General features: G+C 50.1%; 50 protein-coding genes (1 of these 50 running past the window's edge). 17 read left to right on the plus strand and 33 right to left on the minus strand.

Features of this window, described 5'->3' with window-relative positions:
- The coding region (locus ABTW62_RS02945) for a type II toxin-antitoxin system RelE/ParE family toxin (protein WP_430903086.1) at positions 1 to 238 on the plus strand (238 nt) is incomplete at its 5' end.
- Positions 228 to 542, plus strand: a complete 315-nt coding sequence (locus ABTW62_RS02950) for a helix-turn-helix domain-containing protein (RefSeq protein ID WP_430903087.1) — start codon at positions 228 to 230, stop codon at positions 540 to 542. The genes ABTW62_RS02945 and ABTW62_RS02950, both read left to right, overlap by 11 nt.
- Positions 543 to 753: 211 nt before the next feature.
- Here ABTW62_RS02950 and ABTW62_RS02955 read toward each other — a convergent pair whose 3' ends face one another.
- The gene (locus tag ABTW62_RS02955) at positions 754 to 1,077 is read right to left on the minus strand and encodes a hypothetical protein (RefSeq protein ID WP_430903088.1); all 324 of its coding nucleotides are present in this window, start codon (positions 1,075 to 1,077) and stop codon (positions 754 to 756) included.
- Between the two features lie 284 nt (positions 1,078 to 1,361).
- Here ABTW62_RS02955 and glpK point away from each other — a divergent pair, with 284 nt between their 5' ends.
- The 3 genes from glpK to ABTW62_RS02970 all read left to right on the plus strand — a co-directional run bounded on the left by glpK (position 1,362) and on the right by ABTW62_RS02970 (position 4,170).
- Positions 1,362 to 2,846 carry a glycerol kinase GlpK gene (gene glpK / locus ABTW62_RS02960; protein WP_430903089.1) on the plus strand — a complete coding sequence of 495 codons (1,485 nt, stop codon included), beginning with the start codon at positions 1,362 to 1,364 and terminating at the stop codon, positions 2,844 to 2,846.
- 325 nt (positions 2,847 to 3,171) lie between these two features.
- The gene (gene pgsA / locus ABTW62_RS02965; protein ID WP_430903090.1) at positions 3,172 to 3,744 is read left to right on the plus strand and encodes a CDP-diacylglycerol--glycerol-3-phosphate 3-phosphatidyltransferase; all 573 of its coding nucleotides are present in this window, start codon (positions 3,172 to 3,174) and stop codon (positions 3,742 to 3,744) included.
- 33 nt (positions 3,745 to 3,777) lie between these two features.
- Complete coding sequence (locus tag ABTW62_RS02970; RefSeq protein ID WP_430903091.1) at positions 3,778 to 4,170, plus strand: hypothetical protein; 393 nt, start codon at positions 3,778 to 3,780, stop codon at positions 4,168 to 4,170.
- 93 nt (positions 4,171 to 4,263) lie between these two features.
- Here the strand turns inward: ABTW62_RS02970 and ABTW62_RS02975 are convergent, their stop codons facing one another.
- Positions 4,264 to 5,424: a J domain-containing protein gene (locus tag ABTW62_RS02975; RefSeq protein ID WP_430903092.1), complete on the minus strand. Its 1,161-nt coding sequence runs from the start codon at positions 5,422 to 5,424 to the stop codon at positions 4,264 to 4,266.
- A gap of 264 nt (positions 5,425 to 5,688) precedes the next feature.
- Between ABTW62_RS02975 and msrB the strand changes: the two genes are divergently transcribed.
- The gene (msrB, locus tag ABTW62_RS02980) at positions 5,689 to 6,225 is read left to right on the plus strand and encodes a peptide-methionine (R)-S-oxide reductase MsrB (protein WP_430903093.1); all 537 of its coding nucleotides are present in this window, start codon (positions 5,689 to 5,691) and stop codon (positions 6,223 to 6,225) included.
- On the plus strand, positions 6,225 to 6,884 hold the full coding sequence (gene msrA, locus ABTW62_RS02985) for a peptide-methionine (S)-S-oxide reductase MsrA (protein ID WP_430903094.1): 660 nt from the start codon (positions 6,225 to 6,227) through the stop codon (positions 6,882 to 6,884). Before msrB ends, msrA begins: the two co-directional genes overlap by 1 nt.
- 188 nt (positions 6,885 to 7,072) lie before the next feature.
- On the opposite strand, the gene ABTW62_RS02990 is transcribed toward msrA, so the two are convergent.
- Positions 7,073 to 7,744 (minus strand): tetratricopeptide repeat protein, encoded by a 672-nt coding sequence (locus ABTW62_RS02990; protein ID WP_430903095.1) that lies wholly within the window; start codon positions 7,742 to 7,744, stop codon positions 7,073 to 7,075.
- Positions 7,745 to 7,879: 135 nt separating this feature from the next.
- Here ABTW62_RS02990 and ABTW62_RS02995 point away from each other — a divergent pair, with 135 nt between their 5' ends.
- The gene (locus ABTW62_RS02995; protein WP_430903096.1) at positions 7,880 to 8,014 is read left to right on the plus strand and encodes a hypothetical protein; all 135 of its coding nucleotides are present in this window, start codon (positions 7,880 to 7,882) and stop codon (positions 8,012 to 8,014) included.
- A gap of 272 nt (positions 8,015 to 8,286) precedes the next feature.
- On the opposite strand, the gene ABTW62_RS03000 is transcribed toward ABTW62_RS02995, so the two are convergent.
- The 4 genes from ABTW62_RS03000 to ABTW62_RS03015 form a co-directional block, all read right to left on the minus strand.
- Positions 8,287 to 9,066, minus strand: coding sequence for an ankyrin repeat domain-containing protein (locus tag ABTW62_RS03000; RefSeq protein ID WP_430903097.1), 780 nt, complete (start codon positions 9,064 to 9,066; stop codon positions 8,287 to 8,289).
- A 10-nt stretch (positions 9,067 to 9,076) separates the two neighbouring features.
- Positions 9,077 to 10,201 (minus strand): deoxyguanosinetriphosphate triphosphohydrolase, encoded by a 1,125-nt coding sequence (locus tag ABTW62_RS03005; RefSeq protein ID WP_430903098.1) that lies wholly within the window; start codon positions 10,199 to 10,201, stop codon positions 9,077 to 9,079.
- Positions 10,194 to 11,303 (minus strand): 3-dehydroquinate synthase, encoded by a 1,110-nt coding sequence (aroB, locus tag ABTW62_RS03010; RefSeq protein ID WP_430903099.1) that lies wholly within the window; start codon positions 11,301 to 11,303, stop codon positions 10,194 to 10,196. Before aroB ends, ABTW62_RS03005 begins: the two co-directional genes overlap by 8 nt.
- 190 nt (positions 11,304 to 11,493) lie before the next feature.
- Positions 11,494 to 12,177, minus strand: a complete 684-nt coding sequence (locus ABTW62_RS03015) for a shikimate kinase (RefSeq protein WP_430903100.1) — start codon at positions 12,175 to 12,177, stop codon at positions 11,494 to 11,496.
- 921 nt (positions 12,178 to 13,098) lie between these two features.
- Here ABTW62_RS03015 and ABTW62_RS03020 point away from each other — a divergent pair.
- Positions 13,099 to 13,794: a hypothetical protein gene (locus ABTW62_RS03020; protein WP_430903101.1), complete on the plus strand. Its 696-nt coding sequence runs from the start codon at positions 13,099 to 13,101 to the stop codon at positions 13,792 to 13,794.
- Positions 13,795 to 14,073: 279 nt separating this feature from the next.
- On the opposite strand, the gene yegQ is transcribed toward ABTW62_RS03020, so the two are convergent.
- A complete protein-coding gene (gene yegQ / locus ABTW62_RS03025; RefSeq protein ID WP_430903102.1) occupies positions 14,074 to 15,438 on the minus strand; it encodes a tRNA 5-hydroxyuridine modification protein YegQ in 1,365 nt (454 codons plus the stop codon).
- Between the two features lie 105 nt (positions 15,439 to 15,543).
- Between yegQ and dnaE the strand changes: the two genes are divergently transcribed.
- The 3 genes from dnaE (at position 15,544) to ABTW62_RS03040 (ending at position 21,654) form a co-directional block, all read left to right on the plus strand.
- On the plus strand, positions 15,544 to 19,047 hold the full coding sequence (dnaE, locus tag ABTW62_RS03030) for a DNA polymerase III subunit alpha (RefSeq protein ID WP_430903103.1): 3,504 nt from the start codon (positions 15,544 to 15,546) through the stop codon (positions 19,045 to 19,047).
- Between the two features lie 465 nt (positions 19,048 to 19,512).
- Entirely contained in the window at positions 19,513 to 20,319 is an 807-nt protein-coding gene (locus ABTW62_RS03035) for a hypothetical protein (RefSeq protein WP_430903104.1), read from the plus strand.
- A 15-nt stretch (positions 20,320 to 20,334) separates the two neighbouring features.
- Complete coding sequence (locus ABTW62_RS03040; RefSeq protein WP_430903105.1) at positions 20,335 to 21,654, plus strand: putative O-glycosylation ligase, exosortase A system-associated; 1,320 nt, start codon at positions 20,335 to 20,337, stop codon at positions 21,652 to 21,654.
- A gap of 797 nt (positions 21,655 to 22,451) precedes the next feature.
- On the opposite strand, the gene ABTW62_RS03045 is transcribed toward ABTW62_RS03040, so the two are convergent.
- The 8 genes from ABTW62_RS03045 to ABTW62_RS03080 all read right to left on the minus strand — a co-directional run bounded on the left by ABTW62_RS03045 (position 22,452) and on the right by ABTW62_RS03080 (position 29,370).
- A complete protein-coding gene (locus ABTW62_RS03045; RefSeq protein ID WP_430903106.1) occupies positions 22,452 to 23,885 on the minus strand; it encodes a lipopolysaccharide biosynthesis protein in 1,434 nt (477 codons plus the stop codon).
- Between the two features lie 110 nt (positions 23,886 to 23,995).
- On the minus strand, positions 23,996 to 24,448 hold the full coding sequence (locus ABTW62_RS03050) for a SixA phosphatase family protein (RefSeq protein ID WP_430903107.1): 453 nt from the start codon (positions 24,446 to 24,448) through the stop codon (positions 23,996 to 23,998).
- Between the two features lie 128 nt (positions 24,449 to 24,576).
- Entirely contained in the window at positions 24,577 to 24,762 is a 186-nt protein-coding gene (locus ABTW62_RS03055; RefSeq protein WP_430903108.1) for a DNA gyrase inhibitor YacG, read from the minus strand.
- A 30-nt stretch (positions 24,763 to 24,792) separates the two neighbouring features.
- On the minus strand, positions 24,793 to 25,548 hold the full coding sequence (gene zapD / locus ABTW62_RS03060; RefSeq protein WP_430903109.1) for a cell division protein ZapD: 756 nt from the start codon (positions 25,546 to 25,548) through the stop codon (positions 24,793 to 24,795).
- Between the two features lie 25 nt (positions 25,549 to 25,573).
- Positions 25,574 to 26,182, minus strand: a complete 609-nt coding sequence (coaE, locus tag ABTW62_RS03065) for a dephospho-CoA kinase (RefSeq protein ID WP_430903110.1) — start codon at positions 26,180 to 26,182, stop codon at positions 25,574 to 25,576.
- 97 nt (positions 26,183 to 26,279) lie between these two features.
- Positions 26,280 to 27,143 (minus strand): prepilin peptidase, encoded by an 864-nt coding sequence (locus tag ABTW62_RS03070; RefSeq protein WP_430903111.1) that lies wholly within the window; start codon positions 27,141 to 27,143, stop codon positions 26,280 to 26,282.
- 42 nt (positions 27,144 to 27,185) lie between these two features.
- The gene (locus tag ABTW62_RS03075) at positions 27,186 to 28,406 is read right to left on the minus strand and encodes a type II secretion system F family protein (RefSeq protein WP_430903112.1); all 1,221 of its coding nucleotides are present in this window, start codon (positions 28,404 to 28,406) and stop codon (positions 27,186 to 27,188) included.
- Positions 28,407 to 28,467: 61 nt separating this feature from the next.
- On the minus strand, positions 28,468 to 29,370 hold the full coding sequence (locus tag ABTW62_RS03080) for an SDR family oxidoreductase (RefSeq protein ID WP_430903113.1): 903 nt from the start codon (positions 29,368 to 29,370) through the stop codon (positions 28,468 to 28,470).
- Positions 29,371 to 29,401: 31 nt separating this feature from the next.
- Here ABTW62_RS03080 and ABTW62_RS03085 point away from each other — a divergent pair, with 31 nt between their 5' ends.
- On the plus strand, positions 29,402 to 30,445 hold the full coding sequence (locus tag ABTW62_RS03085; protein ID WP_430903114.1) for a CDP-6-deoxy-delta-3,4-glucoseen reductase: 1,044 nt from the start codon (positions 29,402 to 29,404) through the stop codon (positions 30,443 to 30,445).
- Between the two features lie 11 nt (positions 30,446 to 30,456).
- Here the strand turns inward: ABTW62_RS03085 and ABTW62_RS03090 are convergent, their stop codons facing one another.
- From ABTW62_RS03090 to hemC, 4 genes are read right to left on the minus strand one after another with little or no spacing between them, the layout of a single operon-like run.
- The gene (locus ABTW62_RS03090; protein ID WP_430903115.1) at positions 30,457 to 31,635 is read right to left on the minus strand and encodes a heme biosynthesis protein HemY; all 1,179 of its coding nucleotides are present in this window, start codon (positions 31,633 to 31,635) and stop codon (positions 30,457 to 30,459) included.
- Entirely contained in the window at positions 31,632 to 32,687 is a 1,056-nt protein-coding gene (locus ABTW62_RS03095) for a uroporphyrinogen-III C-methyltransferase (protein ID WP_430903116.1), read from the minus strand. Before ABTW62_RS03095 ends, ABTW62_RS03090 begins: the two co-directional genes overlap by 4 nt.
- Positions 32,674 to 33,468, minus strand: a complete 795-nt coding sequence (locus tag ABTW62_RS03100) for a uroporphyrinogen-III synthase (RefSeq protein ID WP_430903117.1) — start codon at positions 33,466 to 33,468, stop codon at positions 32,674 to 32,676. Before ABTW62_RS03100 ends, ABTW62_RS03095 begins: the two co-directional genes overlap by 14 nt.
- A 9-nt stretch (positions 33,469 to 33,477) precedes the next feature.
- On the minus strand, positions 33,478 to 34,416 hold the full coding sequence (hemC, locus tag ABTW62_RS03105) for a hydroxymethylbilane synthase (RefSeq protein ID WP_430903118.1): 939 nt from the start codon (positions 34,414 to 34,416) through the stop codon (positions 33,478 to 33,480).
- A 128-nt stretch (positions 34,417 to 34,544) separates the two neighbouring features.
- On the opposite strand from hemC, the gene ppc reads away from it, so the two are divergent.
- Both ppc and ABTW62_RS03115 read left to right on the plus strand, forming a co-directional pair.
- Entirely contained in the window at positions 34,545 to 37,346 is a 2,802-nt protein-coding gene (ppc, locus tag ABTW62_RS03110) for a phosphoenolpyruvate carboxylase (protein WP_430903119.1), read from the plus strand.
- Positions 37,347 to 37,739: 393 nt separating this feature from the next.
- Positions 37,740 to 39,731: a GumC family protein gene (locus ABTW62_RS03115; protein ID WP_430903120.1), complete on the plus strand. Its 1,992-nt coding sequence runs from the start codon at positions 37,740 to 37,742 to the stop codon at positions 39,729 to 39,731.
- Here ABTW62_RS03115 and ABTW62_RS03120 read toward each other — a convergent pair.
- Together ABTW62_RS03120 and ABTW62_RS03125 are read right to left on the minus strand one after the other, a co-directional pair.
- Entirely contained in the window at positions 39,704 to 41,146 is a 1,443-nt protein-coding gene (locus tag ABTW62_RS03120; protein WP_430903121.1) for a DUF3482 domain-containing protein, read from the minus strand. The two genes, ABTW62_RS03115 and ABTW62_RS03120, sit on opposite strands and share 28 nt — an antisense overlap.
- Positions 41,147 to 41,158: 12 nt before the next feature.
- Positions 41,159 to 42,553, minus strand: a complete 1,395-nt coding sequence (locus ABTW62_RS03125) for a DUF2868 domain-containing protein (RefSeq protein WP_430903122.1) — start codon at positions 42,551 to 42,553, stop codon at positions 41,159 to 41,161.
- A gap of 388 nt (positions 42,554 to 42,941) precedes the next feature.
- On the opposite strand from ABTW62_RS03125, the gene ABTW62_RS03130 reads away from it, so the two are divergent.
- Entirely contained in the window at positions 42,942 to 43,649 is a 708-nt protein-coding gene (locus tag ABTW62_RS03130) for a type 1 glutamine amidotransferase (protein ID WP_430903123.1), read from the plus strand.
- A 64-nt stretch (positions 43,650 to 43,713) separates the two neighbouring features.
- On the opposite strand, the gene ABTW62_RS03135 is transcribed toward ABTW62_RS03130, so the two are convergent.
- The 7 genes from ABTW62_RS03135 to ABTW62_RS03165 all read right to left on the minus strand — a co-directional run bounded on the left by ABTW62_RS03135 (position 43,714) and on the right by ABTW62_RS03165 (position 51,710).
- Positions 43,714 to 44,226, minus strand: a complete 513-nt coding sequence (locus ABTW62_RS03135; protein ID WP_430903124.1) for an aspartate carbamoyltransferase — start codon at positions 44,224 to 44,226, stop codon at positions 43,714 to 43,716.
- 232 nt (positions 44,227 to 44,458) lie between these two features.
- Positions 44,459 to 47,224 carry an EAL domain-containing protein gene (locus ABTW62_RS03140; RefSeq protein WP_430903125.1) on the minus strand — a complete coding sequence of 922 codons (2,766 nt, stop codon included), beginning with the start codon at positions 47,222 to 47,224 and terminating at the stop codon, positions 44,459 to 44,461.
- A 43-nt stretch (positions 47,225 to 47,267) separates the two neighbouring features.
- Entirely contained in the window at positions 47,268 to 47,420 is a 153-nt protein-coding gene (locus ABTW62_RS03145) for a hypothetical protein (RefSeq protein ID WP_430903126.1), read from the minus strand.
- A gap of 164 nt (positions 47,421 to 47,584) precedes the next feature.
- Positions 47,585 to 48,916, minus strand: coding sequence for a pyridoxal-dependent decarboxylase (locus ABTW62_RS03150; RefSeq protein WP_430903127.1), 1,332 nt, complete (start codon positions 48,914 to 48,916; stop codon positions 47,585 to 47,587).
- Positions 48,917 to 48,960: 44 nt separating this feature from the next.
- Complete coding sequence (locus ABTW62_RS03155; RefSeq protein ID WP_430903128.1) at positions 48,961 to 49,431, minus strand: ferritin-like domain-containing protein; 471 nt, start codon at positions 49,429 to 49,431, stop codon at positions 48,961 to 48,963.
- Positions 49,432 to 49,903: 472 nt separating this feature from the next.
- Positions 49,904 to 50,899 carry a cytochrome-c peroxidase gene (locus ABTW62_RS03160; RefSeq protein WP_430903129.1) on the minus strand — a complete coding sequence of 332 codons (996 nt, stop codon included), beginning with the start codon at positions 50,897 to 50,899 and terminating at the stop codon, positions 49,904 to 49,906.
- 250 nt (positions 50,900 to 51,149) lie between these two features.
- Positions 51,150 to 51,710, minus strand: coding sequence for an RNA pyrophosphohydrolase (locus tag ABTW62_RS03165; protein WP_430903130.1), 561 nt, complete (start codon positions 51,708 to 51,710; stop codon positions 51,150 to 51,152).
- 557 nt (positions 51,711 to 52,267) lie between these two features.
- Here ABTW62_RS03165 and ABTW62_RS03170 point away from each other — a divergent pair.
- Positions 52,268 to 53,977, plus strand: a complete 1,710-nt coding sequence (locus ABTW62_RS03170; RefSeq protein WP_430903131.1) for a proline--tRNA ligase — start codon at positions 52,268 to 52,270, stop codon at positions 53,975 to 53,977.
- Between the two features lie 105 nt (positions 53,978 to 54,082).
- Here ABTW62_RS03170 and ABTW62_RS03175 read toward each other — a convergent pair whose 3' ends face one another.
- From ABTW62_RS03175 to ABTW62_RS03190, 4 genes are all read right to left on the minus strand, one after another.
- On the minus strand, positions 54,083 to 54,541 hold the full coding sequence (locus ABTW62_RS03175) for a TlpA family protein disulfide reductase (RefSeq protein WP_430903133.1): 459 nt from the start codon (positions 54,539 to 54,541) through the stop codon (positions 54,083 to 54,085).
- A gap of 2 nt (positions 54,542 to 54,543) precedes the next feature.
- Complete coding sequence (locus ABTW62_RS03180; protein ID WP_430903134.1) at positions 54,544 to 56,076, minus strand: 2-isopropylmalate synthase; 1,533 nt, start codon at positions 56,074 to 56,076, stop codon at positions 54,544 to 54,546.
- Between the two features lie 230 nt (positions 56,077 to 56,306).
- Positions 56,307 to 57,086, minus strand: coding sequence for a CDP-diacylglycerol--serine O-phosphatidyltransferase (gene pssA, locus ABTW62_RS03185; protein WP_430903135.1), 780 nt, complete (start codon positions 57,084 to 57,086; stop codon positions 56,307 to 56,309).
- A 92-nt stretch (positions 57,087 to 57,178) separates the two neighbouring features.
- A protein-coding gene (locus ABTW62_RS03190; RefSeq protein WP_430903136.1) for a phosphatidylserine decarboxylase crosses the window boundary here: on the minus strand, positions 57,179 to 57,671 show its 3' portion. It continues 158 nt past the right edge of the window; 493 of the gene's 651 nt are visible here — the last part of the coding sequence; its start codon lies off the right edge, out of view; its stop codon occupies positions 57,179 to 57,181.

Here is a 57,671-nt window from a genome sequence, read left to right on the forward strand (position 1 = left end):
CCGCTCAGCCAGCTTCGCCCTCGCTACGATCGCTATTCTCGGACAGCCTCCTAGTAAAATTAAAGGTCAATGGTTCTTTCTGTATGGTTTTGCCAAGAATGAGCGTGACAGTATTTCTGATCAGGCGCTTAGGGTCTTGCAAGTCGTTGCTGGAAGTTGGTTGGAACAAGAACCGCATCAGTTACAACAAGCGATTGTTGCGGGTGAATTGAAAGAGGTAAGGAAAGATGACATATAAACAAAGTCGTTTATTAGCAGAAATGCAGGAAACTGCCGAAGGACTGCATCGCTCAGGTTTGATCGATAAACGCCGAATGTCAGAAATACAGGCGCTGTGTCGGCTGACAGTTGAACCCATCTCACCTAATGACATTAAAGCCTTGCGTGAAAGTCTTAATGTCAGTCAATCCGTATTTGCCGTATTACTGAATACCAGTATTTCAACCGTGCAAAAGTGGGAAATAGGTGATAAACATCCGAGTGGTCCATCACTGAAATTACTGAATATTGTAAAGCGCCATGGTATGAGTGCATTGGCTTAATTATCCATAAGGGTTCATTAACAAGCTCTTAGGAGCCGTGAAGGAACACGGAAGGGGTCAGGTCGCTAACGACGAGTGATAAGTGGATGCTGCGAACCCCAGGCGAACTCCAGGAACAGGTCGATAATAAAGAAAGATGCGTTTGTGCTGGCAAGGCGAAAGCGTGACAACCGGCCCAATTACGGGCGTAACACAACCGAAGTGGCTATCATTATTCGTGTCCATTCGTGGTTTGAATCAACCACGGGTGGGCACGAATGAATATTCGGTGATGGGCTTGCGCAAGTTGCTGGGCCGAGCTGAAATGGTGAGGCACCGGCGGTGCTGGATGGCCGCGGCCCGTTGGGCCTCGCCAAGACGGGTTGTGGGTGGTGGGTTCATCCACCGAAGCCGTCTTTGTGAGCGCAGTGAAGCCAATCCAGCTCAACGTCAACCCGGCCTTGATGCCGTCCATCTCGTCAGGCAGACAGTAGGGTAATAATCGCCAGTAGTATCCATTCACCTGTTTTGCGCTATGTTGAACTGAATCCGCCATGTGTTAGCATGGTCACGCATCTGGCGGATTATCCTGCGGACATCCTCCCGGTCAGGTGGCACGGCAACATAGCGAGAAGCTGTTTGGAAATTTCTATTTTGAACCCATCTCATCAATGCCATGTCCTGGGCAGCGATGCAGGGTCGTCGAAAAGCGTCTGGATGGCTGCAGCCCGTTGGGCCAGACCATGACGGCGATAAAGGTATGTGCGGCTGTCGTTTTTTACTGCCCCGTCTTTGCGAGCGCAGCGAAGCAATCTTGATGTATATGGGTAACATTGGGTCATGAATAAACAACCGACAATCCTGGCAATCGATCAGGGCACAACCAGTACCCGCGTGATTTTATTTTCTGCCGAGCTGAAGGTGCTGGGTATGCAGCAAAAAGCTCTTACGCTGCATTATCCGGCCAAGGGCTGGGTCGAGCAGGACCCGGAGGCGATAGGGTGCGATACGCTGGAGGTTTGTCGCCGGCTGCTGGATGCGGGGCGTGACACGGCCGCATCGATCGCGGCGATTGGCATTACCAATCAACGCGAGACAACCATTTTGTGGGATCGCAACAGTGGCAAGCCAGTCTATAACGCGATTGTGTGGCAGGACCGGCGGACGAGTGCTTATTGCGAGCAATTGCGCGCACAGGGGCATGAGCCGATGGTATCAGCCAGGACCGGGTTGCTGTTCGATCCTTACTTTTCTGCCAGTAAAATCGCCTGGATACTGGATAACGTCGAGGGTGCGCGTGCCCGCGCACGGCGTGGTGAATTGGCCTTTGGGACGGTGGATTGCTATCTGCTGTGGCATTTGACGGGCGGCCGCGTGCATGCCAGCGATGTGACGAATGCAGCCCGCACGCTGTTATTCAATATTGTCGAGCAGAAATGGGATGATGAATTACTGACGCTGTTCGATATCCCGGCTGCTATTCTGCCCGAAGTGAGAGACAATGCAGCCGGTTTCGGTGTGACGGATCGTGCGTTGTTCGGTCGCGAAATCCCTATCGGCGGTATGGCCGGCGATCAACATGCTGCGTTGATCGGGCAGGGTTGCTTCAGGCCTGGCATGGTGAAATCGACCTATGGCACGGGTTGTTTTGCGCTCATGAATATAGGCACCGGCTTTAGGCGCTCGCATCACCGCTTGCTGACCACACCCGCCTACCGGCTGAATGGTGAAATGACTTATGCCATAGAAGGCTCGATTTTCGTTGCCGGTGCGGCGATCCAGTGGCTGCGGGATGGATTGGGTCTTTTTCAGGATGTCGCTGACAGCGAGGCGTTGGCGCTCAGTGTGCCGGATAGCAATGAAGTCTATTTCGTACCCGCCTTTACCGGGCTGGGCGCACCCTATTGGCGGCCGGATGTGCGTGGTATGATCAATGGCCTGACTCGCGAGACAAGCAGGGCGCACATTGTTCGCGCGGCTTTGGAGGCGCAGGGCTACCAGACTCGGGATCTGATCGCGGCAATAGAAGAGGATGGCAATCATGAGGCGGCAATACTCCGCATCGATGGCGGACTGGTTGCCAACCGGTTTATGTGCCAGTTTCTTGCCGATATGCTGAATAAACCCGTGGAAGTGCCAGAGGTGACGGAAGCCACTGCACTGGGCGCAGCATGTCTTGCCGGGCTTTATGCGGGGTTGTTTCCACGGTTGGAGGCAGTCGAGCGCTATTGGCGACGTGCCAGCGTCTATACGCCTTCCATGCAGGAGGAGAAGAGAGCACGGCTTTACGCTGGCTGGCAAACCGCTGTTCGGGGGCTGGTGTAATCTTGCCAGACAGTGTTTGCTGGTATGGTTGCATCCGGAGTTTTCGATTCCTGGCCGGTACCAGTCGCAGTCTCGCTATTATTGGTGCTTTTGTTTTGATACCTACTCGGCTGGGGACATGCCTTGCCGGCAGGCGGGCTTGTCTACATCTTGAAAGTTGTGTGATTCGGTCCGTAACATTATTATCGAATGGGTGAGCATGACGGGTTCGTACATTTGAAAAGAGCAGGCCATTTTGCCAACAGGAATGATTAAATTGATCGAATCCTGAAAATCCTTATTGAATGTGCGATACAAAAAAACAGATTAATCACTTTTCTATATCATGCTAATGAATGTTCCTAATTTCCTGACATGGCTGCGTATCATGGCTATACCGCTGTTTGTCGGGATTTTTTATTTACCTGCTGACTGGCTGTCGCCAGCCGGGCAAAATCTGGCTGCTACCCTTGTTTTTGGTGGCGCCGCCCTGACTGACTGGCTGGATGGCTATCTGGCCCGGATGCTCAACCAAACCTCCGCATTTGGCGCTTTTCTTGATCCGGTGGCGGACAAGTTGATGGTTGCGGCAGCTTTGATTGTGTTGGTCTACCTGGAGCGGCTTGATGCGCCGATTGCGTTGATCATCATCGGGCGTGAGATTACGATTTCCGCATTGCGAGAATGGATGGCGCAGATTGGCAAATCCAGGAGCGTAGCGGTCTCTTTTCTGGGAAAAATCAAGACGGTCTCGCAAATGATCGCTATTCCATTGTTGCTTTACCATGACAAAATAGGCAATTATTTTGACGCGCAAGTCGTGGGCACATGGCTGATTTATCTGGCCGCGTTTCTGACATTGTGGTCTATGGTCTATTATTTAAAAGCGGCGATGCCGCATGTGATCCATCATCGTTGATGAAATCAGCGACCAAATAATAAGGTTAAAAACATGAAATTCATATGGATTGGATTGTTGGCACTCATGTCTGTCAACAGCTATGCCCAGATCCCACCAGGCATGGATGGCGCGCAAATGCAGGAAATGCTGCAGCAGATGCAGGGTTTTCAGGCTTGTATTGAAAAAATCGATCGATCAGAATTGAAAGCATTCGAACAGAAATCGCATCAAGCCAGCACAGAAATCGAAGCGTTATGCCGGGCTGGGGAACGACAGGAAGCTCAGGAACGGGCGTTGGCATTCGGGATGGAGGTCGCTGGGCATCCGAGTATGCAGCAAATCAAGGCATGCAGCCAACAGTTTCAAAGCCTGATACAGCCGCCGCAGTTCTATGGTCTGCAGGAAGAAGCCGACGAAAGTGACCGGCATGTATGTGATGACTGATGATTCAAAGCGTTGTAGCCGATGGGCGGGATAGCGCGGTTTCGGAATCGAATAAACCCATGCGTTGAATCCGGAAGCGGCATGCTTCCAGATTCAACGCATTCCAAACAGGTCAGAAAAATCGATGAAAGAAGGTTGTGTCAGTAATTTCTTTTGTTCTTTCAGCCAAACCTTGAGGATTTTGTCGTCTTTTATCCGTTCCAGGTCCAGTTCCATCTCACGTATCGCCTGTTGGAGAGACCATTCCGTTTGTTTGAGATTGCGAGTCAGCGTCGTCTTGGTCAGCGTGTCATAGGGCGTGAGATCAAATTCCTGGAGTGCGCTCTGGCGACGCGTGTGCAATTGATTTTCGAGCGTTTTGATCTGCTGCTTGAGTAGCACAGTTAATGAAGTGATTTTCTCCTGAGCCAATTGGGCAATCGACTCTTGAGTGGTTAATTCCAGGTGCAGCTGAATTTTCAGCAGAGTGACCAAGTCGCGGCTTTCGTAGGCTTTGTTGGCTTCACTCATTAGTTCGGTCTTATGGGCGCGCTTTTCCGGATCATTTTCCCGATCGGGGTGCAGCATGCTTGCAAGCTGCCTGAAGAGTTTGCGTAGCATGCTTTCCGCTTCTTGCTGCGTTTCCTCCGCCTTGGCTTGGGTGCTGGTCTTTTTTTTGCGCCGCTGCTTGTGTTGACGTTTCTCTTCTTCTGCAGCGTTGGCTTCCTGCAACTGTTTCAGGCTGGCATGTAGCAAGTCCTCGATGTTGTCCAATGGTTCATCCTCGGATGGGGAGAGGTCGAAGACGTCTTCCATCATGGCCCGCATATCGTCACACATATTCTGCTGTTTTTCTGCAAGACTTTCAGTGCTGTATTGGTCATGGAGGTGTCGCATTTCCTCGTCACCCTGTATTGCAAGTGTCTGGCTGAAATGGCAGAGTATGGTTTTGGCGTCACGTTTGAACGCCGCACTCAAACCTTTGCCTTGGAGTCTTGCATGCAGCTGAAGTACCAGTTCGCGAATAAGACTGGAATGTCGCTCGTGTAATGGTGACAGTGTGAGATGGTATGCTGGCCGATGTGCGTCACAAAGCGTTTCAATCTTTGCCAGTTGGCTCTTAAGATTATCGATCCGCTTGAGCAAACGGTTGAAACGTTGCTGATCCGGCGAAAGACGGCCATGTTGTGAGGTCAGTTGAAGCGCAGTGCTTGCAATTTCTTCCTGAGATGTGTCAGGTGCCTGTTCGGGAAACAGATTCTGTTGCTGGGGCATAAAATTTATTTGGCTATCTGGCGTGGGTGACAATATTGGATGCAAATGGCAGCGCAACACTGGTCCAGATGCGATGTCATATAAAAGTGTGAAGTGTGACCGAAGTTTGTACAGTTTAGTTTATTCAAGCTGTGAAGTGAAGGGTGAAGTTTTGCACCTCAGCACAATATTTGGATGCCCGGCCTGAATGTGCCTGCAATGATAAGGCCTGGATTCCGAATTTGTCAGAAAATTCCGGAATTGCAAAATTGAGGTACTATGATCATGAAACGTCGTACATTTCTGCAAGGTAGCGCGGTCTTGGCTGCATGGCCTTTGATCGCTGCCTGTTCACGTCAATCGATTTCCGACACGCAAACTAAAATGAAAATTGATCCTGTTACCGTGACGCCGCTCGACAAACCTCATGAGGCATGGCGTTCCCTGTTGTCGCCCGAAGCTTACCGTGTACTGTTTGAAGAGGATACCGAGCAGCCGGGCAGCAGTCCGCTCAATGATGAATACCGCGAAGGGATCTATCTATGCGCGGCCTGCTATTTGCCGTTGTTCGAAAGCCAGCATAAGTATGCCAGTGGAACGGGGTGGCCCAGTTTCACGCAGCCGATTGCCGGTCATATCGCCACAAAACGTGACTTTAAACTGATCATGCCGCGTACCGAATATCATTGTGCACGCTGTGGCGGGCATCAGGGGCATGTGTTCAATGATGGCCCGCCCCCTCGCGGAGAGCGCTGGTGCAACAACGGTCTGGCGCTCAAGTTTGTGCCCAAGGGGGAGACGATTCCTGAGTTGAGAGGCTGATGATGGCTATGCTAAATCACTTATTGCGCATAACAAGTTTGCTATTTCTGGGTGTGTTGGTGGGATGCCAGCCATTGGAGCGAGAAGCTTCAGTTGGGGCGAGCAATTATCAGGAGGATACGCCAGAACAGTCGGATTGGGCAGTGGCCATTTTTGCCGGTGGGTGCTTTTGGTGTACGGAGGCAGACTTCGACAAAGTCCCGGGGGTAAAGGCCACCCTCTCCGGTTATATTGGCGGGCATGTGGTGAATCCGACTTATGAGCAAGTCAGCAGCGGCAAGACTGGTCATATCGAAGCAGTCAAGGTCTATTATGATCCGGCCGAAACCAATTATGCGCGGCTATTGGCCGCATTCTGGCCAACCATTGATCCACTGACAGCGGATGGTCAGTTTTGTGACAAGGGGCCGCAATACCGGTCCGCAATTTTTGTGCAGGATGACATCCAGCGTCAGCAGGCGGAAACATCCCGTGCTGCACTCGATCAATCAGGCCGCTTTGAACAAGCGGTCGTGACGGAGATTCTACCTGTTACTGATTTTTATCCGGCGGAAGCATACCACCAGGATTATTATCTGAAGAACCCGATTCGCTATAAATTTTACCGTAGCCGTTGTGGCCGGGATCAAAGACTCACTGAATTATGGGGGGAAAGGTGAGAAAAGAGAGGCTGTGCCGCAATCATGCACAGCGCGATATGTTTATCCCGGACTGTCCACGTCATGACAGGGGTACACGTCTATATTATTTGAAGATCATTCGCTGGGTAGGGGATTGAGGATCGATTGATTACCGTGGTCGCGCACTACTTAAGCGACCACGAGTAATAATCTACTCAATTTTCACCTTAATTCTGTCCTGAGCGAATTGCTTCAAGGTTCTCCTTGGCTTCTTCATTTCCTTGTTCGGCTGATTTCTCAAACCATTTGATGGCTTCATCGGTATCTTGTTCTACGCCCTCGCCGGTAAGATAAATCACGCCGAGATTATTTTGTGCGTCAGCATTGCCTTGTTCTGCAGAATTGGTAAACCATTTCAATGCTGCTTCGGCATCTTTCTCAACGCCGTCGCCTTGGAGATAAAGTAGCCCCAAGTTGAATTGCGCTTCGGCATGTCCTTTCTCGGCGGCACGGAAGAACCAGCCGGCAGCAGAGACGGGATCGTAATCCATGATATTGCCGGCAGCGTCACGGGAAACCGCTTCGCCAGAGTAAAACATTGCGCCCAGGGCATTCTGGGCATCCGGATCGCCTGCTTCCGCGTCCCGGCGCAATTTCTGGAAGCGTTCCTCGGGAGTGAGGCCATCATCTAGTGTAGGCATGATTTGTTTTCTGAGCGCATCTTGCTCTTCTTCGGATAATCCCTCTTTCAGAAAGGAAGGAAGCTCATCAATAGTGGTGACTTCATCCATCATCAACATTTTCTGGGATTCATCCTGGGTAGCTTGCTCGGTTGATTCTTTTCCTCCGCATCCTGCAAGTCCCAGGACGGGAAGTAACAAAAATATAATAATTTTCATGCTATTTCCTTTATATAAAGTTGATTGGAATGGTAGCTAGGCGGCTGTCCGAGAATAGACTGATCTACTGCGGACGAGCCTGATTGGCCGGATTTTACGATCCTTTTCGTTAAATAGAACGACTATTCGCCACAAATGATCGAAAAATCCAACTTAACCAGCCTCGCCCTCGCTACGATCGCTATTCTCAGACAGCCTCCTAGTCAGAATATTGGTATCTTGCAAACAGATGACTGGACGCGTTGTCCCCGTAAAGGACTGGATCGATGATCTATTTCAGAGTCAGCATGCATGTAGGGCGCTTCTAAAAATCCATATTTCGTCACAATACGTCGTGTTTCACAAAAAACGTCTCCTGACATATCCATCATATGCGGCGTCAACATTTTTTGTTCTCGCCCCGTCTTGTTTAAAACTCTGAATTTTTAGAGGTACCCTGTAGGGAATTATATATCGGGCGATATCGCGCCAAGACAGCGTCATGGGTTCCGAACAGTACTGACGTCTTGACAAGCTTCATGAAAAATTGCGAATGTTGCTGATTATTTTTGTGCGCCTGCCTTGATTAAAAGTTCCATGACCCCTGTATGCTGATATTTTTTTGCCAGGAAAAGTGCCGTGGCTTCATTCACCGCTTTGGTGTTGATATCGGCACCCGCTGCCAGTAAGGATCTGGTCGCGCCTTGATGGCCATTCTGTGCGGCGAGCATCAAGGCGGTTGCACCACTTTGGGTTTGTGCGTTGACATCGGCCTTTGCCCTGACCAGTTCCTGTACGGCGACCTGATATCCCATTTGTGCGGCGAACATCAATGCGGTCACACCTTCTTCGGTAGCGGCATGGACATCGGCGCCTGTTTGGATAAGGACACGCAAGATCTCAAGACGATTGCGATGTGCTGCCTGCATTATGGCCGTCATGCCGTCATCGGATGCCGCATCCTTATCTGCGCCTGCCGCCAACAGTATTTGCAGGACATCGGGCCGGTCATCGCGTGTCGCCAGCAGTAAGGGCGTGTAGCCCTGTTCCGATCTTGTGTCGATTTCCGCTCCTGCAGCGAGTAGAATTTCGACGATTCTGTCACGTCCCATTTGAGATGCGGCTAAAAGTGCGGCATTCTTCTCGGCAAGCCCGATCTTGTCGCCTGGCTCATCCAGCATCGCTTTTACACGAGAAAATTGTCCTTTCCCGGCGGCGGCGACGAAATCGCCCGGGCCTGAATTGGCGGCCACATTTCCTGACAAACCCAGGATACCTACTAGCATGCACCAGCACCATAACTGGTTTTTCAGAGTCGTTTTCAGGTAAATGATGATATTCACAGACTTTCCCTCATTGTTCGGTAATGGCGAATAAACGTTGATATTCCTTGATCGCATAGCGATCGGTCATGCCCGCGATATAATCGGCGATGGCTTGGTGTCCATAATCAAGAAATTTGTGCTGATACTTGGGGGGTAATAGCGCAGGCTCTTGCTCGAATGCGGTAAACAATTTCTTGATCGTATGACGAGCTTTATTGCTCATGCGCATCACCTGATAGTGTTTGTACAGATTCTTGTGCAGGAAGCGTTTCAGCTCCTGCTGCGCTCGCTTCATGTGATTACTGAAACCGATTAATGGAGACGCTGCGCGCACTTCGTCTGGATTTCGCGGTTCAATCGCTATTATATTGGTCTTGCTCTGGATGGTTAAATCCATGGCTAACGTATTGATCATGCTGCGCACCGTTTCGTGGATCAAGCGTCGGCCTGCAAGGTTTGGGTAGCGTTGCCTGACCTGATGCAGATGTTGTGCGAATATGGTGACGTCCTCGAGTTGTGCCAAGGTGATTAGGCCAGAGCGCAGGCCATCATCCACATCGTGGTTGTTGTAGGCGATTTCATCGGCCAGGTTGGCAAGCTGCGCCTCCAGTGAAGCTCTCCGGTCGCACAAAAAGCGCTCGCCCAATTTGCCCAGACTTTGGGCCTTCTGCCTGGAAACTCTTTTTAGAATACCTTCACGCGTTTCAAAACACAAATTCAGCCCGTCGAATGTTGCATAGCGTTCTTCCAGCTGATCGACCACGCGCAGGGATTGCAAGTTATGCTCGAATCCGCCATATCCTTTCATACAGTCGTTCAAAGCATCCTGTCCAGCATGGCCAAAAGGTGTGTGACCCAGGTCATGAGCGAGTGCGATCGCCTCCACTAAATCCTCATTGAGACCCAAATTCCGGGCAATGGAGCGCCCAATCTGGGCAACTTCCAGGCTATGCGTCAAGCGTGTGCGAAACAGATCGCCTTCATGGTTGACGAATACCTGGGTTTTGTATTCAAGCCGTCGGAATGCGGTCGAATGGATGATGCGATCCCGATCACGCTGGAACTCGCTGCGTCCGGTAGGAGGATCCTCGCGAATATGGCGGCCAAGTGAATTAGCGTCCGAGACCGCATAAGGCGCTAACGCATTATTCATTGGCGATACAGGCTGACAGGGTTTCTGACAGAACTGGCGCAGGCACATTGTCGACCAATGCAGCCTCGCCAATACGGTTGAGCAGAATGAAGCGGATGGCCCCACTTTCTACCTTTTTGTCCAGTTGCATCGACTCCAGATAGCGTTCGGGGCTGATATGCGGTCCTTGAACGGGTAAACCCGTTTTTTCGAATAAACATCTGATTCGTTCGACATCCTGCTGTGTGATGCGTTCCAGGCGGCTGGAGAGATCGGCCGCCATGACGGTGCCCGCTGCGACGGCTTCGCCGTGGAGCCAGGCGCCATAGCCCATGGCATTCTCAATGGCATGGCCAAAAGTATGGCCGAGATTGAGTAAAGCCCGCAGGCCGCTTTCCCGTTCATCCAACGATACGATCTCGGCTTTTATCTCGCAACTGCGGCGGATTGCATGCTGGACCGTTTCCGCATCCCGTGCCAGGAATTGCGTGATATTTCGCTCCAGCCAATCAAAGAAATCAGCGTCGTATATCAGCCCGTACTTGATGACTTCTGCAATGCCGGCACGTAATTCCCTTTCTGGCAAGGTGGCGAGCGTCGTGCTGTCGGCGAGCACCAGCTGCGGCTGGTAGAAGGCACCGATCATATTTTTGCCAAGCGGATGGTTGATGCCGGTTTTGCCGCCTACTGAAGAGTCTACTTGCGCAAGCAATGTGGTGGGAATTTGGATGAAAGGGACCCCACGCAAATAAGACGCGGCCGCAAATCCGGTCAGATCCCCGATAACGCCTCCACCCAGCGCAATAAGAGGGGTCTTGCGTTCACAGCGATGTTCGAGCAAGGCATTGAAAATCTGGTTTAACGTCTCCCAGTTTTTGTATTGCTCGCCGTCCGGAAGTATGACGGCAAATGTTTCGATACCGGCTTGGCTGAGGGCAGTACGCAGCGTATCCAGGTAAAGCGGTGCTACAGTAGTATTGGTTACGATTGCAGCTTTCTTGGCGGGGAGATGCGGTAACAGCAAATCGACTCGGGTTAATAGATCCTGGCCAATATGAATGGGGTAGCTGCGGTTTTCTGGGTGGGCATCAAGCCTGACCCTGACTGATTCGATTGCTTTCATGTATAACGCCTTCTAAATCAATATGATGATAGGATGAGATGTCTGTGCCCTGTGCCTCATTGATGTCAGTGAACATATTTGTGAAATTATTGCTGCGCTGGCTTATCGGTTTTGTGCAGATCACTGGTGGTCGGGATGGATGGTTGATTTGCCGGGGTTCAAGAAGGATCGCAAACGGCGAAGATGAAATTTATTCGGATTCTTTATTGGGCGACGGATGTCTGGGCGGATGTTCAGCCCGTTCGGGCTTGAACTGCAGCAGTTTCTGGATCAGTTTTTGCACAAGGACACGCACGCCTTGTCTGCCGCTATCGACAATGATATGTGCGGTCTGACGATAAATGGGATCACGTTGCGTGTAGAGCTCCTGTAATCTGGCGTGCAGATTACCGGTCTGGAGCAGGGGCCGGTTTTTATCCAGACGCGTACGCCGCTGGAGTTCGCTCACGGGCGCACATAGATAAACCACTGTTCCGTGCCGTCGCAGCAGTGCACGGTTCTCCGGCCGCAAGATTGCGCCGCCGCCTGTCGCCAGTACAATATTTTGCAACTGTACAATTTCCCGTAATACTTCGGTTTCACGCTTGCGGAAACCCGCTTCGCCTTCGATCTCGAAAATTACCGGGATTCTGACGCCTGTGCGCTCCTGTATTTCATGGTCGGCGTCAATAAAGGTTTTGCCGATCTGGCCGGCCAGTAGCTTGCCGATAGTTGTCTTGCCTGCTCCCATCATGCCGATCAAAATGACATTACCGGGTACTGACCCGGTATCCAGATTTTTTATGGTAGAGACCCTGCTACGTTGCATGCTGTAATTGTAACGGAAATGCCCGATGAAACTTTGAATATTCCTGAGAACAGTAAAATTTTTCATCCTCTAACCTGAATTCTGGTTGAACGAAGTAGGGGGTGCAATGTTGCGAGTATGGCATCAAGGACAGCGCTGAATAGAGCGGCTTCCGGCTTGTGGTGACAACTGGCCCGCCCAAATATATGTTGTTGTATGCAAATAATGTCTGCTTTCCCATGTCGGCTGATTTGGAATAAGTTGCGCCAATGCGTGCAGGCAATTATAAGCTGTTTTATTTTGACCTGATACCACCGTGCGATTCGACAACAATGTTGTCATCCGGCTCGTCGCGCCCGCGATGGCGAATGGGGTGAATTTAAAAGTAGCAGATTATCTTTTAGAAATTGTTTGGAAAGGCTAACTTGAGTAATCGAACCGTATATGGCGTGTGTGGATACGAATGGTTTTCCAAACCGCAAGCATCTTGGCAAGCGACTCGGTATCGAAGCCAAACTGACGTTAAGCTGGATTGCTTCGCTGCGCTCGCAAAGACAAGGCAGCACAAAATGGCCGCCGCACACAACTTGACTACCGTCTTGGCGAGGCCCAATGGGCCGCGGCCATCCAGATGCTTTTCGGTAACAATAACGCTACAGTTGCCAAAGCGCTGAGCACACTGACCTGGAATTGACATGCCCAAACAGATTCTGAGCGTACTTTTACTGGCTGAACCCTTAGAAACCTGGATTTACATTGCTATGACCCGCATTATGTTGAGGCGCTTGACATAGAACAGGGACTTCCGAACAGCTTCTTAAAAGCAATCATGCGTTTTTTCTTTGAAATCGCCCTCGACCTGAAATCTCGGGAAGTGGGAGATTCCGGCAGCTATCCAGCGAGGTGTTTTGTGGTATCAAAAAATTTCCACTTATTCCCAGTGCTGAGTAATATGTGCATATGAGTCTGTGTTACCAGTTGTTGGGGATTTTTCGCAAAGGAGTTGCCATGCATAGCCTGCGCCAATGCCTGCGCATGAGTATTTTGGGGGTATCGCTTGCGGGTTGCACGATGCAGCCGCTGGTTGATTCATCAATGGCTGTGCCCAGGGCGCGCATTGAGTCAAATGGATTTTCTGTCTTGCCCCCACCGGGGGAGAACTGGTTTCTGGGGGTCGGATCCCTGCGCGAGATTGTTTACAAGAAACAGCTAGAGGAGTCGTTTGATCGACCTGCGCTGCACAGTTATCTGGTTGGGGCGACGCGTCTCGATACGGTAATCAAGCTCAAGAACCCCGAGGATCTCCTGACATTTTTTGATCACAATCTGAGGGCGAACATGACACATTTAAAACTTGTTTCCGTAAATGCTGCTCTGGATCAGGAAAGAAGCAATCAAATGGGGAGTGATTGTCTACGTTACGAGCTCGAGCTGGAAGAGCAGGTTAATTCCGGCCCGGCGGGTGTGGTGTACCACCTGACCGCGCAAGGTTTCCAGTGTCGCCATCCGTCATCCTTGCAGGTTGTGATTGATGCCTATTGTTCGGAGCGTTATCCGCAATCCAGCTCATCTACAGGCAGGTTATATGCACAGGAATGTGCGGCGTTCCTGAATCAGGTGCAGTTCAGTCCTTTGCAGACGCTCGAGGAGAGCGGCAATGTGGATATGCTGCCTAGGAGGCTGTCCGAGAATAGCGAAGACTGATCTACTGCGGACGAGCCTGATTGGCCGGATTTTACGATCCTTTTTGTTAAATAGAACGACTATTCGCCTCAAATGATCGAAAAATCCAACTCAACCAGCCTCGCCCTCGCTACGATCGCTATTCTCGGACAGCCTCCTCGGGAATCTTCGCAATGGCGGGAGAGGGTACCGGGAGTTAGGGGTGCTTATGCATGAAACGACAAAATGGCCTGAGTGGACAGGCTGACGCGTACCCGATGAGGCCAGAGCCACTCCTGTCTGAGCTTGGATTACCTGCGTTTACAAAAAACGCGCGACAAATGCTTTCTCAACATTGCCCGTCAGTGGAATTTTTACCCGGTGCCCGCTGCCCGGCGCCACGCTCACCTGGTTGCCAGCCAGATCCTGTATCTGTTCGAGCTCGATGACCTGATTGCCGGCAGGATGGACGATTTCCAGCCGATCTCCGACTTGGAAACGGTTTTTGACGAGGATTTCGACCATCCCATTTGTGCTGTCGACATGGGCGATGTCGCCGACATATTGGCTGCGCCACGATTCTGAGTGCCCGCGCAGGTAATTCTGGGTTTCCTGGCTATGATGGCGCTGGTAGAACCCATCGGTATAGCCGCGGTTGGCCAGTCCTTCCAATTGCCCAAGCAGCGCGGGATCGAAGGGGCGTCGTTGAACGGCATCGTCGATGGCCTGGCGATAAACTTGAGCGGTGCGCGCGACATAATAGGTCGATTTGGTACGTCCTTCGATCTTGAGTGAATCAATGCCAATTTCAGTGAGACGGGCAACATGTTCCACCGCCCGCAAATCTTTTGAATTCATGATATAGGTGCCATGCTCGTCTTCCATGATCGGCATCAGTTGCCCCGGCCGTTTGCCTTCTTCGATCAGATAAACCTGATCTGCTGCAGGGTGCCGTGTGACGGGCTTGCTTTCAAAGGATGAGGACGAATCAGCCGATGCAAGCGCCTGGCTGAAATCGAAATCGATCTTTTGCAAGGGCTCGATGTCGCCGCAGGCATTCTCTTCAGCCGCCTTGACCTTGTAATCCCAGCGGCAGGAATTGGTGCAGGTACCCTGGTTGGGGTCGCGGTGGTTGAAATAGCCGGATAACAGGCATCGTCCTGAATAGGCAATGCATAATGCACCATGGACAAAGACCTCGAGTTCCATGTCCGGGCAGAGATCACGAATTTCGCTGATTTCATCCAGTGACAACTCGCGTGAAAGAATGACGCGTGTCAGGCCGATCGACTGCCAGAACTTCACCGCCACGTAGTTGACAGTATTGGCCTGTACCGACAGGTGAATCGGTATGTCGGGCCATTTTTCCCTGACCAGCATGATAAGTCCCGGATCGGCCATGATCAGGGCATCAGGCTTGAGGGCGATGACCGGTTCCATGTCGCGTAGATAGGTTTTGATCTTGGCGTTATGTGGCATCAAATTACTTGCCACAAAAAATTTCTTGCCAAGCTTGTGTGCCTCGGTAATACCTGTACGTAATTGTTGCAATGAAAATTCATTGTTCCGGGCGCGCAGGGAGTAGCGGGGCTGGCCGGCATAGATGGCATCTGCACCAAATGCGTACGCTGCGTGCATTTTCTCCAGGGAACCAGCTGGAAGGAGTAATTCGGGGGCTTTTGGCATGGTGTAAAATGAAACAAGAGAGCGGAAGCCCTGCTACGCATGGCGGCAGTGCTCCGGTGGTTTGTGAAATTCCTTTTCTGTCCAAATTTTCTGAATTGTATCATCATGCCGGTTGATCCTGCTTTTGTTCACTTGCGCTTGCACAGCGAGTATTCCGTCGTCGACAGCATCGTGCGCCTCGAGGAGGCGCTATCGAAAGCGCAGGAGGACGGTATGCCGGCGCTGGCGTTGACGGATTTATCGAATGTGTTTGGGTTGGTCAGGTTCTATCAGCAGGCCTGCAAGACCGGTATCAAACCGATTGCCGGGTGTGATGTGTGGCTTAGCAATGAGAACAATCCGGATAAGCCTTTTCGTCTACTCTTGCTGTGCCAGTCATTCACTGGCTATTTGCGCTTGTGTCGCTTGTTGTCACGTGCTTACCGGGAAAACATGCAGCGCGGCCGGGCTGAGCTGAAAAAGGCCTGGTTTCAGGCCGAGGAAATTGGCACAGACGGATTGATTGCGTTATCGGGCGCGCAGCAGGGCGAAATCGGCCAGCTACTGTCACAGTTTGATGTATCTGCCGCAGAAGCGGTTGCCTTGGAGTGGGCGAATTTGTTTCCGGGTAGGTTCTATCTCGAGGTGCAGCGCTGCGGGCGACCAGGCGAGGATGCCTGGGTGAGCAATGCCGCGAATCTGGCATCCAGGCTGCAGTTGCCGGTCGTGGCGACCCATTCCATACAATTCATGCAGCCGGATGATTACAAGGCGCACGAAGCCAGAGTTTGCATCGCGCAGGGGTATGTGCTGGGTGACCGGCGTCGCCCCAGGGATTTTACCGAGCAACAGTATTTCAAGACCCAGGCCGAAATGTGCCAGTTGTTTAGCGATATGCCATCCGCACTGGCCAACAGTGTGGAGATTGCCAAGCGGTGTTCGCTGATGCTGGAGTTGGGCGTCAATCGTTTGCCGGATTTTCCGACGCCAGCGGGCGTGAGTATCGAGCAGTATCTGCGTGAACAGGCACACGCCGGGCTGGCGGCACGACTGAAACAGCTGTTTCCGGAAGCGCTGCAGCTGGCCGATAAGCAAGCAATCTATAAGAGCCGTCTGGACTTTGAAGTTGAGACCATCATCCAGATGGGATTCGCTGGCTATTTTCTGATCGTGGCGGATTTCATCAACTGGGCCAAGCGACATGATGTGCCGGTCGGTCCGGGGCGCGGTTCCGGTGCGGGTTCGCTGGTGGCCTATTCGTTGGGCATTACCGACCTGGACCCATTGTGCTACGACCTGCTCTTCGAACGGTTCTTGAATCCGGAACGGGTTTCCATGCCGGATTTCGATATCGATTTTTGCCAGGACCGGCGTGAGCGTGTGATCGAGTACGTACGTGACCGTTATGGTTTTGAGAGCGTGGCCCAAATTGCAACTTTCGGCACGATGGCGGCAAAAGCGGTGGTGCGCGATGTTGGCCGCGTACTGGATCTGCCGTATAACTTTGTCGATCAATTGGCCAAGCTGGTGCCGTTCGAGCTCGGGATGACCCTGCAGAAGGCCCGGGAAATCGAACCCTTGCTCAATCAGCGCGCACGCGAGGAAGAGGATGTGCGCAATTTGCTGGAACTGGCTGAACGCCTGGAAGGATTGACGCGTAATGTTGGCATGCATGCTGGCGGCGTGTTGATCGCACCGGGGAAAATTACTGATTTCTGTCCGATTTATTGTGCCGATTCGGGTGAATCGGTTGTCAGTCAGTACGACAAAGATGACGTCGAAAAAATCGGACTGGTCAAATTCGACTTTTTGGGGTTGCGGACCCTGACGATTCTTGACCGGGCTGTGGCCGATGTGCGGCAACATTTGGCGGCGCGCGGCGAAGCAAGTGGGCCGCAATCGCCATCTGGACAACTGTTCTCGCTGTCCGGGATTCCTCTGGAAGATGCTGCAACATTCGCTCTGATGGCGAAGGGTAACACGGTTGGCATTTTCCAGTTTGAGTCGCGCGGGATGAAAGATCTGTTGCAAAAGGCGAAGCCCGACCGGTTTGAGGATTTGATCGCGCTGGTGGCTCTTTACCGGCCTGGTCCGATGGACTTGATCCCTGATTTTATCGATCGCAAACATGGCAGGCAGCGGGTGGATTACCTCGACCCGCGTCTTGAGCCGATTCTGGGCCCCACCTATGGCATCATGATTTACCAGGAGCAGGTCATGCAAATCGCTCAGGTGATCGGTGGCTACAGTCTTGGCGGGGCCGATTTGCTGCGGCGTGCGATGGGCAAGAAGAAAGTGGAGGAAATGGCCCAGCAGCGCACGATTTTTGTTGAGGGCGCGATCAAGAACGAAATGGCCGAGCAGGATGCCATCACCTTGTTCGGTCTCATGGAGAAATTTGCCGGATATGGCTTCAATAAGTCGCATGCGGCGGCCTATGCGCTGATCGCTTATCAAACGGCTTATCTCAAGGCCCATTTCCCGGCCGAGCTGATGGCAGCCTGCCTATCGTCGGATATGGACGATACCGATAAAGTCAATGTGTTCTATGAAGATTGCAAGGCCAATGGCATGACGATACTGCCACCGGATATCAATCGATCAGCTTATCGTTTCATTCCAGTCGACGCCCGGACTATTCGATATGGCCTCGGTGCCGTCAAGGGTACTGGGGAAGCTGCTATTTCGGTCGTTATCGAGGCCCGCGAACGGGGTGGGGAATACACAGATCTGTTCAAATTCTGTCAGCGCATCGATCGGCGGCTCGTCAATCGCCGCGTCATCGAAGCGCTCATTCGAGCTGGTGCATTCGATACCATCGAAATGAATCGTGCCGCATTGCTGGCATCGGTAGGCATTGCGCTTGAATACGCCGAACAGCGTAGCCTGGCCGCTCATCAGGCCAGCTTGTTTGATGCGTCAGCAGATGCAGAGCAACTTCCGCCATTGGCGAATGTGGCAGGTTGGGCAGATAAAGTCAGGTTGCAGCATGAGAAAATGGCGTTGGGCTTTTATATCAGCGGCCACCCATTTGAGAGCTACGCCAGGGAATTAAGTCGCTTCGTGCCCACTCGTCTCGATCGTCTCAGCCCTGCTCGGGAACCGCAATTGATTGCCGGTATCGTTTATGCCATTCGAACCCAGATGTCACGGCGTGGGAAAATGGCGGTGGTGATGCTCGACGATGGCTGGGCGCGTCACGAAGTTGTAATCTACAATGATTTACTGGCTGAGCATCAGGGTTATCTAAAAGCAGACCAGTTATTGATTGCGCGGGTTCTAGTTAGCAATAACGGGCGTGACAGCGCGGAACAGCGGATCGTGGCCAAGGAGATTTACGATTATGCGACCGCGCGCTCAATGTATGCCAAGAAACTAAAAATCAAGATAGAGAATTCGAAATTGCTGAGCCCTGAGCAGTTGAAGGAGCTTTTGCTTGCTTACCGTCCGGAAAGCGAACTGGACAGCACTGTTTCAGTGAGTTATTGCCCGGTATCGATCGACTTCCGTAATCAAAGCGCAATATGTGAAATCGATTTGCATCGCCGCTGGCGTGTGCGTCTACAGGAAGCGTTGATCGAGTCGCTTGCGGAATATTTAGGCAGCGATAATGTAGAAGTCATTTATTGAGTGCCTTATGCCTTATGTCTCATGCCTCTGAGCTATTATCAGTTTTAAGGAACAGATAGCTCGCTCATTTGCTTCTTATGGGGATAAAATTGTTTTCTCGGTCTATCAAACTTGTGGCAAGAGAAAGCAAAACAAATCGAGATGACTAAGTAGAGCTTACTCAAAAAGTATTTCTCATAATCGTTTGAGATTTATAATTAGCAACCACTTGTTTTATAAAGAATATTATTTATAACAAGATGCGGTTTAATATAATTAATTAAGCATGTATTGATTCTTACGATATTTACACTTAAGAACAATCACTTGTACTTTCTGAGTAAGCTCTCTAAGTAAAATTGCTCAAGTCATAAAACTTAAAATATTAAAGAAATGTGCCGATACTTGGGGTATCACAAATCATTTTAGCTAAAGATTTACCGACTACCTTGGCCACCACATATGATTACATATCGCTCTAATGTCATGAAAAAACTCGAACTCGCTGTAATATTCTTGACTCTGTTTTTTTCTGGTGCTGGGTTGTATGTTCTACTCGACTGGCGTTCTGACAATGCAGAATTATTGGCATTTTCTCAAACGGTTACACAAGGTGACGACATTACTGGACAAGATATAGTTCGACTGAACGAACTTATATACAGCACCGGTGGTTTTGCCAAAAATGATAACTATTTTTTTATTCCTTCACTTGGCCCAACTCCAATACAGATCATGCGAACAGGTGGGGACTGTGCTGACAAATCCCGATTGTTGGCCGCCATCCTAGATGAGATGAATGTTCCAGCCACACTTGTAATGCTTGCACCCTGTGATTCCTGTCCATTTGGGCATACTGTAGTGGAGGCTCAGACGCAAGATGGGACAATAGTAGTTGATCCCGTTTACAATATTTCTTTCCCCTCACCAGATGGGCGTTATCACGGAATTCAGAATTTACGTGACAATAGTAGTATTCTTCAGGCTAGGCTCGATGAACTAATTCTTCAGCGCGGCCCTGATGACAAAATCGCTTTTTATCGTCTCGGCGCTGACGGCATGCATTATTCCTATCCGGTCACTGTAAATTGGGAAAAAAATTCTCTAACGCAATTTATCGGCTCACTTCTCGCAAATTATGTTGATGAACCCTCCTTGATTTATCGTCCACGTTGGCTTGAAGATCCAAAGCTTCTGATTGCCGGATTGCTTGGAATCATTTCTATATGCAGTTTGGGATTGCTTTTAATGATCATCTTTCTCCCGCGCCTTGTGGCTGGGATTAAGGAATAGACTGGCTACTGCTTCGTGTCCTTACGAGATATTATTATTGCACTGATTGTCCTGGTCGCTGGCTTGCACGCGCTTCGTCGCCCATGGATTGGGGTAATGCTTTGGACTTGGGTAAGCACCATGAACCCCCACCGCTATGCATGGGGATTTATCGCGACTGCACCAGTCGCAGCATTCACTGTAGGTGTAACATTACTTGGCCTCGTATTTACCAAAGAACGACGCTCCCCCTTTTTAGGGTTACCAGTTGTTTTGCTCGCTATTTTTGTTTTATGGATAACAGTATCCTGGCTCATGAGCCATAATGTATCAGATGGGTACTGGCTCTGGAATCGATCCATGAAGATTTTCTTTATGGCGTTCATTACATTGATGTTGCTTCAGACCAAGGAGCACATCATGACATTCGCATGGATTATGATTGGTTCATTAGCGATATTGGGTGCAAAAGGTGGCGCATTTACACTTGCTACACTGGGAAACTATCGTGTATGGGGACCTCCGGATACATTTATCGAAGGAAACAATGAATTCGCACTGGCACTCATTATTATTATCCCGCTTATACACTTTCTACAGCTCCAGGTTTCGCGACAGGCATGGCGTCATATACTCAGTATAGTAATGCTGCTGTGCGTTATTGCTGCATTTGGATCACATTCCAGAGGAGCCTTAGTTGCCATCATTGCAATGAGTGGTGTTTTTTGGTGGCGCAGCCCAAATAAAGGAGTTCTGGCAATACTTTTTTTCATTATTGCAGTCGCAATGCTGCCAATGCTCCCCGAGCACTGGTGGACACGTATGCAAACTATTTCAGAATATCAGGTAGATGCTTCGGCCATCGGAAGGCTAAATGCTTGGCATGTGGCATGGGAAGTGGCTAAGCATGAATTATTTGGCGCCGGAATGAGCTACCAATATCCTGAATATTTCTTCCTTTATGGACAATATGAAACCATAGTTCGTGCTGCGCACAGCATATACTTTGAAATTCTTGGGAATCACGGATTCATAGGGTTATTTCTCTTTCTCCTCATCTGGATTACTACCTTCCGTGAGGCTGGATGGTTGATGAGAAATGCACGCGGTACACCACATACTTTGTGGGCAGCTCAGCTTGGTGCCATGGCCCAAGTAAGTCTTGTTGGGTATGCGGTTGGTGGGGCCTTCCTGAGTCTGGCTTATTTTGATTTGCCTTACAATATTTTAATAATGGTAATGCTAGCGAAAGCATGGGTTATATCCCAGGATTTGAAAAATCAAGCAGTCGCGGTAGAGACAGGAGGAGTTACCCCTTTCTCCCCGCACAAAAAAACTGGCAGCACATCAAAATGACCAACCTGGTCTGGTTGAATCGGTGCGTATCGGCCAACAGGTCAAACAGCGCACGCTACTCAATCTGGGCAAGAATTTTGCCGTGGATCCCGCGCACTGGCCGTACCTGACTGACCTACCAGGCTTTGAATATCAAACCCGATACAATTATTGGCAAACGTAAAACAATTATCGACAGGAAAAAATCCGTAGTGCCAACCGATTATGGAACGTGGGAAACTTGTACGTGATGTTAAGAGAAAACCCTATAAGTGAAACCCGCAAAGGGGGGGGGAAGTATTAATGCATGTATGAGGGGCGGATCATATTCCGTATTAGCGATGAAATTTCTGCAATGGCAATAGAGTGAAGGGGATGTGTTGGCTCAGGCTAAGCGCTTGCCAACCCGTGTCGGGGAAGAGGCGTATGCTTTGCCTGTAGTATTAGCATTGAGAAGGTGCTAATGGTATAGCCGACAGGAGCCGTATGAATCGAGAGGTTCACGTACGGAGTCTGTGATGAGATGGAGGTGAAACTCCTCCGGCTTACTCGACCACTCAAACAAATAGCGTGCCATAGCCACCAAATATGATAAACGAGCCCATAACTTCCTCAGTGCCATCTATCTCGCCGCTTCCGTCATTATGGCTACTAAACTGATGACACGCCCTAAAAAAAGACCGGTTGTGCCTCTGGCTACACCTATGCAGCATGCGCCGTCAAGCTCGACAGACTTTGCTGCGAAAACTGTATAACCGATAACCGTTTTCAGGCACGCCTAAAAATAATGAAAGTAGCCCTGACTCACGAATACCTTATTACTTGAACAAACCTACAGCTTCCTTGCAACTATTTCGGTTAATAAGCAAGGTAAAACTAAAGTATACGAATACACCTGAAGCAATCATAATTAATAAAGTGGTCAACTGATTTAAATTAAAGCTCACTAGAAATAAACTGACCATGCGGACTGCAGTATACATCCCTAATGCTGATCCAATAGCAGGTAAGATAGCATAAAGAAAATCACTAAATTTCAGTTCTAGTACTTTTAAAGACCGTTGATAGTTGATAAATAAAATGAATGGATATATCGTTGCCCAGGTCACAGCCACTCCAACAATTCCAGCCTGAACCCCGATTATTAGTGCACCCGGCATAATCGCCGTAGCCAGCAATACATTTTTCATCCCTATATCCGGTCGGCCCAATGCATCTGTTGCCGATGGGAGGAAATTGGCTATCATGCGAAAAGGCATCATCAATGCCAGAAGTTGCAATGGCAATATCGCGGTTTCCCATTTCTCTCCTAACAGCAGCAATACCATTTCGTTTGCAACGCTGGAGATCCCCCATAGCACTGGGAACGCAACCAAACTTAAAATGCGGATTGCTTTAAGTACGAACTGGCGAAATTGATCAAGATCGCTTTGTATTCTGGAAAAAACTGGGAAAGCTACCTGATTGACGATCGATGAAACTCGCTGGACAGGGAGAGAGGCAAGTTGCATTGAAACTGAATAGAAGCCGAGCATTTCCTTACCAAGCAATTTACCAACAATGATCACATCGATCTGGGTAAAAAAAAACCAAAGCAAACGCGATAGGGTGATGTTCCCTCCGAATGCAAGCAGGCTACGCATGCCTTGCAGAGAGAAATTTGGTAACAGGCGAGTGGGTGCTATCACATTCAGTGTGACCACATTGAAAAGACTCGTTAAAAGATTGCCCAGGACCAACGCCCACACGCCAAGTCCGACGAAAGCCAATATCAGTGTCAATATGCTGCCCAGGATCGTCGCAACCAGATGCATCAGTGAGAGATGCTTGAATTTCAGATCCCGGTACAATCTGACGCTTGGCAGTGTGCCAAAAATTGATAACAGAAACCGTAGCGATAAAACCTGCAAAATTAAAATTAATCGATCTTCATCAAAAAAATTGGCCATCGCAGGCGCAAGCAGATTGAGTAGAAGCATTAAGCCCAAATTGATAACGATGACGATGGCGAAAACATTACGCAGAGAGGTTTCAGCAAGATCCTGTTTTTGTATCAGAGCTGGCGTCAGTCCTGCTTCAGACATCATCAGCATGAATGCCACAAATACCGATGCCATTGCCAATAAACCATAGTCCTCAGGCGTCAGCAGGCGTATAACGACTAGAGTGATGGCCCAGGTGATTATTTGTGCAGCCAATTTGCCGCCGGCAGTCCATTTGAGACCGCTGATGGCTTGTTCACGTATCGACATGAGAATTAGGGGGTGAGTAAGAAAGGAAATGCTTGGGGAAGAAAGACTGTTTAATGTACTTCTAAATTATTTTTAGTAAAGTGTGCATGACAATAGGAAGAGGCTTTGCGTCATATTATCTCCGGGGCCAATGCTGCGCGTAAAACAATATTTTCTTGCCCATTTCGATACCTGCAACCAAACCACCAGATCGAGCCTTTTCTGATACTCAAACCGACATCATCGCCATAGAGTAGAAGAGATGCGATTTCCCCGAGTGTAGGTTGATGTCCAATGACTATGGTCGTATTGTCGTCGTACGGCCAATTGACTGCTGTCAAAACAGATTGAGGCCTTGCGCTTGTTCCAACTTGATCGAGGGTTTCAAATTCATTGGCCAATGCTAGCGCTGTTTGCTGGGTGCGTTTGGCAGGGCTGACCACAATCCGCGTATTTGTTGGTAATCTTGGTTTGAGCCATTGCGCAACTTTTTGTGCCTGTTTCAGGCCTTTTTCTGTCAGTTCGCGCGAGGCATCGGGAAAGCCATCCTTGGCTTCGGCGTGGCGCCATAGAATCAAATCCAAAGTTTTTCTCCTGATTCAAAATATACCGAGATGTTATTTAACATAATATCAATTATACGAAATTTGGTGCCTATAACCAACAAAAGCTGGTTTGCTGAGCTGTTATGCTCCTTGCGATAGTCGTTTCCTTAATAGGGCTCGCGATCGTCTTCTGCATTGGCGGCAATATCTGGAATACGGTAGGTATCTGTTGCCCATTGCCCTAGATCTACAGTTTTGCAGCGTTCCGAGCAGAATGGGCGAAAGCGATTCGAGTCTGTCCACTCTACGATCTCACCACATTGCGGGCAATTAACGATAGATGGTTTTCTCAATTGTTTCTCCAATTTCTTCGTGCCTGACACTTACAAACTGCAGAAAGTCAGTTTAAAAGGAATGTCTTCCTCATAAATACTGGCTTTTTGGTCCGGCTGCGTGGGAATGAAGCGTATGTTGAGTGCATATTTATTGGCGCTAATTTCTGGCACGCATGGCAGCTCGTTATCGATCTGTAGTTGCAAAAGATGGGCCTGATGTTCTGCTCCAGCCTGCTGGAATACCCCATGTGCGGCGGTGTGATGGAAGCTTTTACCGCTGTTCCTGAGCAGATTGAGCACAATATTGATACCATCCCGTATCGGGGAAAGCGGCATGATCCAGCTTCTAAGATCGGTTTGACGTGCTTCAGGATTCATGTGCAGCCAATAATGGTAGGTGGGCAAATCGAATTCACATGCCCCGCCCGGGATACTCATGCGTTGCTTGATACTCATCAACCATTCGTTATCGCGTAAATGACCGCCAATCCTGCCCGGGATTTCGAGCAACCCCCTGAAAGTGGTCCCGATATCGAGCAGGATGCGGCTTAACGCCTCTTCAGAGACTTCCGGATTCTTGCGCAGACTATCCAACAATGCGCGTTGCTTGTCCAATTCCTGTAATAGGTCCGATTTCAGATCAGAGCGGCTGGTGACATCGAGAATCTCGAACAGGGCAACCAGTGCGGCATGGTGTTCGAATGATGTTTCCTTGGCAGAAAAAAAATCGATTTTGTCGAATAGATCCTCAAGCCGCAGCAGTATGCGTATTCTCTCATTCAGGGGAAGTTCGTAACAGATCACGGTAATCACATGTTTTTAAAGTAATTCAACTGCCACATCGGGCGATGGAAAGATATTTCTCGTGCAATGCTTGCGCTTGTTGCTGCAAATGTTGTCTATCCAGTTCATTGACGATCACGTCATCAGCTTTTGCCAGCCGTTCGCTTCGTGAACATTGTGCAGCCATGATTGCGTGCACACCTGCTTCACTTAGTTTACTGCGCGCAATGGTTCGCGCCACTTGCATAGATTCAGGACAATCGATTACCAGGATACGATCAATCCGTTCAAGATAGTTTCCTGTTTCCAGTAGTAAAGGCACAACCAGAATACCATATTCGGAACGAATTAACGGAATACGACGTTTCACTTCCTGCAATATCAGAGGATGCAGGATCGACTCGAGTTTTTGTCGCGCATGCTTGTCGGAAAATACAAGCGCCCGCATGGCGGCGCGATCGAGTGAACCATCTTCCCTGATAAAATTGTCGCCAAACAGATTACGAATCATGCTGATCGCCTTGCCTGCAGGCCTGGTTAATTCATGTGCGATTTGATCGGTATCGATAATATCTATACCTAGTGCCTCGAAAATAACAGCGGCACTGGTTTTGCCGCAGCCCACTCCCCCAGTCAACCCGATCATCAGAGGCATAGGTTGCCTGCCAGGCCAGCGGTAGCAACGAATTTAGCGGCCAGAATTGGTTTTAAAACAACTGTCTTTAGCATTTGGGGTGAAATAATTATTTTGGTTAATGAAATAAAGCCAGATAAGCCTGGTTGACCTGCTTGCCCCATAAAAGAGCAATCAGCCCTCCTCCTGCCAGGTATGGACCAAAAGGAATTGCCATGTCCTTGAAATGATTTCTGGCCACCATCAAAATGATGCCAACCGTAGCGCCCGTCAGGGATGAAAGCAAGATCACCAGTGGCAACAATTGCCAACCTAACCAGGCGCCGATTGCAGCCAGCAATTTAAAATCACCATATCCCATTCCCTCCTTGCCGGTGACCAACTTAAATGACCAATACACCCCCCACAATGTAAGATAGCCAACCACTGCGCCCATGAGCGATGAATAAATATCGGTGAAAACACCGTGCAGGTTCAAGATCAAGCCTATCCATAACAAGGGTTGCGTGATGCTGTCCGGTAATAGCTGAGTATTCAGATCGATAAACGTCAGCGCAATCAACGACCACAGAAAAATCAACGCAGCAAATGCCATGCCGCCAAAACCAAAATACCAGGCCACCAATCCACTGAGTGCCCCGGTTAGCGCCTCAACCAGCGGATAACGCGAGGAAATATGTGCATGGCAATGAGCGCAGCGCCCCCGCAGCAACAGGTAGCCAAGAATTGGAATATTCTGGTAGAAGGTGATTTTATGACCACAATGCGGACAAATGGAGCGTGGTGTGGCTAGATTGAATGTGGGTACGCTTGCTATCGGTTCGCCGCGCAATTCTGCGCATTGCTGCTGCCACTCCCGTTCCATCATGATGGGGAGACGATAGATAACCACATTCAGGAAGCTGCCCACTATTAAACCCAGCACTGTCGAAAATAGAATAAAAAAATCAGCAGAAGTCTGGAGAGAATTGATAAATGCCATGTCAATCAGAGGAAATGCGAGATCCTGCCGGGCATGCCTGAATTAGCCAACGACTTGTCCCATTGTAAAAATCGGCAGATACATCGCAACAACTATTCCACCAATCAATGTGCCCAGAACGACCATGATAAGCGGTTCAATCAGGCTGGAGAGTGCTGTGACCGCATCATCGACTTCCGCTTCAAAAAATTCTGCGATTTTGCTGAGCATGGCATCGAGCGTGCCCGACTCTTCACCAATCGCAATCATCTGTAGCACCATGCCCGGGAAAGCATGCGTTGCAGCCATGGCGTCTGTCAGACTGCTGCCAGTATTGACGCGACTCTGAATATTCTTAGTCGCTTCATAATACACTTGATTGCCAGCGGCCCCCGCGACGGAATCAAGTGCCTCGACCAGCGGTACGCCCGCCGCAAATATAGTGGATAAGGTGCGTGACCAGCGAGAAATGGTCGCTTTGCGTAACACCTCCCCCACAAGCGGCAATCTCAAGACCAGCCGGTCCACCCGATTCTGCAGCGCTCTGGAATGCTTCCAGAGATGGAAAGAGGCATAAAACCCAAACCCAATGCTCCCGAATATCGCCCACCAGTAGTCTACCAGGCAATCAGACATTGCCATGACCACCAAAGTCGGAATGGGAAGATCAACCCCGTATCCGTGAAAAAGTGCCTTGAATGCGGGAATCACATATATCAAGATCACTGCGGTAATGATGCAGGCAATCACAATGATCGAGATGGGATAGCACATGGCTGACTTGATTTTATGTTTGATGCGCTGCATTTTCTCTCTATAGGCCGCCAATCTTTCAAGCAAGTTATCAAGGGTGCCTGCAGCCTCCCCCGCCGCGACCAGATTACAAAATAGCGCATCAAAATACCGGGGATGTTTCCGGAATGCATTCGCCAGGCTGCTGCCGGTCTCCACATCCCTTTTGACATCTGTCAGCAGTTTTCTGAGTGCGCGATTATTATGTCCTTTGCCGATCACATCGAATGCCTGCAATAAAGGCACGCCTGCCTTTATCATGGTGGCAAGTTGCCGTGTAAATAAAGTGATGTCCTTATCCGTGATATGCCCATTGAGCCGGATTTTGGCAACTTTCGTGGCCTTGATCCCTTGCCGGCGCAGGGTGGAAGTTACCACAAGCGTGCCTGCTGCGCGCATTTCACCTTTTACTGTCTTGCCAGATCTGTCTTTCCCTTCCCACAGGTAGTTGCATTCTCTCGATTTTTTGTCAGATTTTACAGCGGTCGCCATACCGATTCCTCACTTCCCGTTTAAGATCTGGGTCATAGCTAATACGGCAGCCGCCTGAAAATTATTTAGCTGGTTGATGGTCTGCAGCAAGCTCGAGAAAAGCAGTAACGGTCGGGTAGCGTAACCTGACTTGCAGTTCCTGTTTCATTCTCTGGTTCGTCAACCTCCTCGACTCTTGCATGAAGGACCACATGCCTGGCGTGATGAGCGCTTGCGCTTGTTGACGGGTTAATCTTGGCGGGCGCGGTAGATTGAAATGGTCGGCGACCAGGTCAAAGTAATCTGCCATTTTCAGGTGCGAATCATCGCTGGCATGATATATCCGCCCTGGCTTGCCGAAACGCAGGGTGGCGGCAATGATGCGCGCAAGGTCATCGGCATGTATATGATTGGTATAGCTATCTTCATCAGCCAGCAAGGCTGGCGTGCCCTGCCGCAAACGGGTGAGAGGCAGGCGGTCAATCGCATAGATTCCGGGCACTCGCAAAATCGACACTGCGATACCGTGACGTTTACCCCAGTTTCTGATTTGACGCTCGGCATCCACTCTTCGCCAGGCGCGCTCGTTATAGGGATTGATTGCATGTTTCTCATCCACCCAATCCCCGTCACAATTGCCATAGACCCCACTGGTACTGATATAGACCAGCCGATGTGGTAGTATCGCCCTTGGCATATTTGAACGTCGGGAGAGTGCCGCTAGCAAATGGGTCGTGCGCGTATCGCGCCGGCCGCGGGCAGGCGGCGGAGCAAGATGCACTATGGTATGCGCCAGGCCAGCCAGTTTTTCTAGGCTCTCGGGCTGGTCCAGATCGCCAGCTATCGGTTGAATGCCATGTCTGCGTAAGGTATCGAGATTCTCAGCTTTACGGCACAAGCCGAGCAGTTGGTAGCGTTTTTTGAGCAAATCAGCCGCCCTCAATGCAATGTCGCCACACCCTACGATCAATAGTTTATTTTTCATAACAGAGTTTATTGTCTATCATTTCTTTCAAATGAAGTCCTATCAGATCACTCTCAATCCTAGTGGCCATATTTTTACAGTTGAACCGGCAGAAACAATTCTTGAAGCAGCGTTGAGGCAGGGATTGTCGTTGCCTTATGGATGTCGTAATGGTTCATGCGGCACCTGTAAGGGCAAGATTATACAAGGGATGGTCGAATATGGTGTTTATGACGAAGAAGTGTTGACAGCGCAGGAGAAACGGGTGGGCATGGCACTGTTTTGTTGCGCCACGCCTTTATCCGATCTGGAAATCGAATGTCACGAAATTGATGCGATCAAGGATATCAAGATCCGCACCATGCCTTGCCGGGTTCACAAGCTCGAACACATTGCTTCGGATGTCATGATCATCTACCTCAAATTGCCTGCCAATGAACGCTTGCAGTTTCTTCCCGGCCAGTATATCGATATTCTGATGAAAGATGGGCAGCGACGTAGCTTTTCACTGGCCAACGCACCACAGGATGACGAGTTCCTGCAATTGCATGCACGCAACTACAGTGGTGGCGTGTTCTCGGAGTATGTTTTTTCTCGCATGAAAGAAAAGGATATCTTGCGCTTTGAAGGCCCATTGGGTGCATTTTTCCTGCATGAGCCGCCGCCCGATAATGCGCCGATTATCTTTCTGGCTGGTGGAACGGGGTTTGCTCCCGTCAAAAGCATGCTGGAACATATTTTCCAGACAGGAAATTCACGTTTTGCCCACAGCAAAATGATTTTGTACTGGGGTGCACGAACGAAAGCGGATTTATATCTGCATGATATGGCGAAGCAATGGGAGCAGGAAAACGAGAATTTCAGATATGTGCCAGTCCTGTCCGAGCCCTTACCTGCCGATGCGTGGCAAGGACGCCTCGGGCTGGTGCATCAGGCAGTCATGGAAGATATCGACAACCTGTCTGGTTATCAAGTATACGCCTGTGGTGCGCCAGCCATGGTTCAGGCTGCTTATGATGACTTTACCAAACAGCGCCACCTGCAAGATAAGAACTTCTTTTCCGATGCGTTCACGCCCTCAACAGCTGTCAAATAGCAGCCGCAGGATCAGGCGCCGATCTGTTTCAAGGCAAACTCCAATCCTTTGCGGTAATGCTCGCTTGCTGCTTCCTGTTTACCCAGCTTTTCAAATAATTGGGCCAGCGCAAGATGTGCAGGATAGTCTGGCTCAATAGACAGGCTGGCTTCCAGATAACTTTGCGCCTTGCCCCATAACTCGCCATAGGCACATAGCCGTCCCAGCGTCAGCAGCAAAACGGCGTTGTTGGGGTATTTCCTGAGCCAATTCTCCGCGCGCTGGATTTGCCAGCTTACGCTGCCACTCAGGCAATCCGCATACAATGCGATCAGTTCGGTATCAGGTTGCACATCCAGACTGTTTTCGATGATTTTCTGAGCGCTTGCATTATCGTTCAGTGCCATGAATGCGCGCGCAGCCGCGACGGCCAGTTTTCCGTCCAATTTCTCCTGCCAGGATAAATCATGCCAATATTTCTTGAGCAAACCCGGATCTGAAGCATTTTTCGCGATATTCTCCAACTGGGCGCGATGGCGCAATTTATCGACCAGCGCCTTATTGACAGGATGCCGGTTGGCCAATATTTTGGTCAACTCCAGCACAGCATCCCAGTTCTGCGCCATTTGTTGTGCTCTGAGCTCCAGCTGGAGGACTGCGGTGCTTTGCAGCCCGCCAGTCGAGTAAAGTGCCTGCAAAGCGGCCAGCGCATCGGTATGGCGCCCTTCGTCCAGCATCAATTCCGCTTCAGTTACCAATCTTAACGCCCTCTCCTCGGACGCCTGTTCTTTAACCGTGTTCAAAATCCGGTCTCTTCCTGCGTAGTCACCTTGCTGATGGGCAGAACGTGCCGCGATAACGGCATTGAGCGCTTTAATGGTTTGTGCGTTGGCCAGTTTGAAAGCTTTTCGTGCAGCCTTTTCCGCATCGTTATAACGTCCCTCAAAAAATGCCTTCAGCCCCGATAACATGGCACGGTCAGATCGTTCATGGCGTAATTGTTTGCGCATCCCGAACAACCCGAATAATGCTCGCACAAGCATATAAAATACAATGAATGCAAATAATTCCAGTAGGATGAACGTGTTGAGGGCCAACTCCAGCGTATAGGGTGGCGCGGTAAGCAGAACCGTCCCCTTATTATGATAAGCTGTGAATACGACCGCTGCAGCTGCAGCGAATAATGCCAGGACCCATAGCACCAGTTTCATTCATCCTCCCCTTTAAGCATGAGTTGTTCGTGATCTACAGCTTCCAGACTCTCCCTTAAATCTGGCAAGCGTACGCTAATATTGATTGCAGATATTTGTTCTAACTCTTTTAATGTATTTTCAACTGATTGCGCCTCTGTATCAAAATAACGGTCCATCCAGTCTGTCGCTGTTTTTAAACTGGACCGGAAATTGCTTTCATCCCGGGTAAGTAAGGCAAGGCGCGTCAATGTCAGTTGTAGCCGGACATGTTCGCGTAGCAAATACGTTTGGGAATTCGAAAGCAGCGGCACGTTCGGATCTGCGACTTTTTCTATTTTAACGAGCCGGAATATGTCCTGTAGAACCTCATTCCGGTAACGCTGCCACAGGCTCGATGCCGGTGAGTCCGGCAAGCTGCCTGTCAAGTCGACCGGGATCAAACGGTTGTCCATCGCCAATGGCAGATGCTCTACCTGCACGGCAAGCGCTTCGATGCGTTGGTAAGTGTCGGCAATATCAACAGTGGTCGCCGCCCTGATTTGATCGATATCTCGAGCCAGGGTATCGCTTAATTTGGATGCCTTGAGTACCTCACTTGCTTGCAGCAGTTCTGAGGCTTGCTCAAGAGAAGCAAGTGCGGCCCGGACATCTCCCGTCAGTTGCAGATACTGATCCGAGAACATGATCAGGCGTTTAACTGCGCCCAGTATTCGGCCATCCGGAGTGTCGTTGTCACTGAACACTTGATCGAGTTTATCGGTGGCTGAACGTTGGTTGTCAATCGCCAGCAAACTCGCCTCCAGTTGATTCAGTTGTCGCTCGGTTTCCGACTTTCTTGACTCGACCTCGGCAATAAGTGTGCGTGTCCGGTTACTGAAAACATCCGCCTCAGTCAGGTACTGTATCAAGGCATGCTCGAAATTGGCGATATAGCCACGATCTTCCGCCCACTTCCATGTCATGGCGGCCAGCGCCATCACCAGCAGCAAAAAGGTGAAAAGCGCCAGACGACGTGCCGATTTTGACGTTGCAGACCGCTTATCCCTATTTATTTGATCAGGTGATTTCATGTGCTTGTATATCGTTGAAATAGTCCAGCAATCCTTGAACTGTACCCTCGTCCCCAACTGATGTACGGCATATCTTCACAATCCCAAGTGCCTGTGCTTTCTGCACAATTCGATCATGCGCCGTAAATAAAACGGTCGACCGAAGCAATTGTTGGCCGGTTCCACCGATAATGTCAATCAAATTATCCAGCCCTTCGCTGCTGGTCACAATCACCGCATGTATCTTGTTCGCATGCCAGCACTTGAGCAACTGGGTAGGATCTGTATCTGGCTTGGTCCGGCGGTAGCATGCGGCGTATTCCACTTCGGCGCCACGTTGGCGCAAGGTGTCGCCGAGCAGCTTACGTCCGTCATTGCCCCGAAAAATCACGACTCGCTTACCTTGCATCTGTTGTAACGGTGGTACGCGCAACAGTGCCTCGCTATCGGTGCCATCGTCCGGAACGGTAATGTTTGAGATCCCGTACTGCTTGAGCAAGCGCGCGCTGCCCATGCCGACAGTGGCGACACTCAAATGCTCAGGCCAAGTACGCTGCGCCTGGATCAGCGGCAGCACTTTCTCTACCGCATTTGGGCTGACAAAAATCGCCCAGTCAAAGTCATCAAGGCGTGCAAGCAAAGTGAGCAAAGGTTGTTTGTTTTCAACATCGCTTATTTCCAGCACCGGAAACAGCCAGGGCAATCCACCCAGTTCGTTGACGCGCGCAGCCAAAGTACCCGCTTGATGGGCGGGGCGTGTGATCAATACCCCGATACCTGTCAATCGCCGGTTGTCAGACAAGTGCTTGCCTCAGTCATGACCCAATTCAAGTGCTGCAAGAATTTCATCCGCACCCTGTGATTTGAGATTTTGTGCCAATTGCTGGCCGATCAACTCCCTGCCTTCGGGTTTGCCGTGCAATTTGTCGGCAATCATTTTGGTGCCATCTGGCGTGGCAACAAAGCCGCGCAAAGTCAAAACATCCTCTGATATTTCGGCGAAACCACCCAGCGGTACTTGACAGCTGCCACCGAGAACCCGGCTCATCGCGCGTTCGGCTTCCACACAATGAGCGGTGACGGCATGATGGAGCGGCGCCAGCCATTGCGCCAGTTCCGGGCGATCTTCTCGGCATTCAATGCCTAGAGCACCCTGTCCGACAGCCGGCAGACTGAGTTCCGGTGTCAGCAGTGAACGGATGCGATAGGCCAGCTCCAGCCGCTTCAGTCCGGCCGCCGCCAGAATGATCGCGCTGTACTCTTCCTCGTCCAGCTTGCGTAAACGTGTCTGCACATTGCCGCGTAATGGACGAACCTGGAGGTGTGGAAAACGTGCCCGCACCTGAGATTCGCGCCGCAGGCTGGAGGTTCCCACTATGCTGCCCGCCGGCAATTCTTCCAGACTGGCGTAATTGTTGGATACAAACGCATCACACGGATCTTCGCGTTCTGTAATCGCGGCCAACATAAAGCCGGGCGGCATATTCATCGGCACATCCTTCATGGAATGGACGGCAATATCGGCGCGGCCATCTTCCAAAGCCTGCTCGAGCTCTTTAATGAACAGACCCTTACCGCCGATTTTTGACAGGGAAATATCCAGAATTTGATCGCCCTTGGTGGTCATGCCGAGTATAGTAATTTCAGTTTGCGGGTATAATTCGAGCAATCGGTTTTGTATGAAGTTTGCTTGCCACATGGCAAGTTGGCTTTCGCGCGAGGCGATGATGATTTTTTCAGGACTATGCATAAGAAAGAGTTTGGTTTTGAAACAATGACGAATTCTAGCACGGCTGACCTCTGAGCGGATCATCGCCTATCACCGCAACTTTATCTCTGCAGCACCCCGAGTTCCATGATTACAGGAGACAGGTATCAATGAGTTTGAACATCCATGCAATTGCAGCTTCCGATAAAAATATATCGAACGAGAAGGATCATCCTTTGCGGGAGGATATACGTTTGCTTGGGCGCATGCTGGGCGACACCATACGCGAACTGGAGGGAGAATCGATGTTCGATCTGGTCGAAACCATCCGCCAAACAGCGGTTCGCTTCCACCGTGAACAGGATCAGGAAGCGCGGCATGAACTGGATACGATCCTGACCCATTTGAGCCATAAGGAAACCATTGCGGTGGTGCGCGCTTTCAGCTATTTCTCTCTGCTCTCGAATATTGCCGAAGACTTACACCATAACCGCCGCCGCCGTGCGCATTTGCGTGCGGGTTCTCCGCCCCAGGCCGGTAGCGTCACTTTGGCATTGAAACGCGTCTTCGAAAAGGGGATTGGCGGCAAGGAATTGGAAGACTTCTTCGCCAAGGCACTCATCTCCCCGGTTTTGACCGCACATCCCACAGAAGTGCAACGCCGCAGTATTCTCGACTATCAGCTGACGATTCAGCGTTTTCTCAAAGACAGGGACCGGACTCAGCTCACGCCCAACGAGCTGCGGCATAACGAGAATGGCCTGCGAGCAGCCATTCAGACGCTTTGGCAGACGCGGATGCTGCGCTCCGTGAGACTCACCGTGCAGGATGAAATCGAAAACGGGCTGATTTATTATCACTATACTTTTTTGAGCCAGCTTCCTTATATCTACGCCAAGATCGAAGACTTGCTGGAACAACATTTGGATAAAGCAGTGCCGCGCATCGCGTCTTTCCTGCGCATTGGCAGCTGGATAGGGGGCGACCGGGATGGCAATCCCTTTGTGACCCATCAAATTATGCTGCACGCAGCCGAGCGTCATGCTGGCTTGATACTGGACCACTACATCACCGAAGTTGGCAAAATCGGTCAGACCATGAGTCTGACCGAGCGCCTGATCAAGGTGACCAACGAGTTGGAAGGGTTGGCTTCTGTTGCCCCTGACTTGCCGGCCAGCAGAATCGATGAGCCTTACCGGCGCGCTTTTCTGGGCATCTATGCACGCCTGATTGCAACCAGTAAGCACCTTGGGCTTCCTGTCAATGCCCCGTGTCCGGAAGAAATTGCTGAACCCTATGCCGACAGCGCCGAGTTTGCGCATGATCTCGATATCATTATTCATTCACTCAAGCAACATCGATCGGACTGGCTCGCTCGAGGCGCCTTGCGTGACTTGAGGCGTACTGCCGATGTCTTTGGCTTTCATCTCGCGCCGTTGGACATGCGTCAGCATAGTAAAGTGCATGAGCAGGTTGTGGCAGAGTTGTTTGAAAAAGGTGCGCAGAGCGAGCGTAGCTATCTTGAGCTATCTGATGCGGAGCGCCTCGAATGGTTGCTTTCAGAAATCAGTAGTGTGCGCCCTCTGGTTTCGCCTTACTGCAATTATTCCGACACGACCCAGGGTGAGCTGCGCATATTACACATGGCTGCGGAGATTCAACGCCGGTTTGGGCATGCGGCACTGCCCAACTACGTCATTTCCATGACGACCAGTGTGATCAATGTTTTGGAAGTCGCGCTACTGTTGAAGGAAGTCGGACTGCTGCAGGCAGGTGACAACCCTCGTCTAGGTCTGAACATTATTCCGTTATTCGAAACTATCGAGGATTTGCGCGGTTGTACTGCCATCATGGAAGAATTGTTCTCACTCCCCTACTATCGCAAACTGTTACAGTCACGGGGGGGATTGCAGGAAGTCATGCTGGGCTATTCCGACAGCAACAAAGATGGGGGTTTTGTGACTTCCAACTGGGAAATCTATAAGGCTGAAATCGAACTGACCAAGGTTTTTGATCGCCACAAGATCCGGTTGCGTTTATTCCATGGACGGGGTGGCACCGTGGGAAGAGGCGGCGGCCCTAGCTACCAAGGGGTACTCGCGCAACCGCCAGGAAGCGTCAATGGCCAGATCAGACTGACAGAGCAAGGTGAGGTGGTGGCCAGCAAATATACCGACCCGGAGATTGGCCGGCGCAATCTCGAAACGCTGGTGGCCGCAACCATCGAGGCCACCCTGCTCAGTCATGATGCGATCAATCATCATGCACCACAGTACTACGAGGCCCTTGAACATTTGTCGTCCAGTGCTTATGCCGCTTATCGTAATCTGGTTTATGAAACACCGGGCTTCAAGCAATTTTTCCAGGAATCCACGCCCATCCGGGAAATTGCCGGATTGCATATCGGCAGTCGTCCGACTTCACGCAAACCTTCCGACAAAATTGAGGATTTGCGTGCTATTCCATGGGTATTCAGCTGGAGTCTTAATCGCACGATGATACCTGGTTGGTATGGATTCGGTACCGCAGTGGAAAATTTTATCCAGCGCGCGCCTCAGGAGCAGGAAGCGCTGGCGTTGCTGCAGGAAATGTATCGTAATTGGCCTTTCATGCAGACGCTGCTTTCCAATATGGATATGGTACTCGCGAAAAGTGATCTGGGCATTGCATCACGCTATGCTGAGCTCGTGACCGATACCGAATTGCGGCAACAGATTTTTACAGGCATCCAGGCAGAATGGAAGCGCTGTGTCAAATGGCTGTTTGCCATTACCGGCCATACGGAACTATTGCAGGAAAATCCAACCCTAGCGCGCAGCATACGCATCCGGACGCCTTATATCGATCCCTTGAATCATTTGCAAGTTGAATTGCTGCGCCGATACCGCTCGGGTGACGATGACGATACGGTGCGTCGTGCCATTCATTTGACTATTAACGGTGTCGCGACGGGACTTAGAAACAGCGGCTGAGGCATTTGTTATATTTACACGCATTGGGTTCATGACGGTGATGGCGATACGAGCAGACTTGTACAGTTTCTGGGCTTGCGAGCGGCATACAACGCCTTGTTCGTGTCTGCCCTGCAGCTTAAGAACCATATATTTCAGTCCGTCCAACTGAGGACTCTGGAATCGGCTGGACCTGGGCGGATATCCCATACAAGAAGTGGCACATGCATTTGCAGTCGCCAGAGAAGCAAGGCGTATCATTAGATCGCAACGGGTACAAGTCTGCTACCCGACGCCCTGTCCAATTTGGCAGGGTGCATTCTATGGTTGCTCGATACCGCGATTGGCTAACAAACCAGGCGAACCGCAGGCTTGATGGGTTGCTTGATCCAGCTATTGCTAACAGGAGACTGCATGAAAAAAATTGAGCAATTGGAAAATGCTATCCCGACTGAGAACAAGCATCATTCTGTATTCAGTAAATCGGCCTGGCTTAAACCAACCAGGCTGAAAATCTTCACCACCGTCTTTATGTGCTGCGCACTGATATCGCTCAGCTATGTTTTCCTGCGGCCTGCAATCTATTCGAGTTATGCCACTTTGCTAACCGTGGCCAGAACAGCGATCGATCAGACAAGCAAGGAAGCGGATATCCAGCATGTCGCTATCCAGAAGCAAGTATTGCTGGGTTCAGAGCTGTTAACCGAAACAGCAAACCGCTTGCCAAATATTTACGATTTTCAGTCCAAAGCGAGTTTAACGCCTGCGGAAATTCGCACGCTACTGGATGTGCGGCCTGTGGTGGATACCAACCTTGTGGAAATGGTGGCCGAAGGCCATGAACCCACTCTGCTGCCCGCACTTATCAATACCTGGATCGATGTTTATTTGGATGCAAGGGCTGAAGAAATCGCCAACGCCAAGGGCGAAACAATACAAAGGCTGCAGGACGAGCTGGTCTCCCTGAAAGAGAAAATCGAACAAAAGCGGCAAGAGCTGGAGCACTTCAGAAAACACAACGATATCATTTCGACAGGAAGGGAGGAAAACGAGGCATTGGCACGCCTCAAAGGCTTGAATGATTCGCTCAATACTGCCAGCGAAGCAGAGGTCAAGGCTAGGGCACGGCTCGATGCGATCAAGAAATCTATTGCCAGAGGACAGGCTGTCGTTCCCAATGAAGATACACGCACACTGAGTGCGCTTGAGAAGCGTGCCCAGGAATTGCGAGAAGAACTGGAAGAACTGGATCGTCACTATACACGTGAATTTATGGCGCTATCCCCATCGCTGAAAGTGATTCCAAATAAACTCGCCGCGCTGGAAGCGGAAATTTTGCGCATGCGTCAGAGTGGGCAGACCTTGGTTCTGCATGAAGCGGAACAGGAATATGCGGCTGCCAGGCAAACGACTCAGTCTATTCAGGCGCAACTTGATCTACATCGGCAGAAAGCGGCCGACTTTACCGCGCGCTTTACCGAGCATGATGCCCTCAAAACGGATCTTGAGGGGTTGGAGCAACTACTAAGAGAAACGCAAGAACGATTGGTGCAGATTGAAACCCGTCATACCGGCAAATACCCCTATGTCGACGTTATCGAACGTGCTTTCCTGCCACATCATCCGATCAGGCCGGATTATCAAACGGATGCCATCATTGCCGTGTTAGCATCTCTACTGCTTGGGCTGGGCGCTGTTTGGATAGTCGAGTTTCTGACGCGCAAGGAGCAAGAGAAATTGGCTATCCATCTTTCCGGTATCCATCTGCATAACAAGGAAAACTTGCTGCATCATCCTCTTGACACGCTGTCCGATAATTTGCCGTCACAGTCCAGCCTGCCACGAAAACCTCCCTTGCAGGCGCTTGAGCAGCCTCAGATAGAGGAGCTGACCCACGAACAGATCAGCGGGTTTTTTCAGAACGCAAATGTCAAAGAGAAGCAATTACTCGCCTTGCTGTTGAATGGCCTCACGCTGGGCGAGATTGCCAGCCTGCAGCCCAGCAGCGCTATCGATCTTGAGCAGGAATTCTTGTTCGTACACGGGATTTCTCCCAGAAAAATCCCGATGCATCCGGTACTGAAAACACTTTATGGTGAACATGGGCATTGCCTGACCGATCCTGCCGGCCAACCCCTGAATGAGGAGGATTTGGAGGCATTGCTGACATGCCTGCAGGTTGATGCCGGCTTGCCGGTCTCCGATACGATCTCTGCCGAGACCCTGCGCCAGACCTATATTCTTTATCTTGTCCGGCAAGGCATACGGCTTGCCGACCTCGAACGGATCGTCGGTTATATTTCACCTGCCGAGTTATCCAATTATGGATTATATTCTCCTGCCGGTGCCAAGCATCCGATTGAATCGATCGACTTGCTCTATCCCGGACTGACTGTAGTAGCCTGATGACCATCCGGCATCCTCAGCAATGCATGAACCAACGCTGACTCGATCGACTGATACTGGGTATTGTGGTTACGGGCATTGGACGGCTTGTTCCAAGCCGGATTCTGCCGCAGCACGTTAATGATTTCCTGCCAGCGGCTGGGTAATTCGCCCGCTTCTGGTGTTGGGTCAACATGATCGACATGGCATGCGGCATGGCCGCGATGCATGAGCTTGTCCAGCAATTGCTGCTGGCGTAAATACAATAATTGCAGGGTATTGTCGTCAGCGCACAGCCACTGGGTACCCTGAATTTTGGCCTGTATTTCTTTGCCATAGCGCTTAAATGTGGACCAGCCGGTTCCGGCCAACGCGCCCAATACACTGGCCGCGCCCAGGCTCAAGCCGCCCACCATCAAATCGATTCCAGCCCCGGCAGCAGCGCCCTTGAGGGCGGAGCTGCCGACATCCAGGCCGTAAGCCTTCAAAACGCCCGGCGCAAACAGATCAAGCTGCCATTGACCGTCACGTACCGGAATTTTCTGCAGTGCAATATCCTTCTTCGAGAAACTGAACATCGCCAACAAGTCATGCAGACAACGCTGTTCGGCCTGCCGGATGAATTCCTGTAATTTTAATGTGGGTGACGGTGTGTGCCCGGCAGGCGCGTGACTGCCTTTATGTTCACGATAACAAGCCACAGCAACGATCAGTTCGGTGATGCGCTTGGCACCGGAGCGGCAGAGCTGGCGCCATACCTTCGCACGGTGATCGATCAAACGTTGCAGTTTGCTGTAATAGGTCTCGGCCAAGCTTTGTATTTTCTGATACAGACGCTTTTCCGCTTCGAATGTAAAAGCCACTGTATCGAATTCGAGTGAAGCATGGATATTGAATACTGCCAGCTTCCTGCGCCATAACTCAAGCTCCGCCCGGTGCGCTGCGATGAAATTAAAGACGGGGATGATGGGTTTCATCGCCTTGCTCAGTATCTCAATTTCAACAAGATATTTTTCCAGTACCGGCTCGCGCACATCGATCACATACAGCAGCACATCACTACGCAAGACTTGCCGGATAACTTTGGCTTCTTGTTCCAGAGGATCGTTGATGGCGATGTCCGCCATGAATTTTTCCAGCAATTCGTTTGGGTTCAGACGTTTGTGCCTGGCAGCCAGAAGTTGAAGCGTGCTATGCAGGGCATAGGGATCTTCAATACCGGGGGTGTCGTGCAGATTCAGGATGGCCTCGCCGCCGGCAAAAATGGTGGCACGTTCGACATGACGAGTCGTACCCGCGGCATCCTCTATTTTGCCGAATCCGGTGCTGCGCAGCATGGTGCGGATCAAGGAAGTTTTACCTGTGTTGGTATGACCGACCACAGCGATATCAAGCAGTGATGCGGCATGATCAGACTCTGGCTTGGCAGTTATCATGGCAGAATAGTGTTATTGGGTAATGACGTTTTCAGCAGGAATCGAGCAGGCTTGTGCCAGTCTGAACCAAGCCAATTTGCGTGATTCCGTAACCGAAATCGACGTGCGGCTGCGCAACAGCATCAACCAGACTGGGCCACCTGCAGCAGCAGCCACCAATTCCGCGATCATGCGTTGCACACCTCGATCAGGCAATCGATGCGCGGCCACGCCAATCAATAATGAACCTTTGGTAGCTTTGATTTGATCGATCATCCGGGCAAAGCTTGCCTGATCAATGATATTTTGCTGACAGTTTATACCCTCCGGCCAAATCATTTGATCATCCAGCTCAATACCTATTGCGCTTGCCTCAGCCGGCAAATCGCGGTTTTTCCTGCCAGGCACTGGCTCGGCATGATTGACGGCAATCCCTGGGTCCGCATCGATCACGCTAGTGGTGAATTCACTCGCGATCAACCGCTGCCGCAACGTCACGTAATATGGCAAGTACAAATCCAGCTTGAAGCGGCGTTCTGATAGCTTCAACATGAAAGATGAGAGCAGGGTCAATGCCAACCGTGGTAATAATCCATAGAGCATCAACGTGGCCAGCAGGAATTTTGCCCAAGTAGTTCTGGTGGAGGCATCCTGCATATCCGCCCCCACTCGGCTAGCGGCAATCTGTTGACTATCGGGCGGAGTCAGACCGAAATATTCCATCGGAGCGGCCAATAGCCGCGTCAATTCAGGCAGACTGCTTTCCGGCAAAAGTGTTGTGCCCCACACGAAATCATACTGTCTTGCCATCATCAGTAAAATCAGTATACTCATGCCAGCAAGCAAATAAGCCAACCAAAACTGATGGGTCAGCAAACTGATGCGCCATTTGCCAACTTTCCCTGTCAGGCAGGTTTCCCACCAGGCCCGTGCAGCCAGTGAACCGAGCTTATCGCTGTCCTTGTCTTTGAGCCGGGAAGGAAGCCAGCATGCCAATTGTGCAGCCACGCCTGAATTCAGACCATGGACATTAAATAACATGCCCGCTCCCCACAATAGCATCGACAAGAAATTAAATCCGAGTAAAACCGCCAGCAACCAGTATATGTTTAATGTTGCTGAGGCCCCTACCGCATTGCCCGCTGCCAGCCCACCCAGCAATGCCGCCAGTAGCAGGACAACGCGGCCGGCGCGCAGGAATAATTTTTCCGGTTGCTGCAAGGTGTTGTTCAAGGCATTGTCTTGAATCAGGCGGCGAGCGCGACTCAATAGTTTTTCAAAAAAAACGGTATAGCTGAATCCAGGTGCAGCATGTGGTTCCATATCTGCGATGCTGGCGTATGAGAGTGCTTGCGCCTGGTGGGTTTCAATATGCCGTAATTGCTCAAGCCGAACCAGATCGCTAAAGCTATGGTTTTTATTTGCCATCACAGTTGATATAAGAATCTGAAGAAGTCAAAGCCAGGTTGTCACAGGACGATGCAACGCGACCGCCGATCATACCCGTCGCGCAACAAGGATGCGGTAAAATACGCTAATCTTGGGTGCCTTGATTGAATGACATCATATATACGGTTTCGCAGTCACAAACAGGCGCCTTGGCGTGGACCGGCGGAGGATTTATTTCAAAATGCAACTATCCAGGTTGCAACTAAAAACCATACAATCCCCGCTGAAGTAAGCGCGTCAAACAAGTGACGGTGATTTTCCCAATAAAGGACATAATATTCATAACGATAGCGCCAGGATTAACGATCGGCCAGGAAACTCGGGGTCATCTAGGTGTCATCAATATACTTGCCGGAGACCCATCATCATGAAACCCGTTGCGATTCTCAGGTTTTTCCCGATCGAGGGGCCGGGCTATTTTGCCACATTTCTCGACAACCATCACATTCCTTGGCAAATGATCTGTCTTGATCAGGGTGATCAGCTACCAATCAGCTTAGAGCGTTATAACGGTCTGGTATTGATGGGCGGTCCCATGAGCGTGCATGATCAACTGCCCTGGATCAGTCCGGTTCTAATGCTGATCAGGCAGGCGGTAGCAGCGGATATTCCTATCCTGGGACATTGCCTGGGAGGACAGTTATTATCCATCGCGCTGGGTGGAAATGTCATCAATAATCCCGTCAAGGAACTCGGTTGGGGATGGGTGAAGGTAGCAGACAATTCCGTTGCGCAAGCCTGGTTTGGTGATTTAACGGCGTTTGAATCATTTCATTGGCATGGTGAGACGTTTAGCCTGCCCACGGGTACGACACGTTTACTATCCAGCCCATTCTGCCTCAACCAGGCATTTGCCCTGGATATCCATTTAGGCCTGCAATGTCATGTTGAGATGACGGAAGAAATGGTAAAAACCTGGTGCCAATTGAACGCGGCAGAACTGGCGCAGAATCAGGATAGCCCCGCTGTTCAGAGTGGAGATGAAATTCAGAAGAATCTGCCCCAGCGGTTGGCAGCATTACAATCAGTGGCGGATCGACTGTACCAGCGATGGATACTGGCGTTGAAGGACTGATCCGAATAACGAATCGGGTAGTTCATCAAAAAACTTGCTGCCCGTCCCGCTGGACTTCAATCGGTTAATGTCCATGATGCAGATGGTGTGGATGACCGGGAACAGCATGGCGGGCATGGTCACTCAATTGAGCGTCAAACCATTTGTGGATGGCTTCAATGAGCGCTGTGTTTTCCGTTGCGTAGTCGATTTCGGCGCCATTGGGGAGTTCTTGGTAGAGAATGGCAATCTGGCCTGGTTGTGCTGTTCTCAACTCAGCCAAGCCCGGCATGTCCTCGCCATGAATTTTTGCCGGACCGGAAAAATCTCCTTGACGGAATGCCTGAGAAATTTGTGACAGATGCTCGCGTATCAGCATGATCTGTTCGGTATCCGCATCATCCTTGGCGATAACTTGCTGCACACCGCCTTGCGCTGTTTTTGAGAATACATGCAATGTTCGCTCCAGATCGAAAGGCATCACATGCACGCCCCGCTCCGCCACTTCATCCAGTCGTTCTTCAGTTGCGCTTTCTACTGCTAGGGCGGAATTTACAGTAAACAATATGGCCAACAAGGTCAGTGCAAATCGTTTCATTTTTTCTTCTCCTGAGAAACATTGGCTTGGTATTCCAATTTGAAAACAGACAGAATCTTGTTTTCGCCTAGGAGGCTGTCCGAGAATAGCGATCGTAGCGAGGGCGAGGCTGGTTGAGTTGGATTTTTCGATCATTTAAGGCGAATAGTCGTTCTATTTAACGAAAAGGATCGTAAAATCCGGCCAATCAGGCTCGTCCGCAGTAGATCAGTCGCTATTCTCGGACAGCCTCCTAGCCAGTGGATGGATGTAATTTACATTCGACTTCAGTTGCTGTCAGCGGTTCACTGTAATAGTATCCTTGGTAATAATCACACCCTTGTTCACGAAGGAAGCTGAGCTGCACGTCGGTTTCGACACCTTCTGCGATCACCTCCATATTCAGGCTATGGGCCATGGCAATGATGGCCGTGACAATTGCCATATCGTTGGTATCGGTGGCAATGTCATGCACAAACGACTGATCAATCTTCAATGTATTGATTGGAAAACGCTTGAGATAGGACAAACTGGAATAACCGGTACCAAAATCATCGATTGATATTGCCATGCCCATTTCGGTCAACCCGCTGAGTGTGCCAATAGCTTTGTCGACATCCTGGACAAGCATACTTTCGGTAATTTCCAGCTTCAGGCAACTTGCATCGACACCCGTTTCGTTCAGAATGTGCGCGATATCTGCTACCAACGATTGATGGCGAAACTGTCTGACAGAGAGATTGATTGCCAGGTAAGGGACATCATAGCCCTGCTCATGCCACGTCTTGAGTTGCTGACAGGCAGACCTTATCACCCATTCCCCTATTGGCACGATCAAACCGTTCTCTTCCGCCAATGGAATGAAAGTGGCTGGCATGATCAATCCTCGTCGGGGATGCTGCCAGCGCAGCAATACCTCTATTCCCGTCAGTCTGCCGCTGGCGATTTCAATAATAGGCTGGAAATGCAACCGCAGCGCATTGCAGGCCAATGCATGACGCAGATCGGTTCCAAGCGCATGTTTCTCAGCCATCTGTCGATTCATTTCGGGAGCAAAGAATTGGTAATTGTTGCGGCCTGTTCCTTTCGCGTGATACATCGCGATGTCACAGTTTCTCAACAATGTGGCCATATCTTGACCATCGTCCGGAAAGGATGCAATCCCGATACTCGCACCAATATGCAACTCCTTGCCATTGATCTGATAGGGTAATGCCAGTACATTCAAGATTTTCTCTGCAATGATGCCGGCATCCCGGGCGTGGGCAATCCTGGGCAGCAATACGATAAACTCGTCTCCACCCTGGCGCGCTACAGTATCTTCCTCGCGCATGCAGGACTGCAGTCTGGTTGCGACTTCTTTGAGCAAAAGATCACCGATATCATGCCCCAGCGAATCATTGATAACCTTGAAATGATCCAGGTCAATGAATAATACGGCAGCCGGAGTCCGGCTGCGGCGATCAAATGCGAGGGCCTGGGAGATGCGATCCAGAAGCAATAAGCGATTGGGCAAGCCAGTCAATACATCATGAGTTGCCAAATAGTTAATATGCGCTTCGGCCTGCTTGCTTTCAGTGATGTCATGCACGACGCCGTTAAAGGACACGACTGCGCCTTGTGAATTTTTTTCCCAACTATAGCGATTGAGCACCCATCGCTGAGTTTGGTCTTTGCGCAGGATACGATATTCGACTTGCCCATTCGTCGTCGTTCTCTGTGCTTCCATAATCGCTTCGATCACTCTTTGCCGGTCCTCAGGATGTATTGTCCGTTCCCAGAGTATTGGCTCGCCGAGCCAATCTTGAGCAGTATAGCCAAATAGAGTTTCTATGACGGAGTTGACATATGTTACGAAGAGCGTTTGCGGATCAGCACGATAAATCACTTCGCTGAGGCTTTCGGTCAGATCCCGGAATTTTTCCTCATGTTCCAATAGCGCCTGTTCAGTTCTTTTGTATTTGCTGACATCACGCACAGTCGCCTGCAAGACTCTTTTCCCATGTAAATTAAAGGCCGATAACAGCACTTCTGCTGGAAAATCTTCGCCATTTTTGCGGCGGTGTATCCAATCGAACCGTTCATACCCTTGTTCAAAAGCTGCCATGATTTTTTTATTGGCAGCAGTGAGCGAATCCTGCCCATCCGGCTGAACAGGCGGGGACAGTTGAGCTGGATGCAATACCAGAAAATCCTGCTTGCTGGCCAGTCCAAATATCTCCAGCGCGCGCATGTTACAGTCGAAGAACGTTTGTTCTGTCAGTAGCATAATGGCATCATTCGAGCCCTCGAAAATGGAACGGAATTTGTCCTCATTTTCTCTGTGCATGCGCTCGGTTTGCTTGTGTTCAAGCCATTTTCCAAGATCCTCCGCAAGAGTGTTGATTAGATTCTGCTCCTGTGGGAGTGAAAAAGCCCTGTCTTCCGGATAGCAGACTTGTAGCTGCCCTGCGATCTTGTCGTTTACCAGGATATTTGTGCATAAACGATGTGCACAAGCTGTGTCAAAATACTCAGAAGTGAATCGTTGATCATCAAGTTCGATCATGGCGGCGGCATAGTCCGGATACCGCATTGCTGCGATCAGGCTGCCAAATATCAGCTGACACAGCGCATCCATTGATAGCTCATCGCGTGCCAGGTTACGGCGAATTTCATGCAGACAGGCGCTTTCCTTCAACTGTTCACGCAGTCTCATCTCGGTTTGCTTGCGAGCAGTGATATCGACGCGAAACGACAGAAAGTGGCTAATCTGACCACTATTGTCCTTGATTGGCACAACAGTGGCATCTACCCAATATAGCTTGCCATGCTTGTGGCGGTTGCAGATTTCCCGGTGCCAAGTATCGCCGCGTAGTATCGTTGTCCACATTTCCTCGAAGAACTCATCAGGGTATGAGCCGGATTTGAGGATACGATGCCTGCGACCGATCAGTTCCTCCTTGCTATAGCCACTGATTTGACAAAGCTGATCGTTGACAAAGACGATGTACCCATTCAGATCAGTGATGGAGATCATAGTTAGGTTACTGATTGCTTTGAAGCAGGTAGTCGGCACAATGTCAGCTTCCATATGCCAGCTTTTTCCCATGCGCGACGGTTGTCAGCTTGATGGCTTGCCTGGGTGGGAATGAAATGGTATGAATCAATTTTACCAACAACATCGTCAGTAATATGCTGGCGAGCCTATCCAGCCATTCACTTATCGATCTCATTTGCCATCGATTAAGGTCGGGCGTGCCATTGTAGGCCATGGATGGCAGCAAGGAGAACCGAAAAAGGGTGCCATCAAATCTCCCGTTTAGTGGAAAGAAAAAATAGCATCGGCCAGTCTGACAATAACTTTAGCCTTAGCAGTCACTGCTTTGGCAATGTTTTGTCATGTAGTGATGGTCCGGTCTTGTTCCAGATCCATCAGAAACTCATCCAATATATTTCGATGTGCGTGAGGCATGACCACGATATGCGCATAGTCGCGCTGCTTCTGATTGATCACCAATCGCATGGTAGCCAATGAGTATTTTTCGACAATAAACGAGACTGGTTTTCTAAAATACAGGGTGTTGGAAAAAGCGTTTGCCCGGGTTGATTCCAGATGAGGAAAGTAACTCAGCAATTGCGCTTGTAAGTATTCCGTGTTTTCCAGCATCATCCGTGCGTCTTCAGTCAGTCTGGCCGAAGCAGCCGGTGTGGTGTAGTAAGAGAATTCCGCAGGCTTGACTGCATCCCTTGAACAGGTAATCGTACCTGGAACATGATGGATATATTCGGGATTATGAATGCGGCTGAATTGTTCGTTAAACTCGTTGAAATGGCTGATTGTGGTAACAAACAGGCCCGCTGGTGAAGTAAAACCAAAGAATTTATGGCATGAAACAGCGATCGAATCATAGCGTGCAGCCCTGCGATGATCACCGATTTGGTATGAAATCTCTTGGCTATGCGACGTATAAGGGAGATAACCGCCAAATAATGCAGCATCTAGATGCAGGAAACTGGCGTAGCCCTCGAGTGCTTCCTGAAGTTGATCGATACGATCGATTGCACCTTTAAATGTGGTACCGATGGTCGCGACCACCAAGGCAGGATGGTTGCGGTTTTCGGTCAATTTTCGTCGCAGGTCGTTGGCATCCATACCGCCATCAGGCAATGTTTCGACAAAAATGCTTTCCAGCCCTAATAAGTCCCCGAGGATATGTACCGAATAATGGGCCTCGTGAGTGACATAGGATTTGGGTTGCAGCCCCGTGCGACTTTTCAAAATGGTTCGCCCCATATACATGCCATGCATATTGCTGTCCGTACCGCTATGCGATAAAAATCCCCAGATATCATGTGGTGGGAAGGCGAACCGTTCGCCAAAATACTGGATGATTTCCCGTTCAAAATCATGGGTATTATAGTGAATCGTACTTTTTTCAAAAGGATTGCCGACATTGTTATGTGCAATCGCGCCGATCCCGGCATCATTCAATTGCTCTCTCCAGGCAAAAAATCCAGCTGGTGGTGAACTCATATTGATGGGATAACCGAGCAGATAATTCTTCAGCTTCACATTCCTGATCCGATCCGCAAGGGATGGCAATACAAGCGAAGAGACAGCTTCCTGGCTCAGCGATCGGCCGGTATCGGGAAGCAGTGCCCTGCAACCAGAAGCGAGGGCCAGCAAACCGGTGCCGGAGGAGGCTAGAAAGCGGCGACGAGTCAACATTTGCAAACGCCTATAAATAAATTGAGCAACCAGTCAAATTGTATTCATATTTGACCCTTTTTACCCTTGCGGTGCATTGCTCCGTGCCTACCGCTGTCTTGACCACTTACTGCACGTTGCGCGCAACGCTGGAATGCTGGCAAGTGGCGCTGCTGCGAGGCCTCCTGGAGATTGCGCAGCACCGCGAGAATGTCCTGATGCTGCGTCGTCATGAGCAGCCTGTCGTACATTTTGCTGTTGGCTATCTCGGCATCCATGGCCGCTTCACAGGCTTCTTGTAAAGTGGCATAGCGAGCGACTTTACCTGGCCAAGGGTTTTCAGGCACTGGCAATTCGTAACGGGCAAATAAGCTGCCAAGCGCTTCGATGTGACGTTCCTCAGCTGCACGGATATGGCTGAATGGCGATATTTCACCAAAGTCGGCAATCACCTGGTCATAGGTTGTCCAGGAGTGGTATTCGTCGTCGAGCGCCTCGTGCAATCCCTGAATTTCGATTTCGGTCAGTTTGTTCATCCTCGACTCCTCAAGTGGATAGGCTGCAGTGTGTGTGATGTTTAAGGCACAACTTTGATCTACAGCTGTTTCATTACAAGGGGCTATAAATAATAGCAGCTAGCCGAAGGCTTGTTGTTCAGTCTGATAAACGAAAGCAAGCGATAGTGCCGATTTTTGCGCGCAGTACTATCAGTTGATACCAAGGCAGCCGTAGAGGTTGACTACCGGTGCCGGACCGGGATCAATCGCAGGAAGCGCCAGAATATAGAGCGCACTTCACAACTGCATCAAGCCAGAAAAAAGCCAAAATGGCAGCGGCTGAAAGGCCATGGAGCAACAAGACTTTTAATGCGCTCATAGGCTATTATTTGGTGAAATTTTTTGGAGATTCTGGCAGAAACGGCCCGGCTTGGTTGCAAACCGGGCCATGGAGAGTTAATTGTCTAAATTTCCTGGATCGATCGACCAAGAGTTTTTCTCAATCATCCCCTTAAAACGGTTGGGGTCTTGGGGTGTTGTTAGTGGAAGGTGGCAGAATTGGCAAGTCAAATTTTGGTTGCTCACCGGTCAGCGTTTTCAGGAAAGCGACGATTTTCGCAATTTCATCCTTTTTGAATTCCCGGTTCAGCTGGATTTGGCCCATGATATCCACTGCTTCTTCGAGGGTCGCGGCTTCTCCATCATGAAAATAGGGATAGGTCAGCTCAACATTGCGCAAGGTCGGCACTTTGAATACGAAACGGTCTTCTTCCTTGCCGGTCACATCCATCCGCCCTACTGCTGGATTTTTGGTTTCATAAGGTTTGAAAACTCCCATTTTCTGGAAGGAATTGGCTCCGACTGCAGGCCCACTATGGCACTGGGTGCAACCACTGCTTTTGAATAATTTATAGCCTTCCAATTCCTCTGCGCTTAACGCATTCTTGTCGCCTTCCAGCCATTGATCGAATCTGGAGTTTGGCGTGACCAAAGTTTCTTCAAATTCTGCAATGGCGGTCGCGATCCGATCGATGTTAACGGTATCGGAACCAAAAGCCTTTTTGAAATGTTCGCGGTATTGGGGTATGGAGGCCACAACTTTTTCTGCCATTTCATGGGTGGAAGCCATTTCTCCTGGATTGGCGATCGGTCCGCCGGCTTGTTCTTTGAGATCCTTGGCTCGGCCATCCCAGAATTGCGCCAGATTCATGCCGGAGTTCAAAACTGTGGGCGCGTTGATTGGGCCCTCCTGCCATTTATGACCGATGGAAGTCTTGATGTTGTCTGTTCCGCCCATGCTTAAATTGTGGCAGGAGTTGCAAGAAATAAGTCCTGACTTGGATAGTCTCGGATCGAAATAAAGCATTTTCCCCAGTTCCGCCACATCAGGATTTTCAGGGGTGACCGCTTTGATCGGTTGTATGGGCTCATTGGCTGCCGATGCGTAAATCGGTGCAAGTATTGTGCTTAACGATAGTAGCGAAATAGCGAATGTACGCTTTATCATTAAAATCTCCTTAAGATGTCGGCTGTCATGGCGCAGCCGGTTACGCCTGAAAACTATATAGCCTGGTCAATCGACCAGGCATGTATGGGCACGCTCAGGCAACGACAGCCCGCCGTTGCGTTGCATGCATTTTGATTACGGTAAACTTGAATTTGATCGCATCCGGTCAATGAACCGATGTTTGACCAGGCGGTTATCTATCTTTCCGCCCAACGGGCGGAACTGGCCCCAGCAACTGGGTATGTAACAACTATTTTCGAGTTTTAGCAGTGCCGGTTTGATGTATCTGGGTTGGCCTGGCATCTTCCCTGTAACCTGCAGCACAGCCCAGACCCGCTTCATGATCAAGCAAACGTGAGAGCTCGGTCAAAGCTTGCCGGTAGACTTGTCGTTTGAATTCCACGACGGACCCCAATTCCACCCAATACTGATTCCAGCGCCAAGCGTCAAACTCGGGATGGGGGCAGTTCCTGAGTGATACATCGCAGTCACGGCCAAGCAGACGCAGTAAAAACCAAATTTGTTTTTGCCCCTTGTAATTTTTGCGCCATTCCCGACGTGTCCAGCATGCCGGAACATCGTAACGCAGCCACTCCCGCGTGCGTCCAATAATTTCGACATGCCCAGGCTGCAAACCAGTCTCTTCAGCCAGTTCTCGGTACATTGCCTGTGTAGGCGTCTCGCCTGATTTTATTCCCCCCTGCGGAAATTGCCATGAGTCCTGCTTGATGCGCTTTCCCCAAAACACCTGATTTTTTGAATTCAGGAGAATAATGCCAACATTGGCCCGGTATCCATTACGGTCGATCATTTGACTCACCCGTCAATTTTAATCACCCGATATTTTAAAACAGATAATTTTTTCATATTTTATGCGTGATTGGTAGCCACTATTTAATAACATATTTGGCCATATTTTGTCACAACTTCTTAAAAAACCTCTTCAGATTCGATGGCTGATTACCCCGTTCATTGCCAGGGCAAAGCCCTAGGAGGCTATTCGAGAATAGCGATCGTAGCGAGGGCGAGGCTGGTTGAGTTGGATTTTTCGATCATTTGAGGCGAATAGTCGTTCTATTCAACGAAAAGGATCGTAAAATCCGGCCAATCAGGCTCATCCGCAGTAGATCAGTCTATTCTCGGACAGCCTCCTAGAATATTGTATATTGCAATCGATGTTGAAAATGCATCTTAATCATTTGCGTTCGGAATGAAGTTTACTTGACAGGTGAGCAAGCGCTATTAGCCCCTATCTCTCCATCAAACGTCAAGCCGAACCCTGCCCTCCCCTATATTCTTTATATGCGCAGGCTGATGCAAATTCAAGGTAGAATCACCTTCCACTTTCTATGATAATGGAATCGTAACATGCGTGTTTCACAATTCTTTCTTTCAACGCTCAAAGAAGCGCCTGCCGAAGCTGAGCTCATCAGCCATAAACTGATGCTGCGTGCCGGGCTCATCAAACGCCTGGGTAGCGGACTGTACACTTGGATGCCGCTTGGACTCAGAATCCTTCGTAAAATCGAACATATCATCCGTGAAGAAATGAACAGTAGTGGCGCACTCGAACTCATGATGCCTGCCATACAACCTGCCGAGCTGTGGCAAGAAACCGGGCGCTGGGAAGTGTTTGGTCCGCAGATGCTGAAAATTCAGGATCGGCACCAACATGACTACTGCTTTGGACCGACGCACGAAGAAGTGATTGTCGATATTGCGCGCCGTGAGATTAAAAGCTATCGGCAATTACCACTCAATTTTTATCAAATCCAGACCAAGTTCCGCGATGAGATTCGGCCGCGTTTCGGTGTCATGCGCGCCCGGGAATTTATGATGAAAGACGCTTATTCCTTTCATGTCGATTTAGCCAGCCTGGAGCAGACTTATCAACACATGCATGACACCTATAGCCGGATTTTTAGCCGCATTGGCCTGAATTTCCGGGCTGTTGCGGCCGATACGGGCGCCATGGGCGGCAGCAGTTCACATGAATTTCATGTGCTGGCCGAGTCGGGTGAAGACGCAATTGCTTTCTGTCCCACCTCGGATTATGCTGCCAATATTGAACTTGCCACGGCCATGCCACGCGACGACACTCGCCAGGAGCCGTCCGGTGCCATGCAAAAGATTGCAACCCCTGATCAAAGATCCTGTCCGGAAGTCGCGGAATTTTTGGCTGTGCCGCTTGAGCAAACCCTTAAAACACTGGCTGTCACCGCTAACGACCAGTTTTATTTATTACTGTTGCGCGGCGATCACCAGCTGAACGAAACCAAAGTCCGGAAAATTCCATTCCTGGCCGATTTTGAAATGGCTAGCGCAGAGCGGATCATTGCAGAAATAGCTTGTCCGCCTGGCTATCTTGGGCCGGTAAATGCAAACACCAAAATCGTTGCGGACAATGCTGTGCTGGAAATGAGCAATTTCATTTGTGGCGCTAATGAAGAAGGCTATCACCTGACACAGGTTAATTTTGGGCGCGATCTGCCAATCCCTGATCTGGTTTTCGACATACGCAATGTTGTGGCTGGAGATCTTTCTCCCGATGGGAAGGGGATCCTGGAAATTTGCCGAGGAATCGAGGTCGGGCATATCTTCCAATTACGCACCAAGTATGCCGAAAAAATGCAGGCGACTTATCTGGATGAATCCGGTCAGACTAAAGTCATGGAAATGGGATGTTATGGGATTGGCGTTTCACGGATTGTCGCGGCGGCCATCGAGCAAAATCATGATGCGCAAGGCATCATTTTTCCTTTGTCGATTGCACCTTTTCAGCTTTCCATTATTCCGATCAATTATCATAAAAGCGACTTGATCCAGTCAGAAACAGACAAACTTTATCAGGCTTGCCTCGCAACGGGTATTGATGTCTTGCTGGATGATCGTCAGGAAAGGCCAGGTGTCATGTTCGCAGATCAAGAATTGATCGGCATCCCACATCGCCTCGTGATCGGCGAGAGAGGCCTGAAAGAAGGCCTCGTGGAATACCGTGGGCGCAGGGACGAAGCGCCACGCATGCTGCCATTACAAGAATCGATTGCTTTTATCACACAGCAGTTAGCTGGCCATTAAACCCGATTTAATTTCTTTCGATAAAGACATGGTGCTGGCTGGTGCGCAGTATGGGAAAGCGCTTTCAGCCAGCAGCCAAGCCGGGCATCCATGCGTGACTATGCCTTAATACGTGTCAATAAATGTTTCTATTTCTGTGCGCGTCATTACACCGATTTGACGGGCGGCAGGCTTGCCCTCCGGATCAAAGAAATAGCTGCTTGGCAGCATTGATAGTTCATCAAGCTGTGCAGCAATTTCTCTGCTTCCCATCACAACCGGATAGGGAATAGCCAATTCTTCCATGAACGCCTGTACAACACGGGTATCTTCATAATCCATCGCAATACCAATAACCATGATGTCTTTTCTTTCCCGGAATAAAGCGGCCAAATCTGGAATTTCTTTTAAGCAAGGTGGACACCATGTCGCCCAGAAATTAATCAATACCCATTTGCCTTTGTAGTCTGACAAATTATGCGTTTTGCCAACACTGTCTTGAAAGCTGAAGCCATATGCCTTGGCTTCAGCGAGTGGGGCGAGCAGCGCCATGGTCAGTAAAAATATCGATAGCAGCTGTTTCATGATCAGACTTGAGGATGTGCGCGTTCCAGTTTGGTATGCAATTTGTTGCAGGCACTCAGGTAGGCCTTGGCTGACGCAGCCACGATATCGGTATCCGCTCCGTGGCCATTGACAATTCGCCCTGCTTTCTGCAGCCTGACAGTCACTTCACCTTGTGCATCGGTGCCGCTGGTTATGTTATTCACCGAGAAAAGCTGCAGCTCCGCCTTGCTATCGAGTATTTTTTCGATTGCACGGAAAGTGGCGTCCACCGGTCCACTACCCTCTGATTCTGCTTGAAGCTCGGTACTGCCTTCCGCGATAATTACGCGCGCATAAGGGATCTCACCTGTTTCGCTGTGCGCTACCAGAGACAGCAATCGATAGTGCTCCTCGGGCACCTGCACCTCGTCCGAGACCAGCGCATGCAAATCTTCGTCAAAGATTTCATGCTTCTTGTCTGCCAGGTCTTTGAAACGCATGAACATTGCGTTGAGCCTTTCTTCTGAATCCAGCTCGATGCCGAGTTCCTTCAGGCGGCTACGAAATGCGTTCCGTCCCGAGTGCTTGCCTAGCAACAGCTTGTTCGCTCCCCAGCCGACATCTTCAGCACGCATGATTTCGTATGTTTCACGGTGTTTGAGTACGCCATCCTGATGAATCCCGGATTCGTGAGCAAAAGCGTTGGCACCGACAATCGCTTTGTTCGGTTGTACCGGAAAACCGGTGATGCCCGATACCAGCTTGCTGGCCGGCACAATATGCGTTGTATCGATACGCGTGTCACAGGGGAAGTAGTCTTGACGGGTACGCACCGCCATGACGATCTCCTCGAGCGCAGCATTACCAGCCCGTTCACCCAAGCCATTGATTGTACACTCAACCTGGCGCGCGCCATTCAAGACTGCAGCCAGAGAATTGGCGACAGCCATGCCGAGATCATTATGGCAATGTACCGAAAAAATGGCTTTATCGGAATTGGGAATGCGTTCACGCAAGGTACGGATTAACTGACCGAATTGCTCAGGCATCGTATAGCCGACCGTATCCGGTATATTCAACGTTCTGGCACCGGCTTCGATGACAGCTTCCAATACCCGGCACAAAAAATCAATCTCGGACCTTCCCGCATCTTCTGGAGAAAATTCAATGTTATCTGTGTACTGGCGCGCCCATTTGACAGCCTTGACTGCCTGCTCGATCACTTGATCGGGAGACATGCGCAACTTGTTCTTCATGTGAATGGGCGATGTGGCGATGAAAGTATGAATGCGCGCATCTTCCGTTCCCTGCAATGCTTCACCAGCACGGTTGATATCATTCTCGATCGCACGGGCCAGCCCGCATACAGTACTGTCCTGGATGGCATCGGCAACAGCTTTGACTGCCTCGAAATCACCATTTGAAGCCGCTGGAAAACCTGCCTCAATCACATCCACCCCCATGCGCTCCAATTGCCGGGCGATCCGTACCTTTTCTTCCTTGGTCATTGATGCGCCAGGGCTTTGCTCACCGTCACGCAAAGTTGTATCAAAAATAATCAAACGTTCTTTCATCTTGTGCTCCACTGCTATTAGCTTAAATTGGACAAACGGCTACACTGCTAGCCGGCAATATTTCAAATAAACTGGGGGGATTTATGTGATTAGCGCCCGAGGCGCAGCAGTCGCTTTGCCAAATGCGGCATAAGCATCGAGCCAAGTGAAGGGGAGAACGATGATATTTTAAGAAGACTTGCCATACCGTTGAATATAAAACGTTTGCCGGTATTTCGCAACTACAGAATTCAAATATCTTTCGGAGGTTCGCTGCGTTTCCTGCTTCTCACCATCCGCCAAACTTTCATGCCATAGCCAGACAAAGCATAAAGCAGAAATAGTCCGAACAATACGACCGGCGGATGGCTCGGGATCAATACAAAAAAGAACAAAAGTAGCAGCAGTACAACAAAAAATGAAACCTTCCGATGGAGATTGAATTCTTTACCGCTGTAGTAAGGAATATTGGTCACCATCGTCAGTCCGGCAAATAAAGTCATGATCAATGCCAGCCAACGAATATCAGCCCCGTCAATTTGGAATTCCAGTGCGACCCAGATCATTCCCGCAATCAGTGCCGCGGCAGCCGGGCTGGGCAAGCCCTGAAAGAATCTTTTATCTGCCACAGCGATGGTTGCATTGAAACGGGCCAATCGCAACGCGGCACAGGCGCAGTAAATAAATGCAGCAATCCAGCCCAATTTCCCCAAATCCCTGAGCGCCCACTCGTACATCACGAGCGCAGGCGCCACCCCAAAGGAAACCATATCGGACAGGCTATCGTACTCCGCTCCGAACTCGCTTTGGGTATGGGTCAGGCGTGCGACGCGGCCATCCAGTCCATCAAGCACCATCGCCACGAAAATAGCAATCGCAGAATGCTCGTAGTGGCCGTTCATTGCTTGCACGATGGCATAAAAACCAGCAAACAGCGCAGCAGTCGTGAAGAGATTGGGGAGCAAATAGATGCCGCGCCGTCTCAGACGAGTCTTTGCAATCAGCTGCTGTGCGGTATCAGATTCTTGCATAAATGAAAATAAACGTTAACAAGTGACACTCCCAAACCAAAGCGAAAAAAGTTAACAATGAAGAGCCGTTAGGATGAACGGCTCTTCTATCATTAATTTTGCAATTCTGCCAGAATCGTTTCCGTTGCAAGAACCTTGTCACCGATCCCAACCTTGGCTTTGGCACCCAGAGGCAGATAAACGTCGACCCGCGAACCAAAACGAATGAATCCAAAGCGCTGCCCACGGGAGAGATGATCACCTGTACTGACATGACATACGATTCGCTTGGCAACCAGGCCCGCGATTTGCACGCAAGTGACATCCTCCCCTCGATCGGTTTTGATCCATAGTGCATTGCGTTCATTTTCCAGAGAAGCCTTGGGCAAGCTGGCATTCAAAAAGCTTCCCGGGAAATACCATATGTCGCACACCTTCCCGTCGACCGGACTGCGATTGGAATGTACGTTGAATACATTCATGAACACGCTTATTTTCAATGCCTCGCGATCGAGATAGGGGTCTCGAGTTTTTTCAACGGCAACGATTCGTCCATCCGCAGGTGCCAATACCGCATTGGGAAGTGTTGGAATAACGCGTGCAGGA

Origin of the sequence: Nitrosomonas sp. ANs5 (assembly GCF_050584665.1) — a bacterium.
Lineage (GTDB): Bacteria > Pseudomonadota > Gammaproteobacteria > Burkholderiales > Nitrosomonadaceae > Nitrosomonas.

What these genes read in the sequence shown, in the direction of transcription:
- ABTW62_RS03145 (WP_430903126.1), bottom strand. Translation starts at nt 47,420, where the DNA reads ATGAGATCGATAAGTGAATGGCTGGATAGGCTCGCCAGCATATTACTG.
- dnaE (WP_430903103.1), top strand. Translation starts at nt 15,544, where the DNA reads ATGCCGGTTGATCCTGCTTTTGTTCACTTGCGCTTGCACAGCGAGTAT.
- ABTW62_RS03080 (WP_430903113.1), bottom strand. Translation starts at nt 29,370, where the DNA reads ATGAAAAATAAACTATTGATCGTAGGGTGTGGCGACATTGCATTGAGG.
- pssA (WP_430903135.1), bottom strand. Translation starts at nt 57,086, where the DNA reads ATGCAAGAATCTGATACCGCACAGCAGCTGATTGCAAAGACTCGTCTG.
- ABTW62_RS03020 (WP_430903101.1), top strand. Translation starts at nt 13,099, where the DNA reads ATGCATAGCCTGCGCCAATGCCTGCGCATGAGTATTTTGGGGGTATCG.
- glpK (WP_430903089.1), top strand. Translation starts at nt 1,362, where the DNA reads ATGAATAAACAACCGACAATCCTGGCAATCGATCAGGGCACAACCAGT.
- ABTW62_RS03175 (WP_430903133.1), bottom strand. Translation starts at nt 54,541, where the DNA reads ATGAAACAGCTGCTATCGATATTTTTACTGACCATGGCGCTGCTCGCC.
- ABTW62_RS03150 (WP_430903127.1), bottom strand. Translation starts at nt 48,916, where the DNA reads ATGTTGACTCGTCGCCGCTTTCTAGCCTCCTCCGGCACCGGTTTGCTG.
- hemC (WP_430903118.1), bottom strand. Translation starts at nt 34,416, where the DNA reads ATGCATAGTCCTGAAAAAATCATCATCGCCTCGCGCGAAAGCCAACTT.
- aroB (WP_430903099.1), bottom strand. Translation starts at nt 11,303, where the DNA reads ATGAAAGCAATCGAATCAGTCAGGGTCAGGCTTGATGCCCACCCAGAA.
- ABTW62_RS03160 (WP_430903129.1), bottom strand. Translation starts at nt 50,899, where the DNA reads ATGATAAAGCGTACATTCGCTATTTCGCTACTATCGTTAAGCACAATA.
- ABTW62_RS03130 (WP_430903123.1), top strand. Translation starts at nt 42,942, where the DNA reads ATGAAACCCGTTGCGATTCTCAGGTTTTTCCCGATCGAGGGGCCGGGC.
- ABTW62_RS03015 (WP_430903100.1), bottom strand. Translation starts at nt 12,177, where the DNA reads ATGAAAAATTTTACTGTTCTCAGGAATATTCAAAGTTTCATCGGGCAT.
- ABTW62_RS03170 (WP_430903131.1), top strand. Translation starts at nt 52,268, where the DNA reads ATGCGTGTTTCACAATTCTTTCTTTCAACGCTCAAAGAAGCGCCTGCC.
- ABTW62_RS02970 (WP_430903091.1), top strand. Translation starts at nt 3,778, where the DNA reads ATGAAATTCATATGGATTGGATTGTTGGCACTCATGTCTGTCAACAGC.
- ABTW62_RS03070 (WP_430903111.1), bottom strand. Translation starts at nt 27,143, where the DNA reads ATGGCATTTATCAATTCTCTCCAGACTTCTGCTGATTTTTTTATTCTA.
- ABTW62_RS03120 (WP_430903121.1), bottom strand. Translation starts at nt 41,146, where the DNA reads ATGATAACTGCCAAGCCAGAGTCTGATCATGCCGCATCACTGCTTGAT.
- ABTW62_RS03140 (WP_430903125.1), bottom strand. Translation starts at nt 47,224, where the DNA reads ATGATCTCCATCACTGATCTGAATGGGTACATCGTCTTTGTCAACGAT.
- ABTW62_RS03005 (WP_430903098.1), bottom strand. Translation starts at nt 10,201, where the DNA reads ATGAATAATGCGTTAGCGCCTTATGCGGTCTCGGACGCTAATTCACTT.
- ABTW62_RS02990 (WP_430903095.1), bottom strand. Translation starts at nt 7,744, where the DNA reads ATGAAAATTATTATATTTTTGTTACTTCCCGTCCTGGGACTTGCAGGA.
- ABTW62_RS02955 (WP_430903088.1), bottom strand. Translation starts at nt 1,077, where the DNA reads ATGGCGGATTCAGTTCAACATAGCGCAAAACAGGTGAATGGATACTAC.
- ABTW62_RS02995 (WP_430903096.1), top strand. Translation starts at nt 7,880, where the DNA reads ATGATCGAAAAATCCAACTTAACCAGCCTCGCCCTCGCTACGATCGCT.
- ABTW62_RS03075 (WP_430903112.1), bottom strand. Translation starts at nt 28,406, where the DNA reads ATGGCGACCGCTGTAAAATCTGACAAAAAATCGAGAGAATGCAACTAC.
- ABTW62_RS03035 (WP_430903104.1), top strand. Translation starts at nt 19,513, where the DNA reads ATGAAAAAACTCGAACTCGCTGTAATATTCTTGACTCTGTTTTTTTCT.
- ABTW62_RS02950 (WP_430903087.1), top strand. Translation starts at nt 228, where the DNA reads ATGACATATAAACAAAGTCGTTTATTAGCAGAAATGCAGGAAACTGCC.
- ABTW62_RS02975 (WP_430903092.1), bottom strand. Translation starts at nt 5,424, where the DNA reads ATGCCCCAGCAACAGAATCTGTTTCCCGAACAGGCACCTGACACATCT.
- ABTW62_RS03155 (WP_430903128.1), bottom strand. Translation starts at nt 49,431, where the DNA reads ATGAACAAACTGACCGAAATCGAAATTCAGGGATTGCACGAGGCGCTC.
- ABTW62_RS03045 (WP_430903106.1), bottom strand. Translation starts at nt 23,885, where the DNA reads ATGTCGATACGTGAACAAGCCATCAGCGGTCTCAAATGGACTGCCGGC.
- ABTW62_RS03090 (WP_430903115.1), bottom strand. Translation starts at nt 31,635, where the DNA reads ATGAAACTGGTGCTATGGGTCCTGGCATTATTCGCTGCAGCTGCAGCG.
- ABTW62_RS03085 (WP_430903114.1), top strand. Translation starts at nt 29,402, where the DNA reads ATGAAGTCCTATCAGATCACTCTCAATCCTAGTGGCCATATTTTTACA.
- coaE (WP_430903110.1), bottom strand. Translation starts at nt 26,182, where the DNA reads ATGCCTCTGATGATCGGGTTGACTGGGGGAGTGGGCTGCGGCAAAACC.
- ABTW62_RS03115 (WP_430903120.1), top strand. Translation starts at nt 37,740, where the DNA reads ATGAAAAAAATTGAGCAATTGGAAAATGCTATCCCGACTGAGAACAAG.
- ABTW62_RS03180 (WP_430903134.1), bottom strand. Translation starts at nt 56,076, where the DNA reads ATGAAAGAACGTTTGATTATTTTTGATACAACTTTGCGTGACGGTGAG.
- ABTW62_RS03165 (WP_430903130.1), bottom strand. Translation starts at nt 51,710, where the DNA reads ATGATCGACCGTAATGGATACCGGGCCAATGTTGGCATTATTCTCCTG.
- pgsA (WP_430903090.1), top strand. Translation starts at nt 3,172, where the DNA reads ATGCTAATGAATGTTCCTAATTTCCTGACATGGCTGCGTATCATGGCT.
- ppc (WP_430903119.1), top strand. Translation starts at nt 34,545, where the DNA reads ATGAGTTTGAACATCCATGCAATTGCAGCTTCCGATAAAAATATATCG.
- ABTW62_RS03135 (WP_430903124.1), bottom strand. Translation starts at nt 44,226, where the DNA reads ATGAAACGATTTGCACTGACCTTGTTGGCCATATTGTTTACTGTAAAT.
- msrB (WP_430903093.1), top strand. Translation starts at nt 5,689, where the DNA reads ATGAAACGTCGTACATTTCTGCAAGGTAGCGCGGTCTTGGCTGCATGG.
- ABTW62_RS03125 (WP_430903122.1), bottom strand. Translation starts at nt 42,553, where the DNA reads ATGGCAAATAAAAACCATAGCTTTAGCGATCTGGTTCGGCTTGAGCAA.
- ABTW62_RS03095 (WP_430903116.1), bottom strand. Translation starts at nt 32,687, where the DNA reads ATGAAATCACCTGATCAAATAAATAGGGATAAGCGGTCTGCAACGTCA.
- yegQ (WP_430903102.1), bottom strand. Translation starts at nt 15,438, where the DNA reads ATGCCAAAAGCCCCCGAATTACTCCTTCCAGCTGGTTCCCTGGAGAAA.
- msrA (WP_430903094.1), top strand. Translation starts at nt 6,225, where the DNA reads ATGATGGCTATGCTAAATCACTTATTGCGCATAACAAGTTTGCTATTT.